Origin of the sequence: Rubritepida flocculans DSM 14296 (assembly GCF_000425365.1) — a bacterium.
GTDB classification, from domain to species: domain Bacteria; phylum Pseudomonadota; class Alphaproteobacteria; order Acetobacterales; family Acetobacteraceae; genus Roseococcus; species Roseococcus flocculans.
Genome location: NZ_AUDH01000025.1, coordinates 1 through 49,803, shown reverse-complemented (window position 1 = coordinate 49,803; position 49,803 = coordinate 1). Strand labels below are relative to the sequence as shown.

Genomic DNA, 49,803 nt, shown 5'->3' with positions numbered 1-49,803 from the left:
ACCGCCGCCGTCACGCTGTCCTTGTGAACATCAAGCCCCGCACAGCGGGGATGCAGCACTTCCATCGCTCTCTCCTCCTCTGCCAAGACCGGTGGAGAAGGCCCAAGAAGGGAAGTCTAGACAGCGCGCTCCCAGGCGTCGCCGCCCTTGGCGCAAGCGAGGGTGCTCGGGGCCTTCCGGGTCCAACTGATACGCGGGCTCTGGCGCACCATGACCATGCCGACCTCGCCACCAGCCAAATCATAGTGCCACAGTTTCATCCACGGCGGGTCGGGATCGCCGGTGGGTAACTGATACGGGCGGCGGCGCACCGAAACTCATCCATGCCGGCGGGCATGAAAAACGCCGCCGGGGAAGCCCCGGCGGCGTGCGTCGCCTCGTCAGGCGATCACTGCGAGCTGGCGCGCTGCAGGAAGGCGAGCAGGTCGTTGAGCTGCTGCTCGTTGCGGATGCCGTTGAAGGCCATGGAGCCGTTGGGCACCACATCCTTCGGGTTGGTGAGGTAGCGGCGCAGCGTGGCCTCGTCCCAGGTCAGACCCTGCTCGGCGAGCTGCTGCATGTTGGCCGAGTAGCGGAACCCCTGCACCTGGCCAGCCCGACGGCCCCAGAAGCCGTGCAGGTTCGGGCCCACGCCGTTGCGGCCGCCCGCGTTGATCGTGTGGCAGGCGCGGCACTGGTTGTACACGCGCTGGCCGGCCTCCGCGTCCTGCGCCATCGCCCCGCTCATCGGCGCCAGAGCGAGCGCCGCACCCATCACCATCCAAGCCCGCATCTGGAATCTCCTCCTGGTTGCGCGGTCCCTCTCCCTGTGTGGGAAGGCTGCGCCGGCCTGCAAGGCCCGAATCCTCCCCCCACCGGATGCACAGCAATAGAAGCGGACGCGCATGGAGAAAAGATGGCTTCTGCGCGAGGCGAGCAGGGGGCGCCTCCTCTATCATGGCCTCATGAGCCGCCTTCCGCCCCGGGCGCCCGTCGCCGCCCTCATGCCGAAGCGCCCCGGATGATGTCCGGCCTCTTCGCGAGCGGTCTCGCGGCGGAGCTGGTGCTCGCGGCCCTTGGGCTGGAGGCGCTGGGCCTCTGGGCGCTGCGGCGCTTCGCCGGGCGCGGACCGGGGCTGGGGCCGCTGCTGCCCTTCCTGCTGGCGGGGGCGGCCTTCGCCCTGGCGCTGCGCGCCGCCCTGACCGGCGCGGGATGGCCCTGGGTGGCGCTGCCGCTGCTCGCCGCCTTCGCCGCGCATCTGTGGGACATCGCGCGGCGCTGGCGCTGATGCGTCCGTCAACCCTGCGCGCGATACGGTCGGCATGTCGTGCCGACCGCATCACGAGCCGAGAACGCTGCCCGCCGGCATGACGGCGGGGTTCAGCCCCCGGCGTTGCGCCGCAGATAGGCGATCACGTCCCGCGCGTTCTGCACATTGTCGCGGAAACCCTGGAAGGACATGTTGCCCTGCGGCAGCACCGCCTTCGGGTCGCGCAGATAGGCCAGCAGGTTCTCCTCGTTCCACACGAGGCCCGCGGCCGCGCGCTCGCGCAGGTTCGCCGAGTAGCGGAAGCCCTCGATGGCCCCGGCGGGCCGCCCGACCACGCCGTAAAGGTTCGGCCCCACCCCGTTGCGCCCGCCCTGATTGGCGGTGTGGCAGGCCCGGCACTGGTTGAACAGGCGCTGGCCGTTCTCGGGGTTGCCGGCCTCCTGGGCCTGGGCGGTCAGGGGAAGCGCGGCGGCCAGCGCGGCGGCGAGGAGAGGGAAGCGCATCGGCGTTGTCTCCGGGCGCGAACGGGGGAGTCCGTCCGGCCTCGCCTCCCATAATGGTTGAGTTCGGCGTTCAACAATTTTCGGCGCGATGAGGTTTTCGTCAGCCGTGCCGCCAGATCCGCCTTGCACGCAGGAAAGCCCGATAGGCGAGTTCCAGCGCCTGCGCCACGCCCGGCAGCGCCGCGACCCGCCCGAGCCGCCGCCAGCCGGGCAGCGCCTGCCACAGCACCGCGAAGGCCGCCGCGCCGCTCACCAGCCTGCCGTCGGCCGCCCGCACATGCATGCGCGCCAGCGCTGCGGCGCGCGTCAGGTCCGGCGCGGGGTCTCTGCCCGCGCTCACATCCACGAAGAGGAGGCGCTCCGCGCCCTCGCAGCGGCGGTAATGCGCGATCTCCCGCGCGCAGACCGGGCAGGCGCCGTCGTAATAGACCGTGCAGGCGGGCGGGTCGGCCATGCGGGGCAGATGGGCTTGGCGCGCGGCCCGTCCAGCCCACATCGCGCCCAATGACTGCATATCCCGACTGGCTGATCGCCGAACTCCGCTCCGACCATGCGGGCGAGACGGGGGCGGTGATGATCTACCGCGGCATCCTCGCCCTCTGCCGTGATGCGGAGCTTCGCCGCTTCGCCGAACGCCACATGGCGACCGAACAGGGCCATCTGCGCCTGCTGGAGGAGGTGCTGCCGCCCGCGCGGCGCTCGCGCCTGCTGCCGCTCTGGCGCGTGGCCGGCTGGCTCACCGGCGCCATCCCCGCGCTGTTCGGCCCGCGCGCCGTCTATGCGACCATCGACTCGGTGGAGAGCTTCGTGGACCACCACTACCAGCAGCAGCTCGACCGGCTGGACGCGGAGGCGATCTTCCCCGAGCTGCGCGCCATGCTGGCGAAGTGCCAGGAGGAGGAAGTCCACCACCGCGACGAGGCGCGCGAGCGGCACGGCGGCGTGGTGGGCGCGGTGCTGCGCGGCTGGGGCGCGCTGGTGGGCTGGGGCAGCGAGGCGGCGGTGGCGGCGGCGCGCCGGCTGTAGCGCCGCGCCGCTATCCGAAGATGTCCGCCGGGCTGTCCGCCGCCAGCTCCTCGCCCAGGGCGCGGCCGAGGCGCTCCGCATCGCCCGCGCATCCCGTCACCGTCCGGCGCAGCAGGAAGCTGCCATCGGCGCGCGCGACGAGGCCGGTGAGGCGGATCTGGCCGTCGCCGGTCAGCGTCGCGTGCCCGCCGATGGGCGTGCGGCAGGAACCGTCCAGCGCGCCGAGCAGCGCGCGCTCGGCCAGGCTCACGGGCCGGCTGTCCGGGTCGCAGATGGCGGAGAGCAGCTCGTGCAGCTCCACATCGTCGGCGCGCACCGTCACGCCGATGATGCCCTGGCAGGCCGCGGGCACCATGTCGTCCGGATCGAGCACCACCCCCGCGCGCGCCTCCAGCCCGAGCCGCTTGAGGCCAGCGATGGCGAGCAGCGAGGCGTCGAACTCGCCCGCGCCGACGCGCGAGAGGCGCGTCTGCACATTGCCGCGGATCACCTCGCAGCGCAGATCGGGCCTCGCGTGCAGAAGCTGCGCCTGGCGGCGCACCGAGGCGGTGCCGATCAGCGCGCCGAAGGGCAGCGCCGCATAGGGCGAGGCGCCGGCCTGGCGCGCGGCCTCCGCGGCGTCAAGGCAGGGCTCGCCCAGCACCAGCGCGTCGCGCGGGTCCTCGCGGCGCAGCGTGCAGGCCAGCACGATGCCCGGCGGCAGCTCCGTCTCCAGATCCTTCAGCGAGTGCACGGCGAAGTCCACGCGCCCGTCCAGCAGCGCCTCGTGGATCTCCTTGGCGAAGAGGCCCTTGCCGCCGATCTCGGCGAGGCGGCGGTCCTGCACGCGGTCGCCGGCGGTGCTGATCTCGTGCTCCTCGAAGGCCTCCACCTCGCGCAGCAGGGGGCAGACGGCGCGGATCAGGTCGAGGAAATACCGCGTCTGGTAGAGCGCGAGCGGGGAGCCGCGCGTGCCCACCCGGAGCGGAAGCTGCGGGCCGTGGTGCCGCGTGGCGCGCGCCCGGGCGTGATGGGGGGAAGCCAGATCCATTATGCCCTCGCGAGCCCGAGCAGATGGGCCATGTCCTTGAAGAAGATCTTCACGTGCGCCAGCGGGTCGCGCCGCACGAGCTCCTTGTTCATGTAGGATTCCCAGGTGAGGCGCTGGACGTCCTTGTCCTCGCACATCTTCACGAAGTGCTCGCGCGTCCAGTCGTTCCTGTACCAGAAGGTCTGCATGATCCCGAGGATCCAGAAGACCTTGCCGTGGTCCTTCATGAAGCGCTGGCGGGCGGTGGCGAGCGCGCGCGCATCGCCGCTGGCCAGCGCCTCGCGCACCGCTTCCGCGGCGAGCCGCCCGCCCAGCATGGCGTAGTAGATTCCCTCGCCCGAGGCGGGGGCGACCACGCCCGCCGTGTCGCCGGCCAGCACCACGTCGCGGCCATTGTCCCAGCGCTTCAGCGGCTTCATCGGGATGGGCGCGCCCTCGCGGCGGATCGTCTCGGCCGCATCGAGGCCCATGCGCCGGCGCACCTCGGCGGTGGCGGGGCGCAGCCCGAAGCCCTTGCGCGCCGAGCCCGTGCCGATGCTCGCCGTCTCGCCGTGCGGGAAGATCCAGGCGTAGAAGTCGGGCGAGGTGCGCCCGTCGTAGATCACGTCGCAGCGCGTCGCCTCGTAGGTCACGCCGGGCGCGCCGGGCGCGGGCGCCTTGACGATCTCGTGGTAGGCGAAGACGCAGCGCGGATGATCCTGCGAGGGGATGGCCTGGCGCGCGAGCTCGCTGCGCGCGCCGTTGGCGAGGATCACGAAGCGCGCCCGCACCCGCGCCGGCGCGCCCGCCTTGCTCCGGTAGGCGATGACGGCGAGACCGTCCGCGTCGCGCTCCAGCCGCTCCGCCTCGCCGGTGAGGCGCTGCGCGCCCGAGGCGGCGGCGCGCTGGCGCAGCCATTCGTCGAACTCGCAGCGGTCCACCATGCCGACGAAGCCGTTCTCCACCGGCATCGGCACGCGCCTGCCCTTGGGCGAGACGATGTCCGCGCAGGTGATCTTCGCCTTGAGGAGGTGGTCGGGGATGGCGAAGTCGCGGATGGCGCGCGGGGGGATGGCGCCGCCGCAGGGCTTGATCCGCCCCGCACGGTCGAGCATCGCCACCGAAAGCCCGGCGCGCGCGAGGTCATCGGCCGCCGTCGCCCCCGCAGGGCCGCCGCCGACCACCACGACGTCGTAGGTCTGCTCGGTCAGGACACGGCCTCCTTCATCCGGGACAGGCGAAGCTCCAGCGCCCGCACGCCCGCGAGGCGCGCGGCGAGCACGGCCGAGACGAGGAACAGCGCGGCCTCGCACAGGAACACGAAGCCATAGGCCGGGGCGGCCGCACCGAAGGCGGCGCGCGCGAGATCGGCGAAGACCGTTCCCGAGAAGCCGCCGATGGCGAAGGCGATGGCCTGGGCCGCGCCCCACAGCCCCATGCGCGTGCCGGTGCGCTGCCGGCCGGCGAGCTGCATCATCGTGGCGATGGCGGCCGCGGCGAAGGCGCCGTTGGCGAGCCCGAGCGCGACGTAGAGCGCCTCCAGCGGCGCGGCTTCCATGCGCGGCGCGAAGGCGAGCGCCCCGAGCGCGGCGGCCGAGGCGATGCAGCCCGCCACCATCCACAGCCGCAGCGAGGCGGCCCGCGCGCCCAGCACGCCGCTGCCGAACACCGCCATCACCACCATCCCGCCCAGCGTGCCCGCGTTCTGCAGCCCCGCGAGCGCGGTGGACTGGCCGATGGAGCGGCCGAACACCTCGCCCGCGAAGGGCTCGAGGATCAGGTCCGCCGCGCTGTAGGCGAGCATCGAGACGAAGACGAAGACGGTGAAGCGCCGCGCCGTCGCGTCCGCCCACACCTCGCGCAGCACCGCGCGGAAGGGGGGCTTCGCGCCTTGGCCCTCGGGAGGTGCGAGGGGCGCGCCCTCGACGCCGCGCAGCGCGAGCACCGCGACGAGGAAGGCGAGCGCGGAGACGCCCGCCGTCACCTCGACGAGCCGCGCGGGCGAGAAGGGATCGAGCAGCCGCCCCGCGATGCTGGCGGTGACGGCGAAGCCCGCGATCATCATCACCCACAGGATGGTGGCCGCCGGCGCGCGCCGCTCGGGCTCGACCATCGAGGCGAGCAGCGCGAGCAGCGAGGTGCCCGCCGCCCCCACCCCGAGGCCCACGAGGAAGAAGCCGAGCGCCGCGAGCGCGATGCCCGGCACGAGTGCCGCGCCCATCAGCGCCACCGCCGCCGCCGCGACCACGCCGCCCAGCGCCAGCACCGCCATGCCGCCGACGATCCAGGGCGTGCGCCGCACTCCCATGTCGCTGCCGTAGCCGAGCCGCGGGCGGAGCATCTGCACGCCGTGGTGGATGGCCACCAGCAGTCCCGGCAGCGTGGCGGGCAGGGCGAGTTCCACCACCATCACGCGGTTCAGCGTGGAGGTGGTCATGATGATGATGGCGCCGAGCGCCGTCTGCACCAGGCCGAGCCGGACGATGGCGAGCCAGGAGAGGCCGGCGCGCGCGCCCATCACGCCATCCCCCGCAGCGCGAAGGCGGCGGCCAGCATGCCGAGCACATAGGGCCCGACGCCGGTGGCGTTGTACCAGGGCGCGAGCCGCCGCGGGTCGGTCATCATCCGTCGCATGGCCCAGGCTTGCACGCCCAGCAGGCCGAGGATGATGATCGGGCTCAACATCGCGCCCCAGGCGAGGAGCAGCGCGACGACGCCGAGCTGCGGCACGGCCATCATCCAGCACGCCACCCGGGCCGCGCGCTCGGGCCCGAGCAGGACGGGAAGGGAGGCGATGCCCGTGCGCCGGTCGCCCTCGATGGCCTTGAAGTCGTTCAGCGTCATGATGCCGTGCGCGCCGATACCGTAGAGCAGCGCGACGAGCAGGATCTCGGGCCGCGGCGCGCCGCCGGCCATGATCGCGGCCGCGGTGATCCAGGGCAGCGTCTCGTAGGAGAGGCCCGTGGCGGCGCAGCCGAGCCACCCGTTGCGCTTCAGCCGCAGCGGCGGCGCCGAATAGAGCCAGGCGAGGATGAGCGCGAGCACCGTCGCGCCGAAGCCCCATGGCCCGAGCGCGGCGCCGATCAGCAGCGACAGGCCCGACCAGAACAGCGCGATCCAGAGGCCCCAGCGGCCGGGGATGCGCCCGGAGGGGATGGGGCGGCCGGGCTCGTTGATCGCGTCCACATGGCGGTCGAACCAGTCGTTCACCGCCTGGCTGGTGGCGCAGACCATGGGCCCCGCCAGCAGCAGGCCGAGGGCGAGGAAGCCCCATTTGCCGTCGAAAGGCGCGCCGGCGGACACCGCGCCGCAGAGGAAGGCCCAGACCGGCGGAAACCAGGTGACGGGCTTGAACAGCTCCAGCACCGCGGCCGGATCGAGGCGCCCCGCTGGGTTCGGCATCACGCGCCCCGACATCGCCTCACTCCTCCTCTTCGGCCCCGGGATCGCCGATGCCGTATCGGCGCAGCTTCACGTAGAGCGACTGCCGCGAAAGCCCGAGCATCTCGGCGGCATTGGCGCGGTTGTTGTTGGTGAGTTCGAGCGCCGCCTCGATCGCCAGCTTCTCGATCACGTCGGTCGCTTCGCGCACCAGCTCCTTCAGCGGCACGCGGCCGACGAGTTCGGTGAGCTGCCCCGCCGCCTGCGGCAGGGCGGGCGCGCCGGGCTCGATGGGCTGCGGGCGGGGGCCGATGTCGCGGATGGTGAAGCCGAAGCAATGCTGCCCGGCGTCGAGCACGGAGGCGGCGGAGACCTCCACCTCCGCCTCGGCGCCCTGGTCGCCGCGCAGCACGGTGCGGAACAGCCGGACCGGACCCCGCCCGCGCACCTGGGCGAGCAGCACGTCCAGCTCCACCGGCTGGCGGCCGAGGAAGCGCGAGAGCTCCTCGCCGCGCGCGGTGGCCTCGCTCGGGAGCTGCGCGAGCTCGAGGAAGGCCGGGTTGGCGGCGATGATGCGCCCGTCGGCGGAGGTGAGCACGAAGGCGTCGGGCGTGCTTTCCACGAAATCGGCGATGCGCGCGCGGCTGCCGGGCAGGGCGGGCTCGGGGGCCTCGTTGCCCAGGAAGGCGAGGCGCACGAGGAAGAGCGAGCTGCGCTCGTGCCGCAGCAGCGAGGCGGAGAGCAGCGCCTCGCGCCCCGTGCCGAGAAGGGAGACGCGCCGCTCCTCCGCCGTGCCGGCGGCGCGCACGGTGGCGAGCAGCGCCTCGACGCGCGGCCTGTCCTCGGGGGCGAAGGCGTCGAGGAAGCCGGGCTGGGCGCCGAAGATGCGGTCGGCGGCGAGGTTCGCCTCCAGCACGCGCAGCGAGGCGGCGTCCAGCACCAGCACCGGCTCGCCCGACATCTGGAAGAGCAGGCGGTAGCGCGTCTCGGCCTGGCGCAGCCGGGCGTATTCGCGCTCCATCGCCTGCTGCGCCTCGACGAGGCGCTGCTGCAGCGAGGCGAGCAGCCGCAGGTCGCGCGCGAAGACCACGGTGCGCTCGGAGCCGCGCAGGCGGGTGGCGGCGCACATGAGGGGAATGTTGCCGCCATCGGCGCTGCGCAGATTGATGTGGCGCCAGCGCGGCGCCTCCTGCGCCGCGGCCTCGGCCAGCATCTCCGCGACCTTCTGGCGGCTGTCCTCGCCCACCGCCTCGGCCAGCGCGCGCCCGATCCAGGCGCGGCGTGGGCCGAGCGCGGCCGCCAGCTCGGCATTGCCGAAGGCCATGTCGCGGACGATGCCGGCCTGGTCCATCACGAGCGTGGCGTCAGCCGCCGCCGCGATGAGGCGCGAGGCCGCCTCCGCGTCCATGTCCCCCAGCGACTGGCTCGGGGTTCCGAAACCCAACACCTGATGCTCGTTCCTTCGGAAAACTGCATGGAGAACATGGCGCGTAACTCACGGCAGCAGCGCCATCAAGCCGACGAGGCGCTCGGCGCGGTGCAGCGCCTCGGCCGCGTCCGCGGCGGTGGCGTCCGCGCCGCAGGAGGCGGCGAGGGCGGGATCGCCGGCCAGCGCGGCGCCGCCGACCATGATGGCGACATTGGGGTTGAGGGAATGCGCGCGGACGGTCGCGACGGCGGCGGGCAGCGCCGCCAGCCTCTCGCGCACGCCGCAGGAAAGGGCGACGACGCCGAACCACTCCTCGCCCACCCGCCGCGCGAGGCCGCGCAGGCCGCGCCCGCCATCCTCGCTCACGTGCCAGCCGGCGGCGCGGAAGAACTCCGCCACCATGGCGATGCCGAAGCCGTGCTGCTCGCCGGGCAGGGGCAGCATCAGCGCCGTGCGGGCGGGGTGGTCCAGGCGGCCGCGACGCAGCCCTGGGCCGAGGTCGCGCAGCATCTGGTGCAGCAGCAGCATCCCCAGCGTGACCTCGACGAAGCCGCAGCGGTCCTCCTCCCACCACTCGCCGAGGCGGCGGGCCACGGCTGTCAGGACTGTGAGACAAATCTGCTGATTCGACCGCCCCAGGCGACGCATTTGGTTGACAGCGGCAGTCAGGGATTCCGCGTCGCCCTCCGCGGCGAAGCCGGTGAGACGCTCGAGCTCCGCCCGTTCCGGAGCGAGGCGCGAGCCGGTCGGAGGGAAAGGGAGAGGCTGGTCGAAGGCGGTGGCGAGATGGTGGTGGAACTGGCCAATGCGGCGCTGCACAAGGGCCGAAACGGGCTGGGCGCGCCGCAGGGGCGGGCGGCTCGCGGCGGCGGGGCTCGTCTGGCTGCGCAGCGTCATGGGCGGTCCGCCACTCCCTGTTGGCGGCAAGTGTCGGACGTTCCGTCGCGGGTTGTCAATCAATCTTTACGTCAAGAATGATTGACATGCCGACTGGGCTTCTCCTAGCCTGACCCTGCTCGAAACGGACAAGGCCGGCCGGGATCGTGGCGCGCGGAACAGCTCCCGCCTGCCATCGCCCGCCGCCCCGTCCGCAGCGGAAGGGATCGTCAAGACATGCTCTCAGGCCCCGTCCTCGACCGTCTCATCGCCGCCGTGGACTCCTGCCCCTACGGCACCCATGCGGGGCGCACGCACCGCAAACCCGCCGCCCGCCCCCTCTACACCCCGGAGGAGCGCGCCCGGCGCGACGCCACGCCCTGGACGCTGGTGCAGGGCGTCCTCGCGCCTGTGCAGTTCCTGGTCTTCCTCGTCTCGCTCGGCCTCGTGCTCCACTACCTCGCCACCGGCCAGGGCCTCTTCGCCGCCGAGGCCTCCGTCGTGATCAAGACGCTGGTGCTCTACGCGATCATGATCACCGGCTGCGTCTGGGAGCACGAGGTGTTCGGCAAATACCTCTTCGCGCCCTCCTTCTTCTGGGAGGACGTGTTCTCCATGCTCGTGCTGGCGCTGCACACGGCCTATCTCGCGGCGCTCGGCTTCGGCTGGGGCGACACGCATTTCCAGATGTGGCTCGCCCTCGCCGCCTATGCCGCCTACGTCATCAACGCCGCGCAGTTCGTCATGAAGCTGCGCGCCGCGCGGCTGGAGGCGGCGCGCGCATGAGCCTCGCGCTCGAAGCCGGCTGCGAGGCGCGCCCCGTCCTGCGCGAGCGCGGCCAGCGCGAGGTGTTCTGCGGGCTGACCGGCATCGTCTGGATGCACCGCAAGATCCGCGACGCCTTCTTCCTCGTCGTCGGCAGCCGCACCTGCGCGCATCTTCTGCAGTCGGCCGCCGGGGTGATGATCTTCGCCGAGCCGCGCTTCGCCACCGCCATCCTGGAGGAGCGCGACCTCGCGGGCCTCGCCGACGCGCAGGAGGAGCTGGACCGCACCGTGGCGCGGCTGCTCGAGCGGCGGCCGGACATCCGCCTGCTCTTCCTCGTCGGCTCCTGCCCCTCGGAGGTGATCAAGCTCGATCTCGCCAAGGCGGCGCAGCGCCTGAATGCGCGCTTCGCCGGCGTGCGCGTGCTGAACTATTCGGGCTCGGGAATCGAGACCACCTTCACCCAGGGCGAGGACGCCTGCCTCGCCGCGCTGGCGCCCGAACTGCCGGGCAGCGACGCGCCGCAGCTTCTGATCGTCGGCGCGCTGGCCGAGGTGGTGGAGGACCAGTGGCGCCGCCTCTTCGCCGCCATGGGCGTGCACCGCCTGGCCTTCCTGCCCGCCCGGCGGGCGGGGGAGATGCCCGCCATCGGCGCGGGCACGCGCTTCCTGCTGGCGCAGCCCTTCCTCGCCGAGACGGCGCGGCTGCTGGAGTCGCGCGGGGCGCGGCACATCCCCGCGCTCTTCCCGCTGGGCGCCGAGGGCAGCACCGAGTTCCTGCGCGCGGGCGCGCAGGCGATGGGCGTGGGCGAGGCGCGCTTCCGCGAGGCGACGGCGCTGGCCGAGGCGCGCGCGAAGGCGGCGCTGGCCGGCCCGCGCGCGCGACTCGAGGGGCGGCGCGTCTTCTTCTTCCCCGACAGCCAGCTCGAGGTGCCGATGGCGCGCTTCCTCGCGCGCGAATGCGGGATGGAGCCGGTGGAGATCGGCACGCCCTATCTGCACCGCGCGCATCTGGCGCGCGAGCTGCCGCTGCTGCCCGCCTCGGCGCTGCTCTCCGAGGGGCAGGACGTGGAGCGTCAGCTCGACCGCTGCCTCGCCGCGCGCCCCGATCTCGTGGTCTGCGGCCTTGGCCTCGCCAATCCGCTGGAGCGGCAGGGGATCACCACGAAATGGTCCATCGAGCTGGTCTTCACGCCGGTGCAGGGACATGACCAGGCCGCCGACCTCGCCGGCCTCTACGCGCGCCCCTTCGCCCGGCGCGAGATGCTGAGGGTCTGAGGCCATGCAGCTCACCCTCTGGACCTACGAGGGGCCGCCGCATGTGGGGGCGATGCGCGTCGCCACCGGCATGGAGGGGCTGCATTACGTGCTGCACGCGCCGCAGGGCGACACCTACGCCGACCTGCTCTTCACCATGATCGAGCGGCGCGACCGTCGCCCGCCCGTCACCTACACGACCTTCCAGGCGCGCGATCTGGGCGGCGACACGGCGGCGCTGTTCACGCGCGCGCTGCGCGACGCGGCCGAGCGCTTCAGGCCCGAGGCGGTGATCGTCGGCGCCTCCTGCACGGCGGAGCTGATCCAGGACGATCCGGGCGGGCTGGCGGAGAGCGCGGGCCTCGACATCCCGGTGGTGCCGCTCGATCTGCCCTCCTACTCCAAGAAGGAGAACTGGGGCGCGGCCGAGACCTTCTACCAGCTTCTGCGCCGCTTCGCCGCGAAGGGTGCGGCGCGCCCCGCCACCTGCAACATCCTGGGCCCCACCGCGCTCGGCTTCCGCCACCGCGACGACGTGACGGAGATCGCCGGGCTGCTCTCCCGGCTCGGCGTGACGGTGAACCTGGTGGCGCCGATGGGCGCGCGCCCGGCCGATCTCGCCCGGATCGGGGACGCCGCCTTCAACGTGGTGCTGTATCCCGAGATCGCGGGCCAGGCGGCCGCCTTCCTGCAGCGCCGTCTGGGCCAGCCCTTCACGCGCAGCATCCCCATCGGGGTGGGCGGCACGCGCGACTTCATCGCCGAGGTCGCGGCGCTCGCCGGCGTGGACGCGACGCCGCTGCTCGCCGAGGAGGCCTCGCGCCTGCCCTGGTATTCGCGCAGCGTGGACAGCACCTACCTGACGGGCAAGCGCGTCTTCGTCTTCGGCGATGCGACCCATGCGGTGGCCGCGGCGCGAGTGGCGCGCGATGAGATGGGCTTCGAGGTGGTGGGCCTCGGCAGCTATTCGCGCGAGCAGGCGCGCGAGGTGCGCGAGGCGGCCAGGGCGCTCGGGCTCGAGGCGCTCATCACCGACGACTACCTCGCGGTGGAGCAGGCCATCGCCGAGGCGCAGCCCGAACTCGTGCTCGGCACGCAGATGGAGCGCCACACCGCCAAGCGTCTCGGCATCCCCTGCGCGGTGATCTCCGCCCCCGTGCATGTGCAGGATTTCCCGGCGCGCTATTCGCCCCAGATGGGCTTCGAGGGCGCGAACGTCCTGTTCGACGCCTGGGTGCACCCGCTGATGATGGGCCTCGAGGAGCATCTGATCGGGATGTTCCGCGAGGATGGCGAGTTCACCGACACCGCGCCCTCGCATCTGGGGCACGCCGCCGCGCCCGCGCCCGTCTCCGCACCGGCACCCGCGCCCGCGCCCGCGCACGCGCCGCTCGCCCTCGCCTGGGCGGCCGAGGCGGAGGCGGAGCTGAGGAAGATCCCCTTCTTCGTGCGCGGCAAGGCGCGGCGCAACACCGAAAGCTTCGCCCGCGCGCGCGGCCTGTCCACCATCACGGTCGAGACCCTGTATGACGCCAAAGCCCATTTCTCGCGCTGAGGCCCTGCGCCTCGTCGTCGTGACGATGGACAGCCATCTCGGCCGGGCGGTGGACCGTGCGCGCGAGATGCTGCGGCAGGACTGCCCGGAGGTGGAGCTCATCGTCCACGCCGCCGACGAATGGGGCAGCGACCCGGCGGCGCTGGCCGCCTGCCGGGCGGACATCGCGCGGGCCGACATACTGGTGGCGGGCATGCTCTTCCTCGACGAGCATGTGCGCGCCGTGCAGGCCGACATCGCCGCCCGGCGCGAGGCGGCGCTGGCCACGGTCTGCCTGCTCTCGGCGGGCGAGATCGTGAAGCTCACCAGGCTCGGCCGCTTCGACATGTCGGCCGAGGCGACGGGCGCGCTGGCGCTGCTGCGGAAGCTGCGCGGCTCGCGCGGGCATGGCGCATCGGGGCGCGGGCAGATGAAGACGCTCGCGATGCTGCCGCGGCTGCTGAAGTGGATTCCCGGCACGGCGCAGGACGTGCGGATCTACATGCTCGCCCTGCAATACTGGCTGGCGGGCTCGGCCGAGAACATCGCCAACATGGCGCGCATGCTGGTGCAGCGCTATGGCGGGCGGAAGGCGCTGAAGGTCGCCGCACCGGTCGAGTATCCCGAGATCGGCCTCTACCACCCGCGCCTGCCCGGCGCGATCGCGGGCGATCCGGGCGCGCTTCCGGCCGAGGGGAGGCAGGGGCGCGTCGGCGTGCTGGTGCTGCGCTCCTATGTGCTGGCGGACAACGCGGGGCACTACCAGGGCGTGATCGAGGCGCTGGAGGCGCGCGGGCTGTCGGTGGTCCCGGCCTTCGCCTCCGGCCTCGACCAGCGGCCCGCCATCGAGCGCTTCTTCATGCGCGACGGGCGGCCGGTGGTGGATGCGGTGGTCTCGCTCACCGGATTCTCGCTGGTCGGCGGCCCGGCCTACAACGACGCGCGCGCGGCGGAGGAGATGCTGGCGCGGCTCGATGTGCCCTACATCGCCGCGCATCCGCTCGAGTTCCAGACCATCGCCGACTGGAGCGCCGACCAGCGCGGGCTCACCCCCGTCGAGGCGACCATGATGGTCGCCATACCCGAGCTCGACGGCGCCATCATGCCCGCCACCTTCGGCGGCCGCTGCGGTGCGGAGGTTCCGCTGCGCCGCTGCCCCGGCTGCGACGGGCTGCGCTGCAAGGGGCAGATGGTGGCGCATCGCGAGCGCGCGGCGATGCTGGCGCAGCGCGTGGCGCGGCTGATCGCGCTGCGGCGCAAGGCGCGCTCCGACCGGCGCATCGGCATCGTGCTGTTCAACTTTCCGCCCAATGCCGGCAACACCGGCACGGCCGCCTATCTCGCCGTCTTCGAGAGCCTGCACGCCACGCTGCGCGCGCTGCGCGAGGCGGGCTACGACGCGGAGCTTCCCGAGAGCGTGGAGGCGCTGCGCGCGCGCATCCTGGAGGGCAACCGCGAGCGTTTCGGCGCGCTCGCGAACGTCCATGCGCGGATGCCGGTGGACGAGCACGTGAAGCGCCAGCCCTGGCTCGCGGAGATCGAGCGCGCCTGGGGCCCCGCGCCCGGGCGGCAGCAGACGGACGGCGCCTCGCTGCACATCCTGGGCGAGCGCTTCGGCAAGGTCTTCGTCGGCATCCAGCCCGGCTTCGGCTACGAGGGCGACCCGATGCGCCTGCTCTTCGAGCACGGTTTCGCCCCCACCCACGCCTTCGCCGCCTTCTACCGCTGGCTGCGCGAGGAGTTCGCGGCCGATGCCGTGCTGCATTTCGGCACCCATGGCGCGCTGGAGTTCATGCCGGGCAAGCAGGCGGGCCTGTCGGCGGAATGCTGGCCGGACCGGCTGATCGGCGATCTGCCGAACTTCTACCTCTACGCCTCCAACAACCCCTCCGAAGGGATGCTGGCCAAGCGGCGCGCCAACGCCACGCTGATCAGCTACCTCACGCCGCCGGTCGCGCATGCGGGGCTGTATCGCGGGCTGCTCGACCTCAAGGCGAGCCTCGACCGCTGGCGCGGGCTGGAGCCCGAGAGCGGAGAGGCGCTGGCCATGCTGCCCATGCTGCAGGCCCAGGCCGCGGCGGTGGAGCTCGCCGAGGCGGAGCCGCCCTGGCCGCTCGAAGGCGTGGTCGAGCGGCTGCACCGCCTCGCCACTGAGCTGCTGGAGCTGGAATACACCCTCATCCCGCACGGGTTGCACGCGCTGGGGCGCACGCCGGGCCCGGAGCAGCGCGCCGAGCTGCTCGACGCGGCGGGCGTGACCGATGCGGCCGAGCGCGCGCGGCTCGACGCGCTGCTGGCGCGGGACCATGAAATCCCAGCGCTGCTGCACGCGCTCGACGGCGGCTATGTGCGCCCCGCGCCGGGCGGCGATCTGCTGCGCAGCACCGAGGTGCTGCCCACGGGGCGCAACCTGCACGGCTTCGACCCCTTCCGCATCCCCTCCGCCTTCGCCGTGGAGGACGGCGCCCGCCAGGCCGAACGGCTGCTCGCGAAACACCGCGAGGCGGCCGGCGGGCTGCCCGAGACCATCGCCATGGTGCTCTGGGGCACCGACAACCTGAAGACGGAGGGCGGCCCGCTCGCCCAGGCCCTGTGGCTGATGGGCGCCGAGCCGCGGCTCGACGGCTATGGCCGCGTCTGCGGGGCGCAGCTCGTGCCGCTCGAGCGGCTCGGCCGGCCGCGCATCGACGTGATGATCAGCCTCTCGGGCATCTTCCGCGACCTCTTGCCCATGCAGACGAAGCTGCTGGCGGAGGCCGCCTTCCTCGCCGCCTCCGCGGAGGAGCCGGAGGAGATGAACTTCATCCGCAAGCACGCGCTGGCCTTCCTCGCCGCGCATGGCGGCAGCATGGAGGACGCGGCGCTGCGCGTCTTCGGCAACGCCGAGGGCAGCTACGGCGCCAACGTGAACCTGACGGTGGACAACGGCGCCTGGGCCGACGAGGACGAGCTTGCCGAGACCTATCTGAAGCGCAAGGGCTTCGCCTATGGCGCGGACGGCCGCCCGCGGCGGCAGGAGGCGGCGATGCACCACCTGCTCGCCACCGTCGAGTGCGCCTACCAGAACCTCGACTCCATCGATAGCGGCGTGACCACCATCAGCCACTATTTCGACAGCCTGGGCGGCATCAGCCGGGCGGCGCGGCGCGCGCGCGGCGGGCGCGAGACGGCTGTCTACATCGGCGACCAGACGCGCGGGGCGGGGAAGGTGCGCACGCTGGCCGAGCAGGTGAGCCTCGAGGCGCGCACCCGCGCCCTCAATCCGAAATGGTTCGAGGCGATGCTCGCGCACGGCTACGAAGGCGTGCGCCAGATCGAGGAGCACGTCACCAACACGATGGGCTGGTCCGCCACCACCGGCCAGGTGCAGCCCTGGGTGTATCAGCACCTCGCGCAGACCTACATGCTCGACCCCGAGATGCGCGCGCGGCTGGCCGCGCTCAACCCCACCGCCTCCGTCAAGATCGCGAACCGCCTGATCGAGGCGACGGAGCGCAGCTACTGGGCCCCCGACGCCGCCACGCTGGAGGCGCTGCGCCGCGCCGGCGAGGAGCTGGAGGACAGGCTCGAGGGCATCACGCCGGAGATGGCCGCATGAACCACGTCGTCCGCACCGAACTCATCCGCGGGGCCAACCGCGCCAGGATCGGCGACGGGGAGGGCAGCGTGCAGGTCCATATGGACCAGCTCGCGAAGATCGAGACGGCCAAGGTCTTCGCCGTCTACGGCAAGGGCGGCATCGGCAAGAGCACCACCAGCTCCAACCTCTCCGTCGCCTTCGCCAAGCTCGGCAAGCGGGTGCTGCAGATCGGCTGCGATCCCAAGCACGACAGCACCTTCACGCTGACGAAGCGGATGATCCCGACCGTGATCGACGTGCTGGAGAGCGTGGAGTTCCACGCCGAGGAGCTGCGCCCCGAGGATTTCGTGGTGGAGGGCTATGCCGGCGTGCAGTGCGTCGAGGCGGGCGGCCCGCCCGCGGGCACGGGCTGCGGCGGCTATGTGGTCGGCCAGACGGTGAAGCTGCTGAAGGAGCATCACCTGCTCGAGGACACCGACGTGGTGGTGTTCGACGTGCTGGGCGATGTGGTCTGCGGCGGCTTCGCCGCGCCGCTGCTGCACGCCGACCGCGGGCTGATCGTCGCCGCCAACGACTTCGACAGCATCTTCGCGATGAACCGCATCGTGGCCGCAATCACGGCCAAGGCGAAGAGCTACGGCGTGCGGCTCGGCGGCGTCATCGCCAACCGCAGCGCCGCGACGGACCAGATCGCGCGCTACAACGCCCGCACGGGCATGCGGCTGCTCGGGCATTTCCCGGACCTCGACGCCATCCGCCGGTCGCGCCTCAAGAAGGCGACGCTCTTCGAGATGGAGGAGACGCCGGAGGTTCTGGCGGTGCGCGAGGAGTATCTGCGCATCGCCGAGGCGCTCTGGGCCGGCGTCGAGCCCTGCGGCGCCGAGGCGCTGAAGGACCGCGAGATCTTCGACCTGCTGGGGTATGACTGATGGAGGGTGCGACCTACAGCGCCCGTCGGGGCGAGCTCGAGACCTATTTCGACCGCACCGCCTCCGAGGCCTGGGCGCGGCTCACCTCGGATGCGCCGGTCTCCGGCATCCGCGCCACGGTGCGCGCGGGGCGGGCGGAGATGCGCGCGACGCTGCTCTCCTGGCTGCCGCGGGAGATGGCGGGGCTGCGCCTGCTCGATGCGGGCTGCGGCACGGGGGCGCTGGCCAACGAGGCGGCGGCGCGCGGGGCCGCGGTGGTGGCGGTGGATCTCGCCGGAAGCCTCATCGCCCATGCGCGCGCGCGCGCGGCGGCGCTGCCCGGCAACCAGCCCGATTTCCGCGTGGGCGACATGCTGGACGAGTCGCTCGGCGCCTTCGACCACATCGTGGCGATGGACAGCCTGATCCATTACCGCGCCGAGGACATCGTGGAGGCCTTGGCGCGCGTCGCGCCGCGCTGCCGGGCCTCGCTGCTCTTCACGGTGGCGCCGCGCACGCCGCTGCTCGCGGCCTTCCACGCCCTGGGCCGGCTCTTTCCGCGCGGCGACCGCGCGCCCGCGATCGAACCCCTGGCCGAGGCGCGGCTGCGCCGCCTGATCGCCGCCGAGCCGCGCCTCGCCGGTTTCGCGCCGGGCCGGCACCGGCGCGTGGCGCGGGGCTTCTACACCTCCCACGCCTATGAATGGGTGCGGCGATGAGCCGGCCCGGCTTCAGCCTGGCGCGGCAATGGATGCGGCTCGGGCCCGAGTGGCTGCCCTTCGCCGATGCGGGCTCGGCGAATCTTCCGATGTCGCGGCTGCTGCGGCTGTCGCTGTTCCAGATCTCGGTGGGCATGGCGGCGGCGCTGCTCATCGGCACGCTGAACCGCGTGATGATCGTGGAGCTGCAGGTGCCCGCGGGGCTGGTGGCGGCGATGGTCGCGCTGCCGCTGGTCTTCGCGCCGCTGCGCGCGCTGATCGGCTTCCGGTCGGACCATCACCGCTCCGTCCTCGGCTGGCGGCGCGTGCCCTACATGTGGTTCGGCACCATCTTCCAGTTCAGCGGCTTCGCGATGATGCCCTTCGCGCTGCTGATCCTCTCCGGCGACACCTGGGCGCCGGCCTGGACGGGGCAGCTCTCGGCCGCGATCTCCTTCCTGCTGGTGGGCGCGGGCATGCACATGGTGCAGACGGTCGGCCTCGCGCTCGCCACCGATCTCTCGCCGCGGGAGAAGCAGCCGCAGGTGGTGGCGCTGCTCTCGGCCATGCTGCTCGTGGGGCTGCTGATCAGCGCCGTGGTCTTCGGCGCGCTGCTGATGCCCTTCAGCCAGATCAAGCTGATCCAGGTGATCCAGGGCGCGGCGGGGCTGACCCTGGTGCTCAACCTCGTCGCGCTGTGGAAGCAGGAGGCGCGCGATCCGAACCGCTTCGCCGCGCAGGCGGCCGAGCCGAGCTTTTCCGCGGCCTGGCGCGAACTCAGCCGCACGGGGCCCTGGACGCGCCGCCTGGTCGCGGTCGGGCTCGGCGCCTTCGGCTTCGCCGCACAGGACGTGCTGCTCGAGCCCTATGGCGGGCAGATCCTGGGCCTCGCGGTGGGCGTGACGACGCTGCTCACCGCCGTCTTCGCCACCGGGGGCATCATCGGCTTCTGCTTCGCGGCCTACGCCATCGGCAGGGGGTTCTGCGCCAACCGCATCGCGGGCTACGGCCTCGGCTGGGGCACCATGGGCTTCGCCGGCGTGATGCTGGCCGCGCCGCTGGACAGCCCGGTGGTCTTCGCGCTCTCGGTGCTCGTCATCGGCTATGGCGGGGGGCTGTTCGCGCACGGCACGCTCACCGGCTGCATGCAGGCCGCGCCGGCCGACAAGGTGGGGCTGACCCTCGGCGTCTGGGGCGCGGTGCAGGCGACCGCGGCGGGGGTGGCGATGGCGCTGGGCGGCCTCGCGCGCGACGTCGTGGGCGCGCTGGCGGAGGCGGGGGCGCTGGGCCCCGCGCTGTCCGGCGCGGTGGTGGGCTACCTCGCCGTCTATCTCATCGAGATCGTCGTGCTCTTCGCGGCCATCGCGGCGATCGGCCCGCTGGTGCGGGGCATGGCCGCCCCGGATGCGACTGCTGCAACGCTCGGCCGTTCCGAGCCCAGGACCGCCCATTAGGGCGAAAGGAGAGACACCATGGACGGCTCATACTTCGCGGGCTTCGATCTGGTCACCGCGGCGCTGTACGCCTTCTGGATCTTCTTCCTCTCGCTGGTGCTCTACCTGAACCGCGAGAGCAAGCGCGAGGGCTATCCGCTGGTCACGCCGGGCAAGCACCATGACCGGCCCGAGGGCTTCCCGCCCACGCCCGCCCCGAAATTCTGGAAGCTGCCGCATGGCGGCACCGCGCAGTCCCCGCCGGCCTCGGACCCGCAGATTCCCATCCATGCGGTCTGGGCCGACCCCACGCCCGGCGCGCCGCTCATTCCCACCGGCAACCCCATGGTGGACGGCGTGGGCCCCGCCGCCTACGCGCTGCGCCGCGACGAGCCGGACCTTACCTTCGACGACAGCACGCCCAAGATCGTGCCGCTGCGCGTTGCCCCCGAATGGAGCGTGGACCCCAAGGATCCCGACCCGCGCGGCATGACGGTGGTGGACGCCGACTGGCAACCGGCGGGCGTCTGCGTGGATGTCTGGATCGACAAGTCTGAGGTCATCTTCCGCTACCTCGAGGTGGAGGTGGAGACGGAGAACGGCCCGAAGCGCGTCATGGTGCCCGTGCCGCTCATGGTCATCCATTCCGACAAGAACGTGATCCGCGTGCGCACGCTGACGGCCGAGCAGTTCAAGCTCGCGCCCACGCTGAAGAACCCGGACACGATCACGCTGCGCGAGGAGGACCGCGTCTCGGCCTATGTCGCGAGCGGGCAGCTCTTCGGCAAGCCGGAGCGCAGCCAGCCCTGGATTTGAACCGCCTGCCCCGCGCGGGTTGCGCCCGATCAAGGCGCCGCCCGCCGCCCGGGGCGCAGGCTGCCCATTGACGGAATGTCGGGAGGTCACGGGCCATGAGTCACCAGCACATTCCGGGCGTGCCCGAGCACGAGGCAGAGCCCGTTCCCGGCCTGCCCGCGCGGCTGCCGCAGGGGGAGGGCATCCTCTGGCAGGGCGGCCCCTGCTGGTGGCCCTTCGCGCGGCGTGCGCTGCACCTCAAGGGGCTCGGCTTCTACTTCGCGCTGATCATGGCCTGGCATGTCGCGGACGTGACGGCGGGCGGCGGCGGCTGGGGCGAGGGGCTGCGCGCGCTGGCCATGTCGCTCGCGCTCGGGCTGCTCTGCCTCGGGGTGCTCGCGCTCATCGGCCGGGCCATGGCGCGCGCCACCATCTACACCATCACCAACCGCCGCGTGGTGATGCGCGTGGGCGTGGCGCTGCCCATGACGATCAACCTGCCCTTCGCCGCCATCCAGTCGGCCGCGGTGAAGCGCCACGCCGACGGCACGGAGGACATCGTGCTGGAGCTGATGCCGCAGCACCGCGTCTCCTTCATCGCGGCCTGGCCGCATCTGCGCCCCTGGCGGCTCGGGCGCACCGCACCCATGCTGCGCGCCCTGCCCGTGACGGCGGGCGCGGCGCAGGTGCTGGCCCGGGCGCTCGCCGCCAGCGCGGCGCAGCCGGCGCCGGCGCTCGAGGCGCCGCGCGCGCCCGTGCCGGTGCCGCTGCCCGGCACGGCGGTGGCCTGAGCCATGGCCGCGCCGCTCGACCGCCGGCAGCTCCTGCCGCTTCTCGCCGGCAGCGCGGCCATCGCGGGCACGCTGCTGCTGGTCGGGCCCGGGCAGAACCGCGCCGTGATCGCCCGCCGCGACGAGGCGCCTCTGGCCCAGCGCCTGCTCCGCTTCGAGGACGGGCCCGAGGGTTCGGTGCTCATCCTCGACGCCGCTTCGCGCGAGGTGCTGGCGCGCTTCCCCATCGCCGAGGGCGGCTTCGTGCGCGGCACGCTGCGCGCGCTCGCGCGCGAGCGCCGGCAGGAGGAGCAGGGGCGCGAGGCGCCCTTCCGCCTCGCGGCCTGGCGCGACGGCCAGCTCACCCTCGACGACATGGCGACCGGACGGCGCGTGGACCTGACCGCCTTCGGCTCGACCAATGCGGGCACCTTCGCCCGGCTGCTCACCGCCCAAGGAGAAACACGATGAGGAAGGCGCTGGAGGCGTTCTGGGAGAGCCTGACCGGGCCGCGCGTCGTCACCGTGCCCTGCACCGTGGAGATCGAGCGCAGCTTCGACAGCCTGCACGCGCACGCCGTGCCGGAGGGCATCACGCTGCGCCCCGGCGACCGGGTGGTGGTGAACAACCCCCCGCCCGTGCCGGAGTTCGGCGGCGCCACGACCTACGAGACGACGGCGACGGTCTATCGCGCCGGCCCTCTCACGCAGCTCTGGACGGAGATCGCCGCCTTCGCGGAGCTGGCCGAGCTCTATCACTGCGGCTTCGAGCCCAAGGAGTATGGCGCATGAACGCCGTGACCCAGACCACGCCGCGCGCGATGAACGAGACCACGCGCATGGCGACGACCGAGACGGTGCTCTCGCCGCGCTTCTACACCACCGATTTCGCGGCCATGGACGCGCTGGACGTGAGCCCCATCCGCGCCGAGTGGGACAAGCTGATGGAGGAGTTCCGCGCCGACCCCAACAAGGGACATTTCGTGCGCGACGCGCGCTTCGACGCCTTCCGCCTCGAGGATCTCCCGCCCGCGCTGCAGAAGGAGCTGGTGGAGTTCCTGGTGAGTTCCGTCACCGCCGAGTTCTCCGGCTGCGTGCTGTATGCGGAGATCAAGAAGCGCATCAGCAACCCCGACATCAAGGAGCTCTTCGCGGTGATGAGCCGCGACGAGGCGCGCCACGCCGGCTTCATCAACGACAGCCTGAAGGACATCGGGGTGGGGGTAGACCTCGGCTTCCTGACCAAGGCCAAGAAGTACCACTACTTCCGGCCGAAGTTCATCTTCTACGCCACCTACCTCAGCGAGAAGATCGGCTATGCGCGCTACATCACCATCTTCCGGCAGTTCGAGAAGCACCCGGAGCGCCGCTTCCACCCGATCTTCAACTGGTTCGAGAAGTGGTGCAACGACGAGTTCCGGCACGGCGAGGCCTTCGCGCTGCTGATGCGCGCGAACCCGAAGCTGCTCGAGGGGATCAACGCCTACTGGGCGAAGTTCTTCCAGCTCGCCGTCTTCGCCACCATGTACGTGCGCGACCACGCCCGCCCCGCCTTCCACGAGGCGCTCGGCATGACGCCCACCGAATACGACATGGCCGTGTTCGAGAAGACGACCGAGATCTGCAAGCAGGTCTTCCCCATCACCCTCGCCTGGGACCACCCCTCCTTCAAGAAGGGCCTGGACCGGCTGTTCCGGATTTCCGAGGAGCTCGGCCGGCTGCGGAGCGCGCCGGGGCTCGCGGCGCGGGCGCGGCGCGCATGGCTCAGCGCCCAGGCGGCGGCCAGCTTCCTGCGCCTGCTGGCCATGCCCGGGCGGCGCGCGCCGCTGCCGGCGCAGATCCGCCTCAGCCCGGCCTATTGAGGCGCGCGCGGTGGAATACGTCTGGCCCATCCTCTACGCGGTCTTCGTCTGGTGGGCCGGCACCGCGCTCGTCTTCATGCTCGATCAACTGCCCAGGCGCCATCACCTGCGCGTGATGTTCGGCGCGACCCTGGCGCTGCTCGCGGCATTGTGGTGCGTCACGCTGCTGGACGGCCGCCTCACGGCGGGCAGCGCCTATGCGGGCTTCACCTGCGGCGTGCTGGTCTGGGCCTGGCAGGAGCTCGCCTTCCTCACCGGCTACGTCACCGGCCCGAACCGCCGGGCGCTGCCCGAGGGCACGGAAGGCTTCGCCCGCTTCCGCGCGGCGCTGGGCACGGTCTGGCACCACGAGCTCGCGATGCTCGCCCTCGGCATCGCCCTGCTGCTGCTGCTGTGGGAGGCGCCGAACCAGACGGCGCTGTGGACCTATCTGCTGCTCTGGGTGATGCGGCAGAGCGCCAAGCTCAACATCTTCCTCGGCGCGCGCAACCTCGGCGAGAGCATGCTGCCCCCGCATCTGGGGCATCTGGCCAGCTACTTCCGGCGGCGGCACATGAACTTCCTCTTTCCCGTCTCGGTCACGGGCGGCACCATCGCCGCCGCCTGGCTGGGGCTGCAGGCCGCCGCCGCCGGAGATCCCTTCCAGCTCACGGCCAGCACCCTGCTTGCGGCGCTGATGGCCCTGGCCGTGATCGAGCACTGGTTCCTGATGCTGCCCCTGCCGCTCGACGGCCTCTGGACCTGGGGCCGGCCGCGCGCATCTTCCTCCTCACCGGAGGCCCGGGCCAAGCCCGGCGTCCTCCCCCTCAGTCCCTGAAGACCGGAAAGGCGACCGCGATGAACTACGAAGCCCTGTTCAGGACGCAGCTCGACGGGCTCCGCCGCGAGGGGCGCTACCGCGTCTTCGCCGACCTGGAGCGCCATGCGGGCCAGTTCCCGCGCGCCACCCACCACCACCCCGGCGGGGCGCGCGAGGTGACGGTGTGGTGCTCGAACGACTATCTCAACATGGGCCAGCACCCCAAGGTGCTCGCGGCCATGCACGCCGCGCTGGACCAGAGCGGCGCGGGGGCGGGCGGCACGCGCAACATCGGCGGCACCAACCACCAGCATGTGCTGCTCGAGCGCGAGCTCGCCGACCTGCACGGCAAGGAGGCGGCGCTGCTGTTCAACTCGGGCTACATGTCGAACTGGGCCACGCTCTCCACCCTCGCGGCCAAGGTGTCGGGCTGCGTGGTGCTCTCCGACGAGAAGAACCACGCCTCGATGATCGAGGGCATCCGCCACTCGCGCGCGCCCTGCGTGATCTGGAAGCACAACGACCTCGCGGATCTGCGCGAGAAGCTCGCGGCCATCCCGCGCGAGACGCCCAAGCTCATCGCCTTCGAGAGCGTCTATTCCATGGACGGCGACGTGGCGCCCATCGCCGCCATCTGCGACCTCGCCGACGAGTTCGGCGCGATGACCTATCTCGACGAGGTGCACGCGGTCGGCCTCTACGGCGCGCGCGGCGGCGGCATCTCGGAGCGCGACGGGGTGGCGCACCGCCTCACCGTCATCGAGGGTACGCTGGCCAAGGCCTTCGGCGTGATCGGCGGCTACATCGCGGGCTCCGCCGCGCTGGTGGATTTCGTGCGCAGCTTCGCCTCGGGATTCATCTTCTCCACCGCCCTGCCGCCGGCGGTGGCGGCCGGCGCCACGGCCAGCATCCGCCACCTCAAGGAAAGCCAGGCCGAGCGCGAGCGCATGCACGAGCGCGTGGCCACGGTGCGCCGGCGGCTCGACGCCATCCACATCCCGCACCTCGCCAACCCCTCGCACATCGTGCCGGTGATGGTGGGCAACGCCCAGCTCTGCAAGGAGATCAGCGACCTGCTGCTGGAGCGGCACCGCGTCTATGTGCAGCCCATCAACTACCCCACCGTGCCGCGCGGGACGGAGCGGCTGCGCTTCACGCCCTCGCCCGCGCACACGGATGCGGACATCGACCACCTGATGATGGCGCTGGACGACGCATGGACGGAGTTCCAGATCAAGCGGCCCGCCTGAGCATGGACGGCGCGCTGCCGCCCGCCGCGACGCCGCGCCGCGCGCGCCGCCCCCGCCCCGCCGCCCCGCCGCCGCGGCGCGTCTTCCCCTTCACCGCCATCGTGGCGCAGGAGGAGCTGAAGACCGCCCTGCTGCTCTGCGCGGTGGACCCCGCGATCGGCGGCGTGCTCGCGCTGGGGGATCGGGGCACGGGCAAATCCACCGCCATCCGCGCGCTGGCGGCCCTGCTGCCGCCCATGCAGGTTGTGGAGGGCTGCCGCTTCCACTGCGAGCCGGGCCGGCCCGCGGCGCTCTGCGAGACCTGCCGGCGCAAGGGCGCGCGCGTGGTCAGCGCCCCCGTGCCGGTGGTGGACCTGCCCCTCGGCGCCACCGAGGACCGGGTGGTGGGCGCGCTGGACATCGAGCGCGCCCTGACCCGCGGCGAGAAGGCCTTCGAGCCCGGGCTGCTCGCCCGCGCCCATCGCGGCTTCCTCTACATCGACGAGGTGAACCTGCTGGAGGACCACCTGGTGGACCTCCTGCTCGACGTCGCCGCCTCGGGCGAGAACGTGGTGGAGCGCGACGGCCTCTCCCTGCGCCACCCGGCGCGCTTCGTGCTGGTGGGCAGCGGCAACCCCGAGGAGGGGGAGCTGCGCCCGCAGCTCCTCGACCGTTTCGGCCTCTCGGTGGAGGTGAGCACGCCGGCCGACCTCGCGCTGCGGCTGCAGGTGATCAAGCGGCGCGACGCCTTCGAGCGCGACCCGGAAGGCTTCTGCGCCGAATGGGCGGGCGAGGAGGCGGCGCTGCGCGCGCGCATCCTCGCCGCCCGGGCGCGGCTGGCCGAGGTGCGCGCGCCGGATGCGATGCTCGAGCAGGCGGCGCGGCTGTGCATGGCGGCCGGCACGGACGGGCTGCGCGGCGAGCTCACCCTCATGCGCGTCGCGCGCGCCCTCGCCGCCTTCGAGGGGGCGCGCGAGGCGGGGCTCGCGCATCTGCGCCGCATGGCGCCGCTCGCGCTGCGCCACCGGCTGCGGCGCAACCCGCTGGACGACGCGCTGGCCTCCACCCGCGTGGCGCGCGCGGTGGAGGAGGTGTTCGGCCCGTGAGCGAGCCGCCGCCGCGCCCCGACCCCCGCGCGGAGGCGGCGCTGGCGGCCTGCCTGCTGGCGGTGGACCCCCGGGGGCTCGGCGGCGCGGTGCTGCGCGCCCGCGCGGGTGTGGAGCGGGAGCGCTGGCTCGCCCTGTTCCGCGCCCTGCTGCCCAAGGACACGCCCTGGCGCCGCCTGCCGCCCAGCATCGGCGACGAGGCGCTGCTGGGGGGGCTCGACCTCGCCGCCACCCTCGCCCTGGGGCGGCCGGTGCGGCGGCCGGGGCTGCTCGAGCAGGCGGCCGGGGGCGTGGTGCTGCTGCCCATGGCCGAACGCCTCTCCCGCGGGCTCGCGGCGCGGCTCGCGGCGGGGCAGGAGGCGCATGGGCTCGCCCTGCTCGCCCTCGACGAGGGGGTGCAGGAGGAGGAAGCCCCGCCGCCCGGGCTGCTCGACCGTCTGGCCTTCCTGCCGGAGCTCGCCGAACCGCCCGCCGCTGCGCCCTTCGACGCGGCCGCCGTGGCGGCGGCGCGGCGGCGTCTTCCGTCCGTTGCGGCCGAGGATGCGGTGATCGAGGCGATCCTCGCCACCGCCGCGGCCTGCGGCGTGGCCGCGCTGCGCGCCCCCGCCTTCGCGCTGCGGGCCGCCCGCGCCCATGCCGCCCTGCAGGGCCGCGCCGCGTTGGCGGCCGAGGACGCGGCGCTGGCCGTGCGCCTCGTGCTCGGCCCCCGCGCCACGGTGCTGCCCGCCCCGCCCGAGGAGGAGGAGGAGCCCCCGGAACCGCCCCCGCCCCCCGGCGAGGCCGAGCCGAGCCCGGAGCGCAACCCGGCCGGCCAGGGCCGCATGGAGGATGTGGTGCAGGCGGCGGCGGCGGCGAGCCTCCCCGCCCAGCTTCTGGCCAGCCTCGCCGCCGCCACGCTGCGGGCCCGCGCGCCCGCCAGCGGCCGGCAGGGGGCGGAGCGCGTCTCGCTGCGGCGCGGCCGGCCCATCGGAACCCGGGCGGGAGAGCCGCGCGACGGGGCGCGGCTCGCGCTGCTCGAGACGCTGCGCGCCGCCGTGCCCTGGCAGCGGCTGCGCCCGCCCCCGCCGCGCGGGCGCCTGGCCATCCGGCGCGAGGATCTGCGCATCCGCCGCTTCCGCGAACATGCCGAGAGCACGGCGGTGTTCGTGGTGGACGCCTCAGGCTCGGCGGCGCTGCACCGGCTGGCCGAGGCGAAGGGCGCGGTGGAGCTGCTGCTCGCCGAATGCTACGCGCGGCGCGACCGTGTGGCGGTGATCGCCTTCCGCGGCCAGGGGGCGGAGCTGCTGCTGCCGCCCACCCATGCGCTGGCCCGGGCGCGCCGCGCGCTGGCCGGGCTGCCGGGGGGAGGGGCCTCGCCGCTCGCGGCGGGGCTGGAGGCGGCGGGCGCCCTGGCGGCGCAGGAACGGCGTGCGGGGCGCAGCCCCTTCCTCGTGGTGCTCACCGACGGGCGGGCCAACCTCGCGCGCGACGGGCGCGCGGGGCGCGAGGCGGCGGAGGCCGATGCGCTGGCCGTGGCGCGGCGGCTGCGGGCCGAGGCGCATCCGGTGCTGATCGTGGACACGGCGCCGCGGCCGCAGCCCTTCGCCCGCGGCCTGGCCGCCGAGGCGGGGGGGCGCAGCCTGGTTCTGCCACAGGCCCGGGCCGAGACCCTGGCCGCCGCGGTGCGCCAGGGGATGGCGGCGCGATGAGCATGGCGCTCGTCATGGCGCAGGGGGCCATCGCCCCGCCTCCGCCTGGCTTCGCCGCCGCCGCCCCGCCCTTGGCGGAGGCGAGCCGCTTCGTCCTCGCCGCCGGGCTGCGCTGGCATGTGCAGATGCTGGGGGCGGGCCCCGCCGTGCTGCTGCTGCACGGCACCGGCGCCTCCAGCCATTCCTGGCGCGATGTGGCGCCGCTCCTCGCGGGGCGTTTCAGCGTGATCATCCCCGATCTGCCGGGCATGGGCTTTTCGGCCCGGCCGCCGCCCGGGCTTCTCACCCTGGAGGGGATGGCGCGCGGGCTGGCGGCGCTGCTGGCCGCGCTCGGCGTTTCGCCCGTGCTGGCGGCGGGGCATTCGGCCGGGGCGGCGGTGGCCATCCGCCTCGCCCTCGACGGGGCCATCGCTCCGCGCGCCATCCTCTCCTTCAACGGGGCGCTGCTGCCGCTGGGCGGGTGGGCGGGCATGGTGTTCGGCCCGCTCGGGCGCGTGATGGTGGGGCTGCCCGGCCTGCCCCGCCTCTTCGCCTGGCAGGCGCGCGACCGCGCGACGGTGGAGCGGCTGCTGCGCGACACGGGCTCCACCCTCACTCCCGAGGGGGTGGAGCATTACGCGCGTCTGTTCCGCAACCCCGAGCATGTGGCGGCCACGCTCGGGATGATGGCGGCCTGGGATCTGCCGCGCTTCGCGCGCGACCTGCCGCGGCTCGCCGCGCCGCTGCACCTCGTGGTGGGCCAGCAGGACCGCACCATCCGCCCGAGCGAGGCGCTCCGGCTGCGGCGCATCCTGCCCGCGGCGCGGATCCACGCGCTGCCCGGCCTCGGCCACCTCGCGCATGAGGAGGCGCCCGAGCGCGCCGCGCGCATCATCCTGGAGGCCGCCGATGGCTGACGCCCCGCCCCTCGACCCCGCGGACCTCGCGGCCTGCGCGGAGCTGCTGCGCGCGGGCTCCAGAAGCTTCCACGCCGCCGCGCTGCTGCTGCCGCGCCGCGTGCGCGACCCCGCCACCGCCCTCTACGCCTTCTGCCGCCTGGGCGACGACGCGGTGGACCAGGCCGCCGACCCGCGCGAGGGGTTGCGCGAGATGCGCCAGCGGCTGGACGCCGCCTATCGCGGCGCGCCCATGGACCACCCGGCCGACCGCGCCTTCGCCGCCGTGGCGGCGCGCCAGCGCATTCCGCGCACCCTGCCCGCCGCGCTGCTCGAAGGCTTCGCCTGGGACGCGGAGGGCCGGCGCTACGACAGCCTCGCGGCGCTGCACGGCTATTGCGCGCGGGTGGCCGGCACGGTGGGGGCGATGATGACGCTGCTGATGGGCGTCTCCTCTCACGCCGCGCTCGCGCGCGCCACCGACCTCGGCTGCGCCATGCAGCTCACCAACATCGCGCGCGACGTGGGCGAGGATGCGCGCAACGGGCGGCTCTACCTGCCGCTCCACTGGCTGGAGGAGGCCGGCGTCGCGCCCGACGCCTTCCTCGCCCGGCCCTGCTTCTCGCCGGCCATCGGCCTCGTCGTGGCGCGGCTGCTGGCGGAGGCGCAGCGCCTCTACGCGCGCGCGGAGGCGGGCATCGCCCTGCTGCCGCGCGACTGCCGCCCCGCCATCCGCGCCGCGCACCGCATCTACGCCGAGATCAGCGCGGAGGTGGCGCGCGCGGGCTTCGATTCCGTCTCGCGCCGGGCCGTCGTCTCCTCCGCGCGCAAGCTCGCCCTTGTCGCGCGCGCGCGGCTGCCCGCCCTCGGCGGCGCGGAAGGCGCGGCGGAGCCGCCCCTGCCCGCGAACGCCTTCCTGGTGGAGTGCGTGACGCCCGAGCCGCCGCCGCTCGCGCTGCGCAGCCTGGATGAGCGCATCGGCTGGGCCATCGAGCTCTTCGCCGATCTGCAGGAGGGCCGCAGGCTCCTACAGTAGGAGCGCGCGCGTTGCGCCACATCAAGGAGGGGCGCGCGCAGAGGCGCCTAGCGTGGCGCATTCTTCGCGGAGACGCGCCATGCGCATCGTGCTGCTGCATCCCAACTATCACTCGGGCGGCGCGGAGATCGCGGGGAACTGGCCGCCCGCCTGGGTCGCCTACCTCGCCGGCTACCTGAAGGCGGCGGGCTACACCGACATCACCTTCATCGACGCGATGACGAACCACCTGAGCGACGAGCAGGTGCGCGAGGCGCTGATCGCGCTCAGGCCCGACGTGGTGGGCGCCACCGCCATCACCCCCGCGATCTACAAGGCCGAGCGGCTGCTGCAGATCGCGAAGGAGGTGGCGCCGCAGGCGGTGACGGTGCTGGGCGGCATCCACGGCACCTTCATGTACCCGCAGGTGCTCGCCGAGGCGCCCTGGATCGACGCGGTGGTGCGCGGCGAGGGCGAGCAGGTCTTCCTCGACCTCGTGCGCTGCGTGGACCAGGGGCGCTGGCCGGCGGAGCGCGGAGCCGTGCGCGGCATCGCCTATCTCGACGGGGGCCAGGTGGTGGCCACCCCCGCCGCGCCGCCGATCAGGGATCTCGACCGCATCACGCCCGACTGGGGCGTGCTGGAGTGGGAGAAGTACGTCTACATCCCGCTCGGCAAGCGCGTGGCGATCCCGAACATGGCGCGCGGCTGCCCCTTCACCTGCAGCTTCTGCAGCCAGTGGAAGTTCTGGCGGGACTACCGCATCCGCGATCCGCGCAAGGTGGTGGACGAGATCGAGACGCTGGTGCGCGAGCACGATGTGGGCTTCTTCATCCTCGCCGACGAGGAGCCCACCATCAACCGCAAGAAGTTCGTGCAGTTCTGCGAGCTGCTGATCGAACGCAAGCTGCCCGTGCTGTGGGGCATCAACACCCGCGTGACCGACATCCTGCGCGACGAGGCGCTGCTGCCGATGTACCGCAAGGCGGGGCTCGTTCACGTCTCGCTCGGCACCGAGGCGGCGGCGCAGCTCAAGCTCGACCGCTTCCACAAGGAGACGACGATCGCGCAGAACAAGAAGGCCATCCAGCTCCTGCGCGAGAACGGCATCGTCACCGAGGCGCAGTTCATCGTCGGCCTCGAGAACGAGACGGCCGAGACGCTGGAGGAGACCTACCGCATGGCGCTCGACTGGGCGCCGGACATGGCGAACTGGGCCATGTACACCCCCTGGCCCTTCAGCGACCTGTTCTGCGAGCTCGGCGACAAGGTGGAGGTGTTCGACTTCGAGAAGTACAACTTCGTCACGCCCATCATGAAGCCTGACGCGATGGACCGCGCCACGCTGCTCGACCGCGTGATGCACAACTACAGGCGCTTCTACATGCGCAAGAGCCTGTTCGGCTATCCGTGGGTGCGGGACAAGGTGCGGCGGAAATACCTGCTGGGCTGCCTCAAGGCCTTCCTCAAGTCGGGCTTCGAGCGGAAGTTCTACGACCTCGGCAAGGTGGGCTACTGGGGGCCGCAGTCGAAGAAGAAGGTGGACTTCCACTTCGATCCGAACCGCGCGGCGAGTGCCGAGGCGCGCGACTGGAAGCAGGCGCCGCCCCGCAAGCGCGAGGCCCTGCAGGTGAAGGCCTGCGGCGGGGGCACGGAGCAGATGAGCGAGGCCGAGATGAGCGAGGCGCAACCGGGCGCGCCCTGCGGCGGCGCGCCCGAGGCCCTGGCCGCCCGCCCGCGCCCCGCCCCGGGGGCGATGAAGATCTGATGCCCCGCGAGGCCGGGCGCGTCGGCCCCAACGCGATCACGCGCGTGGCGGAGGCGCTGCGCGCGCATCGCGGAGAGCGCCTCTGCCGCGAGGTCTTCGCCGCCGCGGGGCTGACGCACCACCTCGACAGCCCGCCCGCGCGCATGGTGGCGGAGGAGGAGGTGGCCGCGCTGCAGGCCGCGCTGCGCGAGAGGCTCGGCGACGCGCATGCGGGCCGCATCGCGCGCGAGGCCGGCAAGCTCACGGCCGATTATCTCCTGGCGCACCGCATCCCCCGGCCGGTGCAGTGGCTGTTGCGGGCGTTGCCGGCGGGGCTCGCGGCGCGGCTGCTGCTGCTCGCCATCGCGCGCCACGCCTGGACCTTCGCGGGCTCGGGCGGGCTGAGCGTGGCGGCTGGCCATCCCGTGCGCGTGGCGATCACGGGCTGCCCGCTCTGCCGCGGGCAGCATGCGGCGCATCCGCTCTGCGAGCTCTATGCGGTGACGCTGGAGCGGCTCTTCGTGCGCCTCGTCCATCCCGGCGCGGTGGCGCGGGAGGTGGAATGCGCGGCCATGGGCGCGCCCGCCTGCGTCTTTCTCATCGCCTGGCGGGCGGAGCAGGCCCGGGAGAGCTTTCCCGGGCCGGTGGCGGCGCGCGGCGGGTGAGGCGGGTATTTCTCTACTCCACCCGCCCGATCCGCTGCACCGCCCGCACGAGGCGCGCCGAATCCTCGGCGAAGAAGCGCGCGAATTCCGGCGCGTCGAGGTATTTCGGCGGCGCGCCCGCGGCCTCGAAGGCGCGGTTGAGGTCAGGGTCCGCCATCGCGGCGCGCAGGCTCTCGCGCAGCCGCGCCTGGATGGGCGCGGGGGTGGCGGCGGGGGCGAAAAGCCCCGCCCAGATGTAGAACTCCACCTCGCGGAAGCCGGCCTCCATGAAGGTGGGCACATCGGGGAAGGCGGGCGCGCGCTCGGCGCCCCAGCAGGCCAGCACGCGCAGCCGCCCCTGCTGGACATGCTGCGTGAGCGTGCCGGGCGCGGAGGCGAGCGCCTGGATGTTGCCCGAGAGCAGCGCCGTGACGGCCGGCCCCGCGCCCTGGAAGGGCACATGCAGCAGGCGGATGCCCGCGGCGTTGGCGAACATCTCCATCGCCACATGCAGCGTGCCGTAGGCGCCGGAGGAGCCGTAGGGAATATCGCCGGGCCTCGCGCGCGCCGCCGCGACGAAATCGGCCAGCGTCCGCCAGGGCGCGCTGGCCGGCACGGCGAGCATGGTCGGGTCGGCGTTCACGAGGCCGATGGGGGCGAACTGGTCCACCGTATAGGGGGCCGGGCGGCCCCAGAGCCGCTCCGCCTCCGGGATAACCGCGAGCGAGGAGAGCGCCATCAGCAGCGTGTGGCCGTCGGCCGGGGCGCGCGCGACGAAGGCGTTGCCGATGGCCCCCGCGCCGCCGGGGCGGTTCTGCACCACCACGGGCTGGCGCAGGTTCTTCTCCATCGCCGCCGCCACAGGCCGGGCCGCGAGGTCCGCCTGGCCGCCGGGCGGGAAGCCCACCACCATGGTGAGGGCGCGCGAGGGGAACTCCTGCGCGGCGGCGGCCAGCGGGGCGAGTGTGGCGGCGCCCAGCAGGGCGCGGCGGGTGGCGTGGCGCATGCGTGTCTCTCCCTGGCGGCCGGAGGATGACGGCCTTGCGAAGGAGACTATCCCGCCCCGCGCGGGCGCGTCACTCCGCCGGGGGCGGGTTGGGCGCGGGCGTCGCGTCCTGGTCGGCGAAGGCGCGGCGCTCCTCGCGCAGGTCGAAGATCTCGGCGGATTCGGCCGGACGCGGCGCGGCGGGGCGCGCGGCGAGCGGCAGGGGCGTGCCGCAGAGCTGGCGGCGGCGGGCGAGGGTGAGAGGCTTCAGCACGCGCATGGTTCCCTCCCGTTCACTGGACCGTATTCACGAGCGCCCCGATTCCGGGAACCTCGATCCGCACCTCGTCGCCCGGCTGCAGGAAGCGGGGCGGGGTGAATCCGATGCCCACGCCCATCGGCGTGCCGGTCGCGATCACATCGCCCGGCTCCAGCGTGATGCCGGCGCTGATGGCCTCGATGAGGGTGGGGATGTCGAAGATCAGGTCGGCCACCGAGGCGTGCTGGCGGCGCTCGCCATTGACGAAGGTGCTCAGCGTCAGCGCCCTCGGGTCCGGAACCTCGTCGGCCGTCAGGATGGCGGGGCCCATGGGGCAGAAGCTGTCCAGCCCCTTGCCCAGCACCCATTGGCTGTGGCGCTTCTGCAGGTGGCGCGCCGTCACGTCGTTCACGATAGTGTAGCCGAAGACGTGCGAGAGCGCGGCCGCCCGCGCGATGCCGCGCCCGCCGCGGCCGATGACGACGGCGAGCTCGCCCTCGTAGTCGAGCCCGCCGGTGGGGTCCATGGCGGAGAGGATGGGCGCGCCGGTCGCGATGATGCTGGTGTGCGGCTTGGTGAACACCACGGGGAAGGGGGGCACCACGTCCTTCGCGCCGCCGTCGAAGCCGGAGCCGGCGAACTCCTTCGCGTGCTCGTGGTAGTTCTTGCCCACGCAGAACAGGTTCTTGGGCGGGCGGGGGATGGGGGCGCAGAGCCGCGCGCCCTGCACCGCCGGCGCGGCGGCGGCGGCGCGCGCGGCCTCGGCCAGGCGGCCCGAGGCGATCAGCTCCACCATCGAGGCGGGCAGGGAGGGATCGGCCGCGCGCAGGTCGCGCACCGCCCCCGTGGCATCGAGAACGCCGATCCGTTCGCCCTGCCCATCGGCAAAGGTGACCAACCGCATGACCTGCTCCGCCCGACCGGCCGGGCGATTCCCCCGGCGCGATGGCCTGAAGCATGGTTTCGATCTCGTTACAAGACCGGCGCGGCGGGAGCCTGCAATGCGAGTTCCAGGGCCCTCGCCGCGCGGAAGCAGAGATCGTCGCGGTAGAGGGCGGCGGCCACCTGCACGGCGCGCGGCATGCCTTCCGCGTCCAGCCCCACGGGCACGGAGATGGCGGGCTGGCGCGTCAGGTTGAAGGCGAAGGTCCAGGGCGCCCAGTCGCGCCACAGCGCCTGCTCGGCGTGCAGGGTGGGCTGATCGGCCGCGAAGGCGGCGGTGGGCGTGGCGGCGGTGAGCACCAGGTCGAAGCGCTGGTGGAAGCGGGCCATGGCGTGGGCCGCCTCGATTCGCGCCGCCTCGAAGGCGAGGAACTCGGTGGCGGGCAGGGCGGCGTGGCGCGCGGCGACCTCGGCGAGCCCGGCGTCGAGATCGCCGCGCCGGTCCTCCGGGATGGTGGCGACGAGGCGCGCCAGCGCCACGCCCCAGACGCGGCCGAAGATGGCGCGCGTGTCGGGCAGGGCGGGGGTCGCCTCCTCGACGATGGCGCCGGCGGCCTCCAGCGCCCGGGCGGCCTGGGCCAGCGCCTCCTCGCCCTCGGCGTCCAGCGGCGGCGCGAAGCCCCATTCCCGCACCAGGGCGACGCGCAGCCCCGCCACGCCCTCCTCGATGCCCTCGCGCCAGTCGCGCGCATCGTCAGGCAGGCAGAAGGGGTCGCGCAGGTCATGGCGCGCGAGGGCGGACATCATCAGCGCCGCGTCGCGCACGCTGCGCGCCATGGGGCCCGCCACCGCGACATTGGCGAAGGCGCCGAGCGGCCATTGCGGCACGCGCCCGAAGGAGGGTTTCACCCCCACGATGCCGCAGAAGGCCGCCGGGATGCGGATGGAGCCCCCCGCATCGGTGCCGATGTGCAGCGGCCCGAAGCAGGCCGCCGCCGCCGCCCCCGCGCCGGAGGAGCTGCCGCCCGGCGTGCGGCTGCGGTTCCAGGGGTTGCGGGTGATGCCGTGCAGCGGGCAGTCGCCCGGGGATTTCCAGCCGAACTCGGTGGTCGTCGTCTTGCCGATGATCACCGCCCCCGCCTGCTTGAGGCCGAGCACGGCGGGCGCGTCCTCCTCCACCGGCGCGGAGTCGGTGGTGCGGCTGCCGCGCCGCGTGGGGAAGCCCGCGAGGTTCAGCAGATCCTTCACCGTGGCGGGCACGCCGTCGAGCGGGCCGAGTGGCCGGCCCGCGGCCCAGCGCGCCTCGCTCTCGCCCGCCTGCTGCAGTGCGCGCGGGTTGAGCGCGGCGAAGGCGTTGACCCAGGGATTCATGCGCGCGATGCGCTCGGTGACGGCCTTCAGCGCCTCCACGGGCGAGAGGGCGCGGCGGCGGTAGAGGGCGAGGAGCTGCTCGGCCTCCATCAGGGCGGGATCGGTGGGAAGCGACATGGCGGCGAGGATGCCGCGCGCGCGGCGCGGTGTCAGCCCGGGGTGGGGGGCGGAACAATCACGCGGCCGGGGCCTTTTCCCGCGCCTCCGCGCCCGCCGGCGCGTCCTCGGCGCAGGCGCCGTACAGGGCGCGGAAGGCATGCTCGTCGAAACCCGCCGCATCGGTCTGCAGCAGCAGCCGCCCGTCGCGCAGCGCCACCACGCGGTCGGCGAAGCGACGGGCGAGATCCACCTGGTGCAGGGCGCAGAGCACCGCGATTCCCTCGTCGCGCGCGATCGCCCGCAGGGCGGAGAGCACCGCCTCGGCCGAGTGTGGATCGAGCGAGGCCACGGGCTCATCGGCCAGCACGAGCCGCGCGCGCTGGGCGAGCACGCGCGCGATCGCCACGCGCTGCTGCTGCCCGCCCGAGAGGCTGTCGGCGCGCTGATAGGCCTTCTCCAGCAGCCCCACCCTGTCGAGCGCGGCGAGGGCGAGCTGGCGGTCCCGTCCGGGGAAGGTGCGCAGCACCACGCGCCAGGTGGGGACATGGCCGAGCCGCCCCGCCAGCACATTGCCCAGCGCGTCGAGCCGGCCGATCAGGTTGAACTGCTGGAAGATCAGCCCGACATTGCGCCGCGCCTCGCGCAGCGCCCGCCCGCGCAGCGCCGCCATGTCCCGCCCCAGCACCTCGACCCGCCCCGCATCGGGGCGCAGCAGCCGCGTGACGCAGCGGAACAGCGTGGACTTCCCCGCGCCCGAGGGACCGAGCAGCGCGACGAACTCGCCCGGCTCGACCGCGAGCGACACATCCTCGAGCGCGAGGGTCTCGCCGAAGCGCTTGGAGAGCCCGGAAAGGCGCAGCGCCGCCATCAGACGAGCCGCCGCCGCAGCCAGGCGGAGAGCTGGTCGATCGCCGTGACCATCACCAGCACGATGCAGGAGAGGGTGAGCAGCTTCGGAAAATCGAGCAGGTCGATCGCGGCCTTGATCTCGATGCCGATCCCCCCCGCGCCGACGATGCCGAGGATGGTGGAGGTGCGCACATTCGCCTCCCACACATAGAGCGAGACGGAGGCGAGCTGCGGCATGACCTGCGGCAGCATGGCGTAGGTCACCACCTTGGTGCGGTTCGCGCCCGAGAGCGCGGCGGCCTCCAGCGGCGCGGCCGGCAGCGTCTCGATGGCCTCCGCATTCAGCTTGGCGATCACGCCGAGCGAATGCACGATCATCCCGAGCACCCCTGCGAAGGGGCCGAGGCCGACGGCCGCGACGAAGAGCAGGGCGAAGACCACCGTGTCGATGCCGCGAAACCCGTTGATCGCCCAGCGCAGCGGCAGCGCGAGCGCGGGCAGGGGGGTGGTGTTGCGCGCGATCAGCACCGAGAGGGGGAAGGCCAGCAGCGTCGCCACCGCGGTGCCGACGATGGCGATGGCCACCGTCTCCAGCGCGCGCAGCAGGAAGGCGTCGAGATCCTCGAGGAAAGGCGGCCAGGCACGCGCCGCCCAGGCGAGCAGCCGCGGCAAGCCGTCCACGAGGGCAAGCGGCTGCACCTCCGCGATGCGCCAGGCGGCCGCGAAGACGAGCAATGCCCCGACCAGCGCCGCAAGGCGCAGCAGGTTCTCCCGCGCGAGGGGGCGGAAGGGCGGCTCGCGATAGCGCCCTTCCGCGTCGCGCCAGGGGGCGCGCATCAGCCGCGCAGCACGCCGAGGTCGCGGCCCATCTGCTCGAGGCCGCGATAGGGCTCGTGCGTGGCGGGAACGAAGCCGGTGTAGGGCCAGGGCAGCATTTGGCGCTCCGCCTCGGTCAGCCCGGCCAGCACCTCGCCCAGACGCAGGCGCAGCGCCTCCTCCGCGCCGCGGCGCACCACCACGCATTCGTTGGGCAGCGGCTCGGACTCCCAGACCACGCGGTTGCTGTCGGCGCGGATCGTGCCGTTGCGGATCATGGTGTTGCGGTGCGTGTCCCAGCCGGTGGCGAGATCCACCTGGCCGTTCACCGTCGCCATCTGCGCGGCCGCGGCCGAGGCGCCCTCGGCGTAGCGGCCGAAGAAGCTCTGCGGGTCGATGCCGCGGCTGCGCAGGAAGTGGGTGGGCACGAGCCAGCCCGAGGTCGAGCCGCGGTCGAGCATCTGCATCGAGAGGCCGCGCGCGTCCTCGGGGAAGCGCTCGAGGGCGAGCCCCGGGCGGGCGACGATGATCGCCTTGTAGGTGGGCAGCCCGTTGACCAGCATGGTCGAGGCGATGCGCGCCCCGCCGTTCACATGGGCCAGGATGTAGCCCCAGGGGCCCATCTGGGCCACGTCGATCTGCTCATTGGCCAGTGCGGTGGCGATGCCCGCCCAGTCATTGGCGACGTTGAGCGCGAGGGTGAGGCCCATGCGCTCGGCCACCAGGTGGTAGAGCGGCTCCCAGACGCGGCGCGTGTCCTGCTGGGTGGGCTGCTGCGGCCCGAGGCCGACGCGCAGCGCGCCGCGCGACTGGGCGCGGGCCGCCGGCAGGGCGAGGGGTGCGGCGAGCGCACCGAGAGCGAAGGAACGGCGGGCGAAGCGGGACATGTTGCGAACCTCCCCGGAACGCCGCGGGGGATATCGCGCGTGGGCGTCACCGGCTTGAAAGCGCGGTGAAGCCTCGGTGACGCGGCGCTGAGACGAATCCCGGCCTTGTCGAGGCCGCATTCGGCCTCATACCAGCGGCCGCTGGTATGCCCCTGTTTTGGCGCGCAGCCCCCACACCGGATCCCATCGAAGCAAAGCTTCGATGGGCGCCCGCCAACCCTGAGCGCGATACGGTCGGCATGTGATGCCGCCCGTATCACACGTGGAAACTCTCCCCGCAGCCGCAGCGGCCCTTCTCGTTCGGGTTCACGAAGACGAAGCCCGCGCTCATCGGCTTCACCTCGTAGTCCATCACCGTGCCGATGAGGTAGAGCGTGGCCTTGCGGTCCACGAGGATGGTCACGCCCTTGTCGGTCACCACCTCGTCGCCGGGGCCGGGCGCCTCCACGAAGGCGAGGTCATAGGCCATGCCCGAGCAGCCCTTGGTCTTGACGCCGATGCGCAGCAGCTTGCCCTGCTCGCCCTTGGCGTAGAGGGCGCGCAGCCGCTCGGCCGCGGCGTCGGAGAGGGACATCAGCGGCGGCAGGGCCCGCGGGGGCTTGGGCGTCTCGGTCGTGGCGCTCATCTGCGGCGCTCCGTCAGAACATGTTGAGGGCGAGGCGCGCGTCCTCGCTCATGCGCGACTGGTCCCAGGGCGGATCCCAGACCACCTCCACCTGGCAGGAGGTGACGCCGGGCACCTGGCGCACCGCCTCCTCGGCCATGCCGGGCAGTTCCTGGGCGGAGGGGCAGGAGGGGGTGGTCAGCGTCATCTCCACCTTCACCGCGCCGTCCTCGCCGATCTCGATGGCGTAGACGAGGCCGAGCTCGTAGATGTCCACAGGGATTTCGGGGTCGAAGACGGTCTTGAGCGCCTCGATCACGCCCTCCTCCGTCACCTTCGGAAGCGCCTCGCCCGCGGGCGTCCAGCTTCCGTGGCGCGCGGCCTGCTCACTCACTGCTCGCCTCCTTCACCCCGTCGAGCGCGGCATCCAGCGCGTGCCACGCAAGGGTGGCGCACTTCACCCGCGAGGGAAACTCGTGCACGCCCGAAAGGGCGGAGAGGCGCGCGAGCGCCTCGGTGGAATCGTCGCGCGCGCCGGTCTTCGCCATCTCGCGCAGCCGGGCCGAGAGCGCCTTGGCCTCCTGCGGCGAGAGGCCGGGAACCGTCTCGGTCAGCAGCGAGGCGCTGGCCTGGCTCACCGCGCAGCCGCGGCCGAGGAAGCTCGCGCGCGCGATGCGCCCCTCCGGGCCGAAGGCGAGGAACACCTCCACCCGGTCGCCGCACATCGGGTTGTCGCCGCGCGCGGAGGCGTCGCAGGGGTCGAGGCGGAAATGGTTCCGCGGGCGGCGGCCGTGGTCGAGGATCACCTCCTGATAGAGGTCGCGCAGCTCCTCGAAGCCGGCGGGGGCGCTCATGCGAAGAACTCCCGCGCGGCGTCGAGCGCCTCGGCCAGCGCCTCGATCTCCTCGCGCGTGGTGTAGAGGCCGAAGCTCGCCCGCGCCGTGCCGCCCTCGAGGCCGAAGCGCGCGTGCAGCGGCTCGGCGCAGTGGCGGCCCGCGCGCACGCAGACGCCGCGCCGGTCGAGGAAGGTGGCGAGGTCGTGCGGGTGCACGCCCTCGAGCGCGAAGGCGAAGACGCCGCCGCGATCCTGCGGCGCGCCGAGCAGCGAGAGCCCCTTCACCTGCGCGAGCCGGGCGGAGGCGTGCTCGACCAGATCCCGCTCATGCGCCTCGATGGCCTCCATGCCGAGGGCGGTGACGTAGTCGATGGCCGCGTGCAGGCCCACCGCCTCGACGATGGCGGGCGTGCCGGCCTCGAAGCGCGCGGGCGGCGCGGCCCAGCTGCTGTGCTCGAGCGTCACCGTCTCGATCATGTCGCCGCCGCCGAGGAAGGGCGGCATGGCCGAGAGCAGCTCGCGCCTGCCGTAGAGCACGCCGATGCCGGTAGGGCCGTAGAGCTTGTGGCCGGTGAAGGCATAGAAATCCGCGCCGATGGCGCGCACGTCCACCGCCCGGTGCACCGCGGCCTGGCTTCCGTCGAACATCACCCGCGCGCCCGCCGCATGGGCCATGCGCGCGATGGCCGCGGCCGGGGTGACGGTGCCGAGCACGTTGGACATGTGCGTGACCGAGACGAGCCCGACATCGCCCTGCGCGAGATGGCGCGCGAGGTCGTCGAGGTCGAGCTCGCCCGCATCGGTGACGCGCACGAAGCGCAGGCCGATGCCCAGCCCCGCGTCGCGCAGCATCTGCCAGGGCACGAGGTTGGCGTGGTGCTCCATCTCCGAGACCAGCACCGCCTGGCCCGGCTGGAGCAGCCCGCGGCCGAAGCTGTGCGCGACGAGGTTGAAGGCCTCGGTGGAGTTGCGGGTGAAGACGATCTCCTCCGCGTGCTCGGCGCCGAGGAAGCGCTGCGCGGCGGCGCGCGCGGCCTCATAGGCCTCGGTGGCGAGCTCGGAGAGGCGGTAGGCGCCGCGATGGACGTTGGCGTAGGCCGTTTCCATGCAGCGCGTCATCGCCTCGATCACGGCGCGCGGCTTCTGGGCCGAGGCGCCGGAGTCGAGGAACACCAGCGGCCGCCCGCGCACCGTGGTGGCGAGGATGGGGAAATCCTGCCGCACGCGCGCGACATCCAGCCGGGCGGGGGCGGCGTCCATCATCACGCCGCCTCGCGCTCCCACCAGCCGGCGACGGCCTCGTCCAGCGCGGCGCGGGCCGCCTCGTCGCGCACGCCCTCCACGGCCTCGGTGAGGAAGGCCTCGACGAGCATGGAGCGGGCGGTGGCGGCGGGAATGCCGCGCGCGCGCAGGTAGAAGAGCTGCGCCTCGTCCAGCGCGCCCACCGTCGCGCCATGGCTGCACTTCACGTCGTCGGCATAGATCTCGAGCTGCGGCTTCGCGTCGATCTCCGCCTCCTCGGAGAGCAGCAGCGCCTGGTTCATCTGGTAGCCGTCGGTGCGCTGGGCCGCCTGGCGCACCAGGATCTTGCCCTGGAAGACGCCGCGCGAGCGGCCGGCGAGCACGGTCTTGTAGGTCTGGCGGCTCGCGCAGTCGGGCGCGGCGTGGTCGAGGAAGGTGGTGGTGTCGGCGTGCTGGCCGTCGGCGACGAGCTGCGCGCCGTTCATGTGGCAGGCGGCCTTCGGCCCGCGCAGCGCGGCGTGGATCTCGTTGCGCACGAGCCGCCCGCCCGCGTTGAGCGTGAAGTTGTCGTAGGTCGCGCCCGCCTCGACGGCGGCCAGCACGGTGGCGAGCTGGAAGCCTGCGCGCCCCTCGCGCTGCAGCCGAACATGGGTGAGGCTCGCGCCTTCCGCCACCGCGATCTCGAAGACCGGGTTGTGCAGATAGGTGGCGGCCGCGGGGCCGAGGCTCGTCTCGATCAGCGTGAGCCGCGCGCCCGCGCCGAGGCGGATCAGATGGCGCGGGTGGAAGGCGATGGGCCGCTCGGCATGGGTGGCGATGGAGAGCAGCTCCATCACGCCCGCGTCCAACCCGGGCGGAACCTCGAGGAACAGCCCGTCCTCGAAGAGCATGGTGTTCAGCGCCACCATGGGCGTCGGCTCCGCGAGCGCGCCGAGCAGGCCCCGCGCCGCGTCGAGCTCGGCGGCGAGGCTGCGCGCGGACAGGCCCGGCGGCAGCGAGGAAAGCCCCGCGGCGAAGCGCCCGTCCACGAAGACGGCGCGCCAGGGCGCGCGTGCGGCGGGCAGGCTCAGCCGCTCCTCGGCGAGGGTGAGCGCCTCGGTGAAGCCGAGTGCTGCGATGGGCGAAAGGTCCGTATAGCGCCAGGCCTCCACCTGCCGGCCGGGCAGGCCCTGGGCGCGGAACTGCGCGGCGGCGTCGGCGCGCAGCGCGGCCACCCAGTCGGTGCGGCCGCCGGGCAGATGCGCGCGCAGCCCTTCATAGCGGCCGAGGAAGGCGGCGGCGCCGGTGGTCATGGCGTTCATCCCGCCCGCCTCATGCCGCGACCTTGGCGTAGCCTTCCGCCTCCAGCTCCAGCGCGAGCGAGGCGGGGCCCGACTTCACGATGCGCCCGCCCATCAGCACATGCACACGGTCGGGCACGATGTGGTCGAGCAGCCGCTGGTAGTGGGTGATGACGAGGGCCGAGAAGCCCGGGCCGCGCATGGCGTTCACGCCATCGGCCACGATCTTCAGCGCGTCGATGTCGAGCCCCGAATCCGTCTCGTCGAGGATGGCGAGCTTCGGCTCGAGCAGCGCCATCTGCAGCACCTCGTTGCGCTTCTTCTCGCCGCCCGAGAAGCCCACGTTCACGTTGCGCTTGATCATGTCCTCGCTCATGTGCAGCGCCTTCAGCTTGGCGCGCGCGAGCTTGAGGAACTGCATCGCGTCCAGCTCCGCCTCGCCGCGCGCGCGGCGGATGGCGTTGAGCGCGGTGCGCAGGAAATTCGCATTGCCCACGCCGGGCAGCTCCACCGGATACTGGAAGGCGAGGAAGAGACCCGCCGCCGCGCGCTCCTCCGGCTCCATCGCGAGCAGGTCCCGCCCGTCGAAGGTGACGCTGCCGCCCGTGATCTCGTAGCCCTCGCGGCCCGAGAGCACGTAGGAGAGCGTGCTCTTGCCCGAGCCGTTCGGGCCCATGATGGCGTGCACCTCGCCCGCGGGCACCTCGAGGTCGATCCCCTTCAGGATCGGCTTGCCCTCGACCTCCGCGGTCAGCCCTTCGATCTTCAGCATGGTCAACCGACACTCCCTTCCAGGCTGATCGCCAGCAGCTTCTGCGCCTCCACGGCGAATTCCATCGGCAGTTCCTTCAGCACCTCGCGGCAGAAGCCGTTCACGATGAGGCCCACCGCCTCCTCCTCCGACAGGCCCCGCTGGCGGCAGTAGAAGAGCTGGTCCTCGGCGATGCGGCTCGTCGTCGCCTCGTGCTCCACCTTCGCCGAGAGGCAGCGGTTCTCGATGTAGGGCACGGTGTGCGCCCCGCACTGGTCGCCGATCAGCAGGCTGTCGCACTGGGTGAAGTTGCGCGCGCCCGTCGCCTTGGGGCTGATCTTCACGAGGCCGCGATAGGTGTTCTGCCCGCGCCCCGCGCTGATGCCCTTGGAGACGATGGTCGAGCGCGTGTTCCGGCCGATGTGGAACATCTTGGTGCCGGTGTCGGCCTGCTGGCGGTTGTTGGTGATGGCGACGGAGTAGAACTCGCCCACGCTGTCGTCGCCCTGCAGGATGCAGGAGGGATACTTCCAGGTGATGGCGCTGCCCGTCTCCACCTGCGTCCAGGAGATCTTGGAGCGCGCGCCGCGGCATGCCCCGCGCTTGGTGACGAAGTTGTAGATGCCCCCGCGCCCCTCGGCGTCGCCCGGATACCAGTTCTGGACCGTGCTGTACTTGATCGTCGCGTCGTCCAGCGCGATCAGCTCGACGACGGCCGCATGGAGCTGGTTCTCGTCGCGCATCGGGGCCGTGCAGCCCTCGAGGTAGGAGACGTAGCTGCCGGCGTCGGCGATGATCAGCGTGCGCTCGAACTGGCCGGTGCTCTTCGCGTTGATGCGGAAGTAGGTGGAGAGCTCCATCGGGCAGCGCACCCCCTTCGGGATGTAGACGAAGCTGCCATCGGTGAAGACCGCGCTGTTCAGCGCGGCGAAGAAGTTGTCCGCCTGCGGCACCACCGAGCCGAGGTATTCGCGCACCAGCTCGGGGTGGCTCTGCACCGCCTCGCTGATCGAGCAGAAGATGATGCCCTCCTTCTCCAGCCGGTCCTTGAAGGTGGTGGCGACGGAGACGCTGTCGAACACCGCGTCCACGGCGATGCCCTGCAGCCGCTCCTGCTCGCGCAGCGGGATGCCGAGCTTCTCGTAGGTGCGCAGCAGCTCGGGGTCCACCTCGTCGAGGGATTTCGGCGCCGCCTTCTGCTTCGGCGCGGCGTAGTAGTGCGCGTCCTGGTAGTCGATGGGCGGGAAGCTCACCGCGGCCCAGCGCGGCTCCTCCATCTTCCGCCAGAGGGCGAAGGCCTTCAGCCGCCACTCGAGCAGCCACTCGGGCTCGTTCTTCTTCTTCGAGATGAAGCGGACGATGTCCTCGTTCAGCCCCTTGGGGGCGAACTCCATCTCGATGTCGGTCTCGAAACCCCACTTGTAGCCGCCCTCCTGGACGGACTGGACGGTCTCGATGGTCTCGGCGACTGCGGGCATGAGGGCTCCTACTCGGCGGCGAGGCTGAGGGAATGGGCGTCGTCGGCGGCGGGAAGCGGCGCCGGTGCGGGCGCGCGCCCCGCGAGGTCGGCCAGGGTGATGCTCGAGAGCGCGGCGCGGATCGCCTGGTTCACCGGATCCCAGCGGCCCCGCACGGGGCAGAGCGCCTCGCTCTCGCAGACGCCCGTATGGCCGTCCACGCAGGCGGTGAGCGCGATCGGCCCGTCGAAGGCGACGATCACATCGGCCAGCGCGATGGCGGCGAGGGGGCGGGAGAGGCGGTAGCCGCCGCGCGCGCCGCGCAGCCCCTCGACGATCCCGGCCTGGGCGAGGATCTTGAGCACCTTCGCCACCGTCGGCTCGGGCAGGCCGGTGCGCGCAGCCAGCCCCGGCGCGCTTTGCGTCGGCGCGCCGGCCTCGCCCATTCGGGCCAGGACCACCACGGCGTAATCCGTCAATCGCGACAGCCTCAGCACGGCATCGTCCTCCGCTCTGGCGCCTAAATAGGACCAGTCGGGTCCGCTTTGAAGGGGGGGGGAGGGCGTGCGGGACCATGCCCCTGCGGCATGGCGGCTCTGGACGCGCCCTTACGCCCGCCGCATCGTCCGCGCAACAACCCCTGGGGAGACGGGCATGCCCTTCCTGCGCACCGATGACGGCGTGAGCCTGCACTACGAGGAGGCGGGGCAGGGCGCGCCGGTCGTCTTCGTCCACGAATTCGCCGGCGATGCGCGGAGCTGGGAGCCGCAGCTCCGCTTCTTCTCGCGCCGCTACCGCTGCATCGCCTTCAACGCCCGCGGCTACCCGCCCTCCGACGTGCCGCGCGATCCCGCCGCCTACAGCCAGGACCGCGCGAGGGACGACATCGCGGCCGTCATCACCGGCCTCGGCCTCGCGCCCGCGCATGTGGTGGGGCTTTCGATGGGCGCCTTCGCCACGCTGCATCTGGGCCTGCGCCACCCCCATCTCGCGCGCAGCCTGACGGCCGCGGGGGTGGGCTATGGCGCCGCGCCCGACAAGCGCGCGCAGTTCCGCGCCGAGATCGACGCCTCCGTCGCCCGGCTGCGCGAGCAGGGCATGGCGCGCTTCGCCCACAGCTACGCCCATGGGCCGACGCGCCTCGTCTTCGAGGAGAAGGACCCCCGCGGCTTCGCCGAGTTCGCGGCGCAGCTCGCGCAGCACGACCCGGAGGGCGCGGCGCTGACCATGCAGGGCGTGCAGCGCGAGCGCCCCTCGCTCTTCGACCTCGAACCCGCCTTCCGCCAGCTCGCCCTGCCCACCCTCATCATCGCCGGCGACGAGGACGACCCGACGCTGGAGCCCGCCCTCTTCCTCAAGCGCGTGATCCGCGGCGCGGCGCTGCTGGTCATGCCCAAATGCGGGCACACCATGAACCTCGAGGAGCCGGACGCCTTCAACCGCGCCCTGCTCGATTTCCTGACGGCGGTGGATGGCGGGGCCTGGCGCCCGCGCATCCCCGCCTCGCTCTCGGGCGGCATCATCGCGCAGAGGCCCGGGGGATGAGCGACGCCGCCGACATCCGCGCCCTGATCGAGAACTGGGCCATCTGGCGCGACGCCGGGGACTGGGCGCGCTTCGCCACCTGCTGGCACCCAGAGGGGCGCATGATGGCCACCTGGAAACAGGGCACGGCCGCGGAGTTCATCAAGGCGAGCATCGCGGGCTGGCGGCGCGGCGTCTCCATCCTGCACTTCCTGGGCGGGCATTCCAGCGAGATCGCGGGCGAGCGCGCCATCGCCCAGACCAAGATGACCATCAGCCAGCGCGCCGAGGTGGAGGGGGTGCTGGTGGACGTGGTCTGCACCGGCCGCTTCTACGACTTCGTGCAGAAGCACGAGGGGCGCTGGAAGATCCTGCTGCGCCAGCCGATCTACGAGAAGGACCGGATGGACCCCGTCTCGCCCGGAGCGCGCCTCTCCCTGGACCCCGCGCTGCTCGCGCGCTTCCCGGAGGGCTACCGCCACCTCGCCTATCTGCAGACGCGCATCGGCTATGCGGTGAAGCCCGACATGCCGGGGCTGAAGGGGCCGGAGGTGGAGCGCCTCTATGCCGATGGCGCGGCCTGGCTCGCGGGCGGGCCGCTCGCGCGTTGAGGGAGATCAGGCCGCGCGCCGGGCGAAGATCTCCGCCATGCGCTCGGCCGGCCAGGCGCCGCTGAACAGCAGCCGCCCCTCGAGGGCGAAGCTCGGCACGCCCGAGACGCCGAGGCGGCGGAAGCCGGCGTCCTCGGCGCGCACCTCTGCCTCCAGCTCCTCCCCGGCGAGGAAGGCCGCGGCGTCGAGGCCGAGCCCCGCCGCCACATCACAGAGCACCGCGGCGTCGCCGATGTCGCGGCCCTCGGCGAAATAGGCCCGGAACAGCGCCTCCACCAGCGCGTGCTGCAGCGGGCCCTCGGCGTGGCGGATCAGCCGGTGCGCCTTCACCGTGCTGGGCGTGCGCGTCATCAGATCATGCCGGAAGCCGAGGCCCACCGCGCGCCCCGCCTCGGCCACCCGCGCGTCCAGCGCGCGCCCGCGCTCCAGGCTGCCGAACTTCGCGGCGCGATAGGCGTCGCGCGGCAGGCCGCCCTCGGGCATGTCGGGGTTGAGCTGGAAGGCGCGCCAATGCACCGAGAAGCGCAGCCCCTCCGCCTCCAGCGCGGCCAGGGCGAGGTCGAGCTGGCGCTTGCCGATCCAGCACCAGGGGCAGATCGCGTCGGAGATCACGTCGATGCGGCGCGGCGCGGTCATGGGGGCCCTTCGCGCCCCGTTGCCGCGCGGCCCGGTTTGGGCCAAGGCTGGGGCGCGTCATCCTTCGCAGGGCAGGCCATGCGCACGCAAGTCGGAATCATCGGGGCGGGGCCGGCGGGGCTGCTGCTCGCCCATCTGCTCCATCGCGCCGGCATCGACAGCGTCATTCTCGAGCAGAAATCCCGCCCCTACATCGAAGGGCGCATCCGCGCGGGGCTGCTCGAGCAGGGCAGCGTGGAGACGCTTACCGAGGCGGGGCTGGGCGAGCGGCTGCACCGCGAGGGGCTGGTGCATGACGGGCTCGAGCTGCGCTGCGACGACATGGCCGAGCGCATCGACCTCCACGGCCTCACCGGCCGGCGCGTGACGATCTACGGCCAGCAGGAGGCGGTGAAGGACATGGTGGCCGCCCGCCTCGCCACCGGCCGGCCGCTGCATTTCGAGGTGGAGGACACGCAGCTCCACGACATCGCGACCGACCAGCCGCGCATCACCTGGACCGACCAGCACGGCGAGCGGCACGAGCTGCGCTGCGACGTGATCGCGGGCTGCGACGGGTTCCACGGCCCCTCGCGCGCCGCCATGCCGGCCGAGGTGCTGCGCGTCTACGAGCGCGTCTATCCCTTCGCCTGGCTCGGCATCCTCGCAGAGGCGAGCCCGGTGAGCCATGAGCTGATCTACGCCCGCCACGAGGAGGGCTTCGCGCTCGCCACCATGCGCAGCGCGCGCCTCTCGCGCCTCTACCTGCAATGCGCGCCGGACGAGGATTTGAACGAATGGCCGGACGCGCGCATCTGGGAGCATCTGCACCGCCGCCTCGGCCGGGTGAACGAGGGGCCCATCCTGCAGAAGGGCGTCACCGCCATGCGCAGCTTCGTGGCCGAGCCGATGCGCCATGGCCGGCTCTTCCTCGCCGGGGATGCGGCCCACATCGTCCCGCCTACGGGGGCGAAGGGGATGAACCTCGCGGTGGCGGATGTGCGCGTGCTCGCCGCCGCACTCGCCGATTTCTACCGCGGCCGGGGCACGGGGCTGATGGACCGCTACAGCGAGATCTGCCTGCGCCGCATCTGGAAGGTGCAGCGCTTCTCCTGGTGGATGACGGCGATGCTGCACCGCTTCAGCGCCGAGGACGCCTTCGAGCACCGTGTCCAGACGGCCGAGCTGCACTACGTCATGCAGTCCCAGGCCATGCGCACGGCGCTGGCCGAGCAGTATGTCGGCCTGCCCTACGAGGTGTGAGGGGATGAAGCTCGCCATCATCGGCCTCGGAATCATGGGCGAGCGGCTGTTGCGCGCGGCCCTCCTCCATCCCGCCACCACCGTCGTCGCCGTGTGGGACCCCGCGCCGGAGGCGGCGGCGCGGCTCGCCGCGATCGACCCCGCCCTCGTCATGGCGCCGAGCGCGGAGGCCGCCATCGCGGCCGCCGAGGCGGTCTATGTCGCCTCGCCGCCCGCCTCGCACATCGCCCATGGCCGCGCGATCCTGCAGGCCGGGCGCGCGCTGTTCCTGGAGAAGCCGCTCGCCTCCGACCTTGAGGCGGCGCGGGCCTTCGTGGCCTCGGCGCGCGGCATGCGCGCGGCGGTGAATTTCCCCATGGCCTCCTCGCCCGCCACGGCGCAGCTCCTGCGCTGGCGGCCGGAGATCGGGGCGCTGCGCGGCATCGAGATCTCCTGCGCCTTCGCCGCCTGGCCGCGCGCCTGGCAGCAGGCGGCGGCGTCCTGGCTCGCGCGCCGGGCCGAGGGCGGCTTCACGCGCGAGGTGGCCTCGCATTTCCTCTTCCTCGCCCAGCGCCTGGGCGGGCCGCTGCGGCTGATCGAGGGCAGTGCGGACTACCCGGCCGGCGATGGCAGCGAACGCGCCGCCCAGGCCCGGCTCCGCGCGGGCGAGGTGCCGGTGCGCTTCGAGGGGCGCGTGGGCGGAACGGAGCGCGAGGAGACGAACGAAACGCGCCTCATCGGCGAGAGGGGCCAATTGCGCCTGCGCGACTGGTCCTACGCCGAGCGGCTGGGGGCGGACGGGCTCTGGCACCCCGCGCCCGATGCGCTGCCCAACCCCGCCATGCGCCCGCTCACCCTCGCGGGGCAGCTCGACAAGCTCGCGGCGCTGACGCGCGGCGAGGCGACGACGCTCGCCACGCTGGAGGAGGCGCTTGCGGTGCAGGAGGCGGTGGAGGCGATCCTCGCCGGAGGTCATACCAGCGGCCGCTGATTTCGACTCCTGAGAAGCCGGTGCGGCCGCTGGTATGCCTTTGTTTTGGCGCGCAGCCGCCACACCGGGTCCCATCGAAGCAAAGCTTCGATGGGGGCCCGTCAACCCTGCGCGCGATACGGTCGGCATGTGATGCCGACCGTATCAGTTACCCACCGGCGGTCCCGACCCGCCGTGGATGAAACTGTGGCACTATGGTTTGGCTGGTGGCGAGGTCGGCATGGTGATGGTTCGCCAGAGCCCGCGTATCAGTTGGACCCGGAAGGCCCCGAGCACCCTCGCTTGCGCCAAGGGCGGCGACGCCTGGGAGCGCGCTGTCTAGACTTC

The 49,803-nt window shown here is 72.9% G+C and carries 51 protein-coding genes; 26 read left to right on the top strand and 25 right to left on the bottom strand.

The genetic code is table 11. The features are described 5' to 3' along the window. Nucleotides 1-388 precede the first annotated feature (388 nt). The gene (locus H596_RS0115465; RefSeq protein WP_027285649.1) at nucleotides 389-772 is read right to left on the bottom strand and encodes a c-type cytochrome; all 384 of its coding nucleotides are present in this window, start codon (nucleotides 770-772) and stop codon (nucleotides 389-391) included. Between the two features lie 231 nt (nucleotides 773-1,003). Between H596_RS0115465 and H596_RS0115460 the strand changes: the two genes are divergently transcribed. Then, on the top strand, nucleotides 1,004-1,267 hold the full coding sequence (locus tag H596_RS0115460; RefSeq protein WP_027285648.1) for a hypothetical protein: 264 nt from the start codon (nucleotides 1,004-1,006) through the stop codon (nucleotides 1,265-1,267). Nucleotides 1,268-1,359: 92 nt separating this feature from the next. Here H596_RS0115460 and H596_RS0115455 read toward each other — a convergent pair whose 3' ends face one another. Both H596_RS0115455 and H596_RS21935 read right to left on the bottom strand, forming a co-directional pair. Further along, entirely contained in the window at nucleotides 1,360-1,752 is a 393-nt protein-coding gene (locus H596_RS0115455) for a c-type cytochrome (protein ID WP_027285647.1), read from the bottom strand. Between the two features lie 100 nt (nucleotides 1,753-1,852). Further along, nucleotides 1,853-2,206, bottom strand: a complete 354-nt coding sequence (locus H596_RS21935) for a thiol-disulfide oxidoreductase DCC family protein (protein ID WP_037301745.1) — start codon at nucleotides 2,204-2,206, stop codon at nucleotides 1,853-1,855. A 50-nt stretch (nucleotides 2,207-2,256) separates the two neighbouring features. On the opposite strand from H596_RS21935, the gene H596_RS0115445 reads away from it, so the two are divergent. Beyond that, nucleotides 2,257-2,778: a demethoxyubiquinone hydroxylase family protein gene (locus tag H596_RS0115445; RefSeq protein WP_027285646.1), complete on the top strand. Its 522-nt coding sequence runs from the start codon at nucleotides 2,257-2,259 to the stop codon at nucleotides 2,776-2,778. A 10-nt stretch (nucleotides 2,779-2,788) separates the two neighbouring features. On the opposite strand, the gene hemC is transcribed toward H596_RS0115445, so the two are convergent. From hemC to H596_RS24190, 6 genes are read right to left on the bottom strand one after another with little or no spacing between them, the layout of a single operon-like run. After that, nucleotides 2,789-3,808, bottom strand: a complete 1,020-nt coding sequence (gene hemC / locus H596_RS21930; protein ID WP_051213207.1) for a hydroxymethylbilane synthase — start codon at nucleotides 3,806-3,808, stop codon at nucleotides 2,789-2,791. Beyond that, entirely contained in the window at nucleotides 3,808-4,971 is a 1,164-nt protein-coding gene (locus tag H596_RS24655; protein ID WP_245584031.1) for a geranylgeranyl diphosphate reductase, read from the bottom strand. Before H596_RS24655 ends, hemC begins: the two co-directional genes overlap by 1 nt. A 23-nt stretch (nucleotides 4,972-4,994) precedes the next feature. Then, nucleotides 4,995-6,305: a BCD family MFS transporter gene (locus H596_RS24650; protein WP_027285644.1), complete on the bottom strand. Its 1,311-nt coding sequence runs from the start codon at nucleotides 6,303-6,305 to the stop codon at nucleotides 4,995-4,997. Beyond that, on the bottom strand, nucleotides 6,305-7,204 hold the full coding sequence (gene chlG / locus H596_RS0115425) for a chlorophyll synthase ChlG (protein ID WP_027285643.1): 900 nt from the start codon (nucleotides 7,202-7,204) through the stop codon (nucleotides 6,305-6,307). Before chlG ends, H596_RS24650 begins: the two co-directional genes overlap by 1 nt. A gap of 4 nt (nucleotides 7,205-7,208) precedes the next feature. Beyond that, entirely contained in the window at nucleotides 7,209-8,612 is a 1,404-nt protein-coding gene (gene ppsR / locus H596_RS0115420; RefSeq protein WP_456307605.1) for a transcriptional regulator PpsR, read from the bottom strand. A gap of 51 nt (nucleotides 8,613-8,663) precedes the next feature. Beyond that, nucleotides 8,664-9,191: a cobalamin B12-binding domain-containing protein gene (locus tag H596_RS24190; protein ID WP_051213201.1), complete on the bottom strand. Its 528-nt coding sequence runs from the start codon at nucleotides 9,189-9,191 to the stop codon at nucleotides 8,664-8,666. Nucleotides 9,192-9,710: 519 nt separating this feature from the next. Here H596_RS24190 and bchF point away from each other — a divergent pair. The 20 genes from bchF (at nucleotide 9,711) to bchJ (ending at nucleotide 32,197) form a co-directional block, all read left to right on the top strand. Next, the gene (gene bchF / locus H596_RS0115410; protein WP_027285641.1) at nucleotides 9,711-10,259 is read left to right on the top strand and encodes a 2-vinyl bacteriochlorophyllide hydratase; all 549 of its coding nucleotides are present in this window, start codon (nucleotides 9,711-9,713) and stop codon (nucleotides 10,257-10,259) included. Continuing rightward, nucleotides 10,256-11,515: a ferredoxin:protochlorophyllide reductase (ATP-dependent) subunit N gene (locus H596_RS0115405; protein ID WP_027285640.1), complete on the top strand. Its 1,260-nt coding sequence runs from the start codon at nucleotides 10,256-10,258 to the stop codon at nucleotides 11,513-11,515. Before bchF ends, H596_RS0115405 begins: the two co-directional genes overlap by 4 nt. A 4-nt stretch (nucleotides 11,516-11,519) precedes the next feature. Then, entirely contained in the window at nucleotides 11,520-13,049 is a 1,530-nt protein-coding gene (bchB, locus tag H596_RS0115400; protein WP_027285639.1) for a ferredoxin:protochlorophyllide reductase (ATP-dependent) subunit B, read from the top strand. Then, nucleotides 13,021-16,626, top strand: coding sequence for a magnesium chelatase subunit H (locus tag H596_RS0115395; RefSeq protein WP_037301743.1), 3,606 nt, complete (start codon nucleotides 13,021-13,023; stop codon nucleotides 16,624-16,626). The genes bchB and H596_RS0115395 overlap by 29 nt, the downstream gene beginning before the upstream one ends. Beyond that, nucleotides 16,623-17,537, top strand: a complete 915-nt coding sequence (bchL, locus tag H596_RS0115390) for a ferredoxin:protochlorophyllide reductase (ATP-dependent) iron-sulfur ATP-binding protein (protein WP_051213198.1) — start codon at nucleotides 16,623-16,625, stop codon at nucleotides 17,535-17,537. Before H596_RS0115395 ends, bchL begins: the two co-directional genes overlap by 4 nt. Continuing rightward, nucleotides 17,537-18,235 (top strand): magnesium protoporphyrin IX methyltransferase, encoded by a 699-nt coding sequence (gene bchM / locus H596_RS0115385; protein ID WP_027285636.1) that lies wholly within the window; start codon nucleotides 17,537-17,539, stop codon nucleotides 18,233-18,235. Before bchL ends, bchM begins: the two co-directional genes overlap by 1 nt. Then, a complete protein-coding gene (locus H596_RS21920) occupies nucleotides 18,232-19,668 on the top strand; it encodes a BCD family MFS transporter (protein ID WP_051213195.1) in 1,437 nt (478 codons plus the stop codon). The genes bchM and H596_RS21920 overlap by 4 nt, the downstream gene beginning before the upstream one ends. 18 nt (nucleotides 19,669-19,686) lie before the next feature. Then, on the top strand, nucleotides 19,687-20,463 hold the full coding sequence (gene puhA, locus H596_RS0115375; RefSeq protein ID WP_051213192.1) for a photosynthetic reaction center subunit H: 777 nt from the start codon (nucleotides 19,687-19,689) through the stop codon (nucleotides 20,461-20,463). A 95-nt stretch (nucleotides 20,464-20,558) separates the two neighbouring features. Beyond that, a complete protein-coding gene (gene puhB, locus H596_RS0115370) occupies nucleotides 20,559-21,233 on the top strand; it encodes a photosynthetic complex putative assembly protein PuhB (RefSeq protein WP_051213189.1) in 675 nt (224 codons plus the stop codon). A 3-nt stretch (nucleotides 21,234-21,236) separates the two neighbouring features. Then, complete coding sequence (gene puhC, locus H596_RS21915; protein ID WP_037301742.1) at nucleotides 21,237-21,683, top strand: photosynthetic complex assembly protein PuhC; 447 nt, start codon at nucleotides 21,237-21,239, stop codon at nucleotides 21,681-21,683. After that, nucleotides 21,680-22,003 (top strand): hypothetical protein, encoded by a 324-nt coding sequence (locus H596_RS0115360; RefSeq protein WP_051213186.1) that lies wholly within the window; start codon nucleotides 21,680-21,682, stop codon nucleotides 22,001-22,003. Before puhC ends, H596_RS0115360 begins: the two co-directional genes overlap by 4 nt. Next, nucleotides 22,000-23,073, top strand: coding sequence for a magnesium-protoporphyrin IX monomethyl ester (oxidative) cyclase (gene acsF, locus H596_RS0115355; protein ID WP_156910146.1), 1,074 nt, complete (start codon nucleotides 22,000-22,002; stop codon nucleotides 23,071-23,073). Before H596_RS0115360 ends, acsF begins: the two co-directional genes overlap by 4 nt. Nucleotides 23,074-23,083: 10 nt before the next feature. Next, nucleotides 23,084-23,890: a putative photosynthetic complex assembly protein PuhE gene (gene puhE, locus H596_RS0115350; RefSeq protein WP_037301741.1), complete on the top strand. Its 807-nt coding sequence runs from the start codon at nucleotides 23,084-23,086 to the stop codon at nucleotides 23,888-23,890. Between the two features lie 20 nt (nucleotides 23,891-23,910). Then, the gene (gene hemA, locus H596_RS0115345; protein WP_027285630.1) at nucleotides 23,911-25,122 is read left to right on the top strand and encodes a 5-aminolevulinate synthase; all 1,212 of its coding nucleotides are present in this window, start codon (nucleotides 23,911-23,913) and stop codon (nucleotides 25,120-25,122) included. A 2-nt stretch (nucleotides 25,123-25,124) separates the two neighbouring features. Continuing rightward, on the top strand, nucleotides 25,125-26,207 hold the full coding sequence (gene bchI / locus H596_RS24410; RefSeq protein WP_211225293.1) for a magnesium chelatase ATPase subunit I: 1,083 nt from the start codon (nucleotides 25,125-25,127) through the stop codon (nucleotides 26,205-26,207). After that, nucleotides 26,204-27,895, top strand: a complete 1,692-nt coding sequence (locus H596_RS0115335; protein ID WP_027285628.1) for a magnesium chelatase subunit D — start codon at nucleotides 26,204-26,206, stop codon at nucleotides 27,893-27,895. Before bchI ends, H596_RS0115335 begins: the two co-directional genes overlap by 4 nt. Further along, entirely contained in the window at nucleotides 27,892-28,791 is a 900-nt protein-coding gene (bchO, locus tag H596_RS21910) for an alpha/beta fold hydrolase BchO (RefSeq protein ID WP_245584030.1), read from the top strand. Before H596_RS0115335 ends, bchO begins: the two co-directional genes overlap by 4 nt. Continuing rightward, nucleotides 28,784-29,806, top strand: a complete 1,023-nt coding sequence (locus H596_RS0115325; RefSeq protein ID WP_027285627.1) for a phytoene/squalene synthase family protein — start codon at nucleotides 28,784-28,786, stop codon at nucleotides 29,804-29,806. The genes bchO and H596_RS0115325 overlap by 8 nt, the downstream gene beginning before the upstream one ends. 79 nt (nucleotides 29,807-29,885) lie before the next feature. After that, nucleotides 29,886-31,553 (top strand): magnesium-protoporphyrin IX monomethyl ester anaerobic oxidative cyclase, encoded by a 1,668-nt coding sequence (gene bchE, locus H596_RS21905; RefSeq protein ID WP_051213183.1) that lies wholly within the window; start codon nucleotides 29,886-29,888, stop codon nucleotides 31,551-31,553. Next, the gene (gene bchJ, locus H596_RS0115315; RefSeq protein ID WP_027285626.1) at nucleotides 31,553-32,197 is read left to right on the top strand and encodes a bacteriochlorophyll 4-vinyl reductase; all 645 of its coding nucleotides are present in this window, start codon (nucleotides 31,553-31,555) and stop codon (nucleotides 32,195-32,197) included. The genes bchE and bchJ overlap by 1 nt, the downstream gene beginning before the upstream one ends. Before the next feature lie 13 nt (nucleotides 32,198-32,210). Here the strand turns inward: bchJ and H596_RS0115310 are convergent, their stop codons facing one another. The 15 genes from H596_RS0115310 to H596_RS0115240 all read right to left on the bottom strand — a co-directional run bounded on the left by H596_RS0115310 (nucleotide 32,211) and on the right by H596_RS0115240 (nucleotide 44,990). Next, nucleotides 32,211-33,182, bottom strand: a complete 972-nt coding sequence (locus H596_RS0115310) for a tripartite tricarboxylate transporter substrate binding protein (protein WP_027285625.1) — start codon at nucleotides 33,180-33,182, stop codon at nucleotides 32,211-32,213. A gap of 70 nt (nucleotides 33,183-33,252) precedes the next feature. Beyond that, nucleotides 33,253-33,441: a hypothetical protein gene (locus tag H596_RS0115305; RefSeq protein ID WP_027285624.1), complete on the bottom strand. Its 189-nt coding sequence runs from the start codon at nucleotides 33,439-33,441 to the stop codon at nucleotides 33,253-33,255. A 13-nt stretch (nucleotides 33,442-33,454) separates the two neighbouring features. Then, nucleotides 33,455-34,324 (bottom strand): fumarylacetoacetate hydrolase family protein, encoded by an 870-nt coding sequence (locus tag H596_RS0115300; protein WP_027285623.1) that lies wholly within the window; start codon nucleotides 34,322-34,324, stop codon nucleotides 33,455-33,457. 68 nt (nucleotides 34,325-34,392) lie between these two features. Next, entirely contained in the window at nucleotides 34,393-35,790 is a 1,398-nt protein-coding gene (locus H596_RS0115295; protein ID WP_037301739.1) for an amidase, read from the bottom strand. 58 nt (nucleotides 35,791-35,848) lie between these two features. Further along, a complete protein-coding gene (gene phnC / locus H596_RS21900; RefSeq protein ID WP_084602862.1) occupies nucleotides 35,849-36,640 on the bottom strand; it encodes a phosphonate ABC transporter ATP-binding protein in 792 nt (263 codons plus the stop codon). Next, the gene (phnE, locus tag H596_RS0115285) at nucleotides 36,640-37,458 is read right to left on the bottom strand and encodes a phosphonate ABC transporter, permease protein PhnE (RefSeq protein ID WP_051213181.1); all 819 of its coding nucleotides are present in this window, start codon (nucleotides 37,456-37,458) and stop codon (nucleotides 36,640-36,642) included. The genes phnC and phnE overlap by 1 nt, the downstream gene beginning before the upstream one ends. Continuing rightward, nucleotides 37,458-38,324, bottom strand: a complete 867-nt coding sequence (locus tag H596_RS0115280) for a PhnD/SsuA/transferrin family substrate-binding protein (RefSeq protein WP_027285620.1) — start codon at nucleotides 38,322-38,324, stop codon at nucleotides 37,458-37,460. Before H596_RS0115280 ends, phnE begins: the two co-directional genes overlap by 1 nt. A 256-nt stretch (nucleotides 38,325-38,580) precedes the next feature. Next, nucleotides 38,581-38,949 (bottom strand): HesB/IscA family protein, encoded by a 369-nt coding sequence (locus H596_RS0115275; protein WP_027285619.1) that lies wholly within the window; start codon nucleotides 38,947-38,949, stop codon nucleotides 38,581-38,583. 13 nt (nucleotides 38,950-38,962) lie between these two features. Next, a complete protein-coding gene (locus H596_RS0115270) occupies nucleotides 38,963-39,322 on the bottom strand; it encodes an SUF system Fe-S cluster assembly protein (protein WP_027285618.1) in 360 nt (119 codons plus the stop codon). After that, complete coding sequence (gene sufU, locus H596_RS0115265) at nucleotides 39,315-39,782, bottom strand: Fe-S cluster assembly sulfur transfer protein SufU (protein WP_027285617.1); 468 nt, start codon at nucleotides 39,780-39,782, stop codon at nucleotides 39,315-39,317. The genes H596_RS0115270 and sufU overlap by 8 nt, the downstream gene beginning before the upstream one ends. Next, the gene (locus tag H596_RS0115260; RefSeq protein WP_037301737.1) at nucleotides 39,779-41,023 is read right to left on the bottom strand and encodes an aminotransferase class V-fold PLP-dependent enzyme; all 1,245 of its coding nucleotides are present in this window, start codon (nucleotides 41,021-41,023) and stop codon (nucleotides 39,779-39,781) included. Before H596_RS0115260 ends, sufU begins: the two co-directional genes overlap by 4 nt. Before the next feature lie 2 nt (nucleotides 41,024-41,025). After that, nucleotides 41,026-42,306: a Fe-S cluster assembly protein SufD gene (sufD, locus tag H596_RS0115255; protein ID WP_084602858.1), complete on the bottom strand. Its 1,281-nt coding sequence runs from the start codon at nucleotides 42,304-42,306 to the stop codon at nucleotides 41,026-41,028. A gap of 10 nt (nucleotides 42,307-42,316) precedes the next feature. Further along, a complete protein-coding gene (gene sufC / locus H596_RS0115250) occupies nucleotides 42,317-43,057 on the bottom strand; it encodes a Fe-S cluster assembly ATPase SufC (RefSeq protein WP_027285614.1) in 741 nt (246 codons plus the stop codon). 2 nt (nucleotides 43,058-43,059) lie between these two features. Then, nucleotides 43,060-44,514: a Fe-S cluster assembly protein SufB gene (gene sufB / locus H596_RS0115245; RefSeq protein WP_027285613.1), complete on the bottom strand. Its 1,455-nt coding sequence runs from the start codon at nucleotides 44,512-44,514 to the stop codon at nucleotides 43,060-43,062. Nucleotides 44,515-44,522: 8 nt separating this feature from the next. Next, a complete protein-coding gene (locus H596_RS0115240; RefSeq protein ID WP_027285612.1) occupies nucleotides 44,523-44,990 on the bottom strand; it encodes an SUF system Fe-S cluster assembly regulator in 468 nt (155 codons plus the stop codon). A 157-nt stretch (nucleotides 44,991-45,147) separates the two neighbouring features. On the opposite strand from H596_RS0115240, the gene H596_RS0115235 reads away from it, so the two are divergent. Next, nucleotides 45,148-46,038 (top strand): alpha/beta fold hydrolase, encoded by an 891-nt coding sequence (locus H596_RS0115235; RefSeq protein WP_027285611.1) that lies wholly within the window; start codon nucleotides 45,148-45,150, stop codon nucleotides 46,036-46,038. Beyond that, nucleotides 46,035-46,628, top strand: a complete 594-nt coding sequence (locus H596_RS0115230) for a nuclear transport factor 2 family protein (RefSeq protein WP_027285610.1) — start codon at nucleotides 46,035-46,037, stop codon at nucleotides 46,626-46,628. Before H596_RS0115235 ends, H596_RS0115230 begins: the two co-directional genes overlap by 4 nt. Before the next feature lie 6 nt (nucleotides 46,629-46,634). Here the strand turns inward: H596_RS0115230 and H596_RS0115225 are convergent, their stop codons facing one another. Next, the gene (locus tag H596_RS0115225) at nucleotides 46,635-47,264 is read right to left on the bottom strand and encodes a DsbA family oxidoreductase (protein WP_027285609.1); all 630 of its coding nucleotides are present in this window, start codon (nucleotides 47,262-47,264) and stop codon (nucleotides 46,635-46,637) included. 78 nt (nucleotides 47,265-47,342) lie between these two features. Between H596_RS0115225 and pobA the strand changes: the two genes are divergently transcribed. Continuing rightward, the gene (pobA, locus tag H596_RS0115220) at nucleotides 47,343-48,506 is read left to right on the top strand and encodes a 4-hydroxybenzoate 3-monooxygenase (protein ID WP_027285608.1); all 1,164 of its coding nucleotides are present in this window, start codon (nucleotides 47,343-47,345) and stop codon (nucleotides 48,504-48,506) included. Nucleotides 48,507-48,510: 4 nt separating this feature from the next. Next, nucleotides 48,511-49,476, top strand: coding sequence for a Gfo/Idh/MocA family protein (locus H596_RS0115215; RefSeq protein ID WP_211225292.1), 966 nt, complete (start codon nucleotides 48,511-48,513; stop codon nucleotides 49,474-49,476). Nucleotides 49,477-49,803 lie beyond the last annotated feature (327 nt).

Excerpts from the sequence above, each read along its gene's own strand:
- H596_RS0115465 (WP_027285649.1), bottom strand. The coding sequence starts at position 772 with ATGCGGGCTTGGATGGTGATGGGTGCGGCGCTCGCTCTGGCGCCGATG.
- H596_RS0115460 (WP_027285648.1), top strand. The coding sequence starts at position 1,004 with ATGTCCGGCCTCTTCGCGAGCGGTCTCGCGGCGGAGCTGGTGCTCGCG.
- H596_RS0115455 (WP_027285647.1), bottom strand. The coding sequence starts at position 1,752 with ATGCGCTTCCCTCTCCTCGCCGCCGCGCTGGCCGCCGCGCTTCCCCTG.
- H596_RS21935 (WP_037301745.1), bottom strand. The coding sequence starts at position 2,206 with ATGGCCGACCCGCCCGCCTGCACGGTCTATTACGACGGCGCCTGCCCG.
- H596_RS0115445 (WP_027285646.1), top strand. The coding sequence starts at position 2,257 with ATGACTGCATATCCCGACTGGCTGATCGCCGAACTCCGCTCCGACCAT.
- hemC (WP_051213207.1), bottom strand. The coding sequence starts at position 3,808 with ATGGATCTGGCTTCCCCCCATCACGCCCGGGCGCGCGCCACGCGGCAC.
- H596_RS24650 (WP_027285644.1), bottom strand. The coding sequence starts at position 6,305 with ATGGGCGCGCGCGCCGGCCTCTCCTGGCTCGCCATCGTCCGGCTCGGC.
- chlG (WP_027285643.1), bottom strand. The coding sequence starts at position 7,204 with ATGTCGGGGCGCGTGATGCCGAACCCAGCGGGGCGCCTCGATCCGGCC.
- bchF (WP_027285641.1), top strand. The coding sequence starts at position 9,711 with ATGCTCTCAGGCCCCGTCCTCGACCGTCTCATCGCCGCCGTGGACTCC.
- H596_RS0115405 (WP_027285640.1), top strand. The coding sequence starts at position 10,256 with ATGAGCCTCGCGCTCGAAGCCGGCTGCGAGGCGCGCCCCGTCCTGCGC.
- bchB (WP_027285639.1), top strand. The coding sequence starts at position 11,520 with ATGCAGCTCACCCTCTGGACCTACGAGGGGCCGCCGCATGTGGGGGCG.
- H596_RS0115395 (WP_037301743.1), top strand. The coding sequence starts at position 13,021 with ATGACGCCAAAGCCCATTTCTCGCGCTGAGGCCCTGCGCCTCGTCGTC.
- bchL (WP_051213198.1), top strand. The coding sequence starts at position 16,623 with ATGAACCACGTCGTCCGCACCGAACTCATCCGCGGGGCCAACCGCGCC.
- bchM (WP_027285636.1), top strand. The coding sequence starts at position 17,537 with ATGGAGGGTGCGACCTACAGCGCCCGTCGGGGCGAGCTCGAGACCTAT.
- H596_RS21920 (WP_051213195.1), top strand. The coding sequence starts at position 18,232 with ATGAGCCGGCCCGGCTTCAGCCTGGCGCGGCAATGGATGCGGCTCGGG.
- puhA (WP_051213192.1), top strand. The coding sequence starts at position 19,687 with ATGGACGGCTCATACTTCGCGGGCTTCGATCTGGTCACCGCGGCGCTG.
- puhB (WP_051213189.1), top strand. The coding sequence starts at position 20,559 with ATGAGTCACCAGCACATTCCGGGCGTGCCCGAGCACGAGGCAGAGCCC.
- puhC (WP_037301742.1), top strand. The coding sequence starts at position 21,237 with ATGGCCGCGCCGCTCGACCGCCGGCAGCTCCTGCCGCTTCTCGCCGGC.
- H596_RS0115360 (WP_051213186.1), top strand. The coding sequence starts at position 21,680 with ATGAGGAAGGCGCTGGAGGCGTTCTGGGAGAGCCTGACCGGGCCGCGC.
- acsF (WP_156910146.1), top strand. The coding sequence starts at position 22,000 with ATGAACGCCGTGACCCAGACCACGCCGCGCGCGATGAACGAGACCACG.
- hemA (WP_027285630.1), top strand. The coding sequence starts at position 23,911 with ATGAACTACGAAGCCCTGTTCAGGACGCAGCTCGACGGGCTCCGCCGC.
- bchI (WP_211225293.1), top strand. The coding sequence starts at position 25,125 with ATGGACGGCGCGCTGCCGCCCGCCGCGACGCCGCGCCGCGCGCGCCGC.
- bchO (WP_245584030.1), top strand. The coding sequence starts at position 27,892 with ATGAGCATGGCGCTCGTCATGGCGCAGGGGGCCATCGCCCCGCCTCCG.
- H596_RS0115325 (WP_027285627.1), top strand. The coding sequence starts at position 28,784 with ATGGCTGACGCCCCGCCCCTCGACCCCGCGGACCTCGCGGCCTGCGCG.
- bchE (WP_051213183.1), top strand. The coding sequence starts at position 29,886 with ATGCGCATCGTGCTGCTGCATCCCAACTATCACTCGGGCGGCGCGGAG.
- bchJ (WP_027285626.1), top strand. The coding sequence starts at position 31,553 with ATGCCCCGCGAGGCCGGGCGCGTCGGCCCCAACGCGATCACGCGCGTG.
- H596_RS0115310 (WP_027285625.1), bottom strand. The coding sequence starts at position 33,182 with ATGCGCCACGCCACCCGCCGCGCCCTGCTGGGCGCCGCCACACTCGCC.
- H596_RS0115305 (WP_027285624.1), bottom strand. The coding sequence starts at position 33,441 with ATGCGCGTGCTGAAGCCTCTCACCCTCGCCCGCCGCCGCCAGCTCTGC.
- H596_RS0115300 (WP_027285623.1), bottom strand. The coding sequence starts at position 34,324 with ATGCGGTTGGTCACCTTTGCCGATGGGCAGGGCGAACGGATCGGCGTT.
- H596_RS0115295 (WP_037301739.1), bottom strand. The coding sequence starts at position 35,790 with ATGTCGCTTCCCACCGATCCCGCCCTGATGGAGGCCGAGCAGCTCCTC.
- phnC (WP_084602862.1), bottom strand. The coding sequence starts at position 36,640 with ATGGCGGCGCTGCGCCTTTCCGGGCTCTCCAAGCGCTTCGGCGAGACC.
- phnE (WP_051213181.1), bottom strand. The coding sequence starts at position 37,458 with ATGCGCGCCCCCTGGCGCGACGCGGAAGGGCGCTATCGCGAGCCGCCC.
- H596_RS0115280 (WP_027285620.1), bottom strand. The coding sequence starts at position 38,324 with ATGTCCCGCTTCGCCCGCCGTTCCTTCGCTCTCGGTGCGCTCGCCGCA.
- H596_RS0115275 (WP_027285619.1), bottom strand. The coding sequence starts at position 38,949 with ATGAGCGCCACGACCGAGACGCCCAAGCCCCCGCGGGCCCTGCCGCCG.
- sufU (WP_027285617.1), bottom strand. The coding sequence starts at position 39,782 with ATGAGCGCCCCCGCCGGCTTCGAGGAGCTGCGCGACCTCTATCAGGAG.
- H596_RS0115260 (WP_037301737.1), bottom strand. The coding sequence starts at position 41,023 with ATGGACGCCGCCCCCGCCCGGCTGGATGTCGCGCGCGTGCGGCAGGAT.
- sufD (WP_084602858.1), bottom strand. The coding sequence starts at position 42,306 with ATGAACGCCATGACCACCGGCGCCGCCGCCTTCCTCGGCCGCTATGAA.
- sufC (WP_027285614.1), bottom strand. The coding sequence starts at position 43,057 with ATGCTGAAGATCGAAGGGCTGACCGCGGAGGTCGAGGGCAAGCCGATC.
- sufB (WP_027285613.1), bottom strand. The coding sequence starts at position 44,514 with ATGCCCGCAGTCGCCGAGACCATCGAGACCGTCCAGTCCGTCCAGGAG.
- H596_RS0115235 (WP_027285611.1), top strand. The coding sequence starts at position 45,148 with ATGCCCTTCCTGCGCACCGATGACGGCGTGAGCCTGCACTACGAGGAG.
- H596_RS0115230 (WP_027285610.1), top strand. The coding sequence starts at position 46,035 with ATGAGCGACGCCGCCGACATCCGCGCCCTGATCGAGAACTGGGCCATC.
- H596_RS0115225 (WP_027285609.1), bottom strand. The coding sequence starts at position 47,264 with ATGACCGCGCCGCGCCGCATCGACGTGATCTCCGACGCGATCTGCCCC.
- pobA (WP_027285608.1), top strand. The coding sequence starts at position 47,343 with ATGCGCACGCAAGTCGGAATCATCGGGGCGGGGCCGGCGGGGCTGCTG.
- H596_RS0115215 (WP_211225292.1), top strand. The coding sequence starts at position 48,511 with ATGAAGCTCGCCATCATCGGCCTCGGAATCATGGGCGAGCGGCTGTTG.